This is a genomic window from Kribbella sancticallisti, from assembly GCF_039530625.1.
GTDB classification, from domain to species: Bacteria; Actinomycetota; Actinomycetes; order Propionibacteriales; family Kribbellaceae; genus Kribbella; species Kribbella sancticallisti.
The window spans coordinates 484,183-527,935 of the sequence record NZ_BAAAOS010000017.1 but is presented as its reverse complement, the minus strand read 5'-3'; the positions used below and the strand labels follow the sequence as shown (position 1 = coordinate 527,935).

Below are 43,753 nucleotides of genomic sequence, written 5' to 3'. Positions count from 1 at the left end.
GCCGCCTCGTCGAGCTCGCGCGGGATGCCGCGGATGAACTGCACCATCAAGAAGATGCCGAACACGTTCACCAGGGCCGGCAGCCAGATCGCCACCGCCGTGTCGACCAGGTGCAACCACCGCATCAGAATGAACACCGGTACCACGGTCAGCTGGACCGGCACGACCAGAGCCGCCAGCAGCACCACGAAGATCTTGTCCCGGCCGGGGAAGCGCAGCCGGGAGAACGCGTAGGCGGCGAGCGCGCTCGTCAGCAGCGACCCGGCCGTGGTGATCACCGCGATCTGCAAGCTGTTCCAGGCCATCCGGGCGAACGGGATCAGGTCCGGCACCTGCCGGAAGTTCTCCAGCGTCGGCGGACGCGGGATCCACCGGGGCGGCAACTGGAACGCGTCGATCGGCTCGGACAGCGCGGTGACGACCAGCCAGACCAACGGCGCGATCATCAGCAGCCCGCCGAGCACCAGGACGAGGTCGAGCAGCCGGCCCTTCACTGCTGCACCCACCGTCGGCTGAGCCGGAACTGCAGTCCGGTGGCGGTCATGATGACCGCGAAGAGCACCAGCGACAGCGCCGCGGCGTACCCGACCTCGAAGGCCTGGAAGCCCTTCTCGTAGGTGTACATCACGATGCTCTGGGTGGCGCCGTCCGGACCGCCGTTCGTCATGATCAGCATCGGGTCGAAGATCTGGAAGGCGCCGATGAAGGTGATCACGGTGGCGAAGAAGATCGTCGGCGACATCACCGGCAGCGTCACGCTCCAGAACCGCCACCAGGCGTTCGCGCCGTCCACCCGGGCGGCCTCGTGCAACTGGGCCGGGACGGTCTGCAAGCCGGCCAGCAGGATGATGAAGGTGTAGCCGATGGTGTGCCACCAGTCGACCACGATCAACGTCGGCAGCGCCCAGGTCGGCGAGGCCAGCCAGTTCGTCACCGGCAGCCCGATCTCCTGCAGGTAGTGCGTGGCCAGCCCGAAGGACGGGTCGAGCACGTACTTCCAGACCAGCGCCACCGCCGCCCAGGAGACCAGGAACGGAAAGAAGTACGCGGTACGGACGAAGTACTTGGTGCCTCGGGTCATCGTCCGGTGCACGCCGAGCGCGAGCAACATGCCGGCCCCGATGTGGGTCACCACCGAGGCGGCGGCGAAGACGAAGGTGTTGACCACGGCCCGGATGGTGGCCTCGTCGGTGACGAGTTGGCGGAAGTTGTCCAGGCCGGCGAACTCCGGCGTACTGAGCAGGTCCCAGTGGAACAGGCTCAACCCGAAGGCCGCCACCAGTGGAGCGGCGACGAAGACCAGGAAGAGCAGCACGGCAGGACTGATGAACAGGTACCCCGGGAGCCAGTCCCGCCGCTGAGCCTGGGTTGCAGCAGATGCCACGGATCAGACCAGACCCTCGAGCGCCTTCTGGGCCTTGCCGAGCGCGTCGGCCGGTGCGGCGTTGCCGGTCAGCACCTGCTTCCAGCCGTCCTCGATCGCCTTCTGGACCGCGGCGCCCTTGTCCGGCGACGGGATCGGGGTCGCGTAGCTGAGCGCCTGGTAGAGCGACTCGGTGCCCTTCGGCGCATCCGCGAGGAACGATTCGCTGTTCGCGATCGACTTGCGGGCCGGCACGATCGTCCCGCCCAGTTGGGCGAAGAACGACGAGCCCTCCTTGGAGATCAGGAACTTGATGAAGGTCCAGGCGTCGTCCTTCTTCTTCGACGCCTTCATGATCGGATAGCCGTTCCAGCCGACCGGAGAGCCCTGCTCGACCTTGACCGGCCAGGGCACGATCCCCATCTTCGACTGGAACTTCAGGTTGCGGATGCTGATGATCGGCCAGCGTCCACCGCCGAACATCGCCAGCTTGCCCTGCGCGGCCGCCGTGAACGCGTCGAAGGTCCCGCCCGGCGGTGGTGACAACTTGTCGGCCACCAGCGCCCGGTTGAAGGTGGCCGCCTCGATCACGGCCTGCTCGGCGAAGGTCGGCTTGGCCCAGTCGTCGCTGAAGCTGCTGGTGCCGTTGGTGAGCAGCCACGGCATGATCGCGGCGAAGTACGCGGAGTCGGCGGCGTAGCCGAAGGCGCCGGTCTTGGCCTTGATCTGTTCGCAGGCGGCGCGGAAGTCGTCCCAGGTCCACTTGGCCGTCGGCTCGGGCACGCCGGCCTTGGCGAACAGGTCCTTGGAGTACCACATGCACATCGTGTTGAACTCGCCCGGCAGGTAGTAGGTCTTGCCGTCGGTCGAGCTGTACTTCTTGTTCCACTCGATCAGGTTCGGGTCCATGTCGGCGTAGTACTCGTCGATTGTTGCCTTGTCCTTGGCGATGTAGTCGTCGAGCGGCGCGAGCAGGCCTTTCGACGCGAACAGCCGCTGGCCCTCGGTCGCCACCTGGATCACGTCGGGCACCTGGCCGCCGGCCAGCCGGGTGGACAGCTTGTTGAAGAAGTCGCCCCAGTTCGACAGCGGGATGCCCTCGGCCTTGAGCTTGATCTCGGGGTGCTGCTCGCTGAACTTGGCGAACAGTTTGTTCCAGGTCGCCTGCTGCTCGGCCGTGCCCATGTAGACGAAGGACAGTTCCTTCGTGGAGGCGCCGCCGCCGCTGTCGTCGTCACCGCCGCAAGCGGTGAGCGCACCGCCCGCGGCCGCGGCGAGCGCGGTACCGCCGGTTGCTCGCAGGAATCCTCGCCGGCTGAGCACAGACTGGTCCATGGCGGCTCTCCTCGTGGGAAATCGATTTCTCGCCAGAATAGGCCCCACCGCCGAAACCCTGTCAAGGGCGTTCGGCCGAACCGGTGGACTACTGCACGACGCCGAGGGTCAGCAGGATGTTCGCGTAGAGGCGCTGCTCGCCGGTCGCGACAGCGACGGCCAACTCAGGCCCACGAGCCGTCGAGTAGAAGTCATTGCGGGCCAGCGGCCGCAACTCGACCGACGGCAGCAGTTCGCGGAATCGCCCGTAGATGTCCGGTTCCTCGCCGGTGTCCGTCGCCATCACCCGGGCCGCCTCGACCGGTACTACGCCCAGCAGCGTCTCGAGTACGTCGTCCACCGGGATCTGTCCCGGCCGCAGGTTGAGCCAGACCGTCTCGGCCGTCGGGGACACCGCGGTCGAGTAGGGATAGTTGCCATCGGCCAGCAGTACGACCGAGCCGTGGCCGGCTCGCGCCAGCGCCCCGAGCAACGGCGGGTGAATCAACGGGTAGCGCAGCACGTGGGCCTCCTCGACGGGCAGAGCGCCACGGTATCGCCTCGGGTCTCGCGTCAGGTCCCGTCTCAGGTCTCGCAGATCGGCAGACCGGCTTCGGCCAACCGGGAGACCAGCGCGTTCAACTGCTTCTGCTCGGTGGCGGACAACGGCGCCAGGAAGGCGACCTCCGCCTTCCGCATCAGCACCGCGGCCTCCTTCAGCGCCGCGAGTCCCTCGTCCGTCGGAGTCACCACGTGCTTGCGCCGATCGGTCGGGCTCGCCTCGCGGCGCGCGTAACCCAGCCGCTCCAGGTCGTCGAGGACCGCGACCATCGTGGTGCGGTCCATCCCGGTCAGCCGGCACAGGTCCTGCTGCGACAGCGAGTCCGACCGGATCCGGTCGAGCACCCGGACATGCCGGGGACGCAACCCCAGCGACTCCGTCGAGCGGTCGAAGTAGCCACCCGCGGCCCCGCCGAGCTTCACCAGCAGATAGCCGGTCGAGGTCTCCATCCGCTCATCCACACCCCGACCTTAGGCCCTTCCGGTGATCCACTCCATCAGCTACGCTGATCATCAGTGCTACTGACGGTTTGGAGAAGTCCATGACCCTGCTCACGGCCGCCCGGATCATCGCCGCCGGACTCAGCCTCACCACGTTCGTCTTCCTGTTCCTGCACGACTCGTTCCGCTCCGGCAACCTGTTCCTGGTGCCCGATCTCGTGCTCTGTGCGGCGCTGCTGATCGCGGCGGCGTTGCCCCGGCAGTTCGCAGTACCGGCTTTGATCGGTGCGTTCGGGATGGCTGCCGGGGTGTTCGCGACCTCGGTCTCGTCCTATGCCGTCGACGGCGAGTTCGGGCTGCCGAGCACCCTCGGCGTGGCCACGAGCGCGGCGATGGCAGCGCTGCTCGGCCGCACCCTGAGTACGGCCGGAAAGCTCAGTCAGGGTTGAGTTCGGGGTAGGTCCACCACCACCTCGATGCGGGGGCTGACGCTCCTGTGAGCCGGGCCTGAACTGCCGACGATCGACGCATGACCACGACGACGGCGATTCAGCCGGCCACCCCGAATCGGCTCGGCTGGTGGATGGGCACGGTGGTCGCCGTCGGAGTCCACCGGCCGGGAGGACTTCTTCGGCTCGCACTCGGTCGGCGTTGAGGACGGTGGCCCGGGCCTGCCGATCACCGGCTGGAGCATCGAGGGCGGCGACCTGCGGATCGGCCACTTCCTCGGCGTCCACGCGTTGCAGTTGATCCCGTTGCTTGCCCTCGGCCTCATTCTGCTCGCCCGGCGCCACCCGGCCTCCGGCCGGAAGGCCCACGCACCGCTCTGGTCTTCGTCGGTGCGGCGGCTTACGCGGGGCTGATCTGGCTCGTCACCTGGCAGGCCGGCCGCGGCGAGTCCCTGATCTACACGGGCCGCTCGACACTCCTCGCGGCCGGGTCGTTGCTCAGCGCGACGATAATCCTGTCGCTCGCAGTATTGGTCCGTGCACGAAGGACAACCCTCGCTTCCGCCGCTTTCCGCAGATAACCCTTCCCCGCGCTCCCCGCCAGCCTTAGGGTCAGCCCGGACGGGTCGTGGAGGGCGACCCGCGCATCGAACTTCATGGAGCGCTGCTGTGAAAGTTTCAGGCAAGGGACGGGGGCTCCTGGCAGTTTCTGCCGTGTCGGCCACCACTCTCCTAGCTGTGACAGCCGGAGGTGGCGCCACCGCGGCCACCACGGCCACCCCGGACACCAAGGCCCCGGCCGAGGCGACCAAGTCGATCGGCGACAAGGAGCGCAAGGGCAACTACGACGCCCGCACCCCGAACGCCCGGGCCACCTACGCCCGCGCCGCCAAGGTGGTCGGCAAGGAGACCGCCGCCTCGGAGAAGTTCCGCAACTCCCTCGGCAGCCAGGGGGTCGTGTCCCTCGACGCGAACACCGGCACGCCCGAGCAGGTCACCAAGCTGGACGGCTTCCTGACCGGCAAGAGCGCCAAGAAGGCGACCGACATCGCGCTGGCCTACGTCAAGGCGCACCCGGAGGTCTTCAAGCTGTCGACGTCCGACCTCGGCACCCTCAAGCTGCGCAAGGACTACGTCGACGACCTGGGCACCCACCACATCTCCTGGGTCCAGGAGGTCGACGGCATCGAGGTCTTCAGCAACGGCCTGAAGGCCAACGTCACCAAGACCGGCCAGCTGATCTCGCTGCAGGGCGCCCCGATCTCCGGTCTCGTCCCACAGGCCGAGGCCCGCTCCGCCGCCCCGGCCGTCAGCGCCGACGGTGCCCGCACCGCCGCGATCGAGGACATCGGCGGCAAGGCCGCCGCCGGCAAGGCGAGCAAGTCCGGTGTGACCACCAAGTGGAGCAACGGCGACCTGGCCAAGCAGGTCTACTTCCACACCGCGAGCGGCCTGCGCAAGGGCTGGATGACCTACGTCAACGCGGGTGGCTCCAAGATCTACACCCACGTCATCGACGCCCAGACCGGCGGGCTGCTGTACCGCCGCGACCTGGTCAGCGAGGGCAACGGCGACGCGCTCGTGGTGGACAACTACCCGGGTGCGGCCAAGGGTGGCACGCAGCGCACCGAGAACCTGATCTACAACAAGTGGCTGCCGAAGAACGCGAAGACGCTGCTCGAGGGCACCTCGGTGGTCGCGTTCGCGGACGTCAACGACGACAACCAGCCGAACGCCGGTGAGACTGTCAAGGTGCCGGGCACCCGGACCACCTCGGAGTACAAGCTGGTTCCGTTCCAGTCGAACGCGCTCTGCTCGACGTCGTTCGTCTGCAGCTGGGACCCGGTCAAGCCGGACTCCTGGAAGACGAACATGAACCAGGACGTCACCAACGGCTTCTACCTGGCCAGCAACTTCCACGACTGGCTGGCCAAGCCGCCGATCAGCTTCACTCCGGCAGCCGGCAGCTTCGACGCCGCGGGCGGCGACCCGGTGCTGCTGAACGCGCTGGACGGCGCGGCGACCGGCGCCGACGGCGGCCCGGACGCCAACCACGTGAACAACGCGAACATGTCCACCCCGCCGGACGGCATCCCGCCGACCATGCAGATGTACCTGTTCGGCACGGCCGGCGACGACACCACCGTCGCCACCAGCTCCTCCAACGCGGCCGACATCCTGTACCACGAGTACGGCCACGGCCTGTCCAACCGTCTGGTGGTCGACGCGACCGGCAACTCGACGCTGAACAGCATCCAGGCGGGCGCGATGGGTGAGGCCTGGAGCGACTTCTACGCTCTGGACTACCTCGTCTCGCACGGCCTGGAGAAGGACACCACGGCACCCGGCGAGATCCTGGAAGGCAAGTACGTCACCGGCGGCGGGACGATCCGCACCCAGGCGATCGACTGCCGGGTCCGGGCCAAGGCGCAGAACTGCGTCGGCATCGACGGCTCGCAGGGCGGCTACACCTACGGCGACTTCCCGACCATCGGCGGTGCGCCCGCGGTGCACGCGTCCGGTGAAGTCTGGGCCCAGACGCTGTGGGACCTGCGGGAGCGCTTCGGCCGGACGTACGCGGTCAGCCTGATCACCCGGGCGATGGAGCTGTCCACCGCCGACCCGACGATGCTCGACATGCGCAACGCGATCGTCCAGGCCGACCTGGTCGCCAGCGGCGGCAAGAACGCGGGCATCATCTGGCAGGTCTTCGCCAACCGCGGCATGGGCTGGTTCGCCGGTGTCATCGACGGCGGCGACGCCGCTCCGGTGGAGGACTTCCACATCCCGCCGAAGGGTGCCACCACCAGCATCACCGGCATCGTGACAGACAACCCGACCGGTGCTCCGGTGGCCGGCGCGCTGGTCTTCATCGGCGGTCACGCCTCCGGCTACGCGGGCGACTACTCCGCCGTGACCGGGCCCGACGGCAAGTACACGATCAACGGCGTGTTCCCGGGCAAGTACGGCAAGTTCGTCGTCTCCGGCGCCGGCTACGAGGTGCTCAGCGCCCCGCTGACGGTCAAGCCCACCGGCACCACGGCGAACTTCTCGCCGCGGCGCAACTGGGCCGCGGCCTCCGGCGGCGGCGCGGTCGTCGACTTCAACGGCCCGGACTTCAGCCCGCAGTGTGGCCCGGACTACGCGATCGACGGCACCCTGGGCACCGGCTGGGGCAGCACCACCGGCGACGACGCGGGCACCCCGAGCGGTGTGATGATCCCCAAGCACATCGACATCGCGTTGCCGGCGACCGTGAACATCAGCAAGTTCTCGATCGACCCGTCCAACACCTGTGGCGACCCGGGCAGCTCCTCGACCGGTAAGTACCGGGTCGAGACGTCCGTCGACGGCACCACCTGGGCCACCGCCCTGGAGGGTGAGTTCACCGCCGAGAACCGGGGCAAGTACAACGAGGTCACGCCGACCGGCAACACCGCGGGCGTGAAGTTCGTCCGGTTCGTGATGCTGAGCCCGCAGGTCCCGGACTTCGCCACGAACTGCCCGGACGGCGCCTTCGGCGGCTGCCGCTTCACCGACATGACCGAGATCCAGGTCTACGGCACCAAGTAACACCCCGCAGCACCCGCGAGGGCCGGCCGAGCATCCGCTCGGCCGGCCCTCCGGCCTTTCCGCCGCAGGTCAGGGGCCCCGAACGGTCCGGCCAGGCGAAGTGAGACGCAACACGCGGGCGTGATGCGTCCTACACCGACATGACTCACCGGTAACCAACCAATAACATCGCTGGTATGCAGATCCTCGCCATCGTCGTCTCGCTCGCGGTCGCCGCCGTCGGCATCGCGTTGTTCGGCAAGACGATCGGGCACATGGTGTCCGTCATCAAGCTCGGCCAGCCGGCCGGCCGTACCGACAACCCGGGGCAGCGCACCGCGACGCTGGCCAGGGAGTCGCTGCTGCACACCCGGATGCTGCAGTGGAGCCACATCGGCGTACTGCACTGGTTCGTCGCCTTCGGTTTCATCGGGCTGTTCCTCAGCCTGGTGACGGCGTTCGGGCAGTTGTTCGACGCGCACTTCGCGCTGCCGATCATCGGGCACTGGTTCGTCTTCGAGTGGGTCAGCGAGTTCCTCACCTGGACCGGGCTGATCGCGATCGCCGGCTTGATCGTGATCCGGCTGCGCAACCTGCCCAAGGGCGAGAAGGGCCGGTACAGCCGGTTCTTCGGCTCCCGCGGCTGGCAGGCGTACTACGTCGAGTACACGATCCTCGGCGTGCTGGTCTGCATCCTGCTGCTGCGCGGACTGGAGTACCAGCTGGGCGCCGGCTCGAAGTTCCACTTCCCGGCCACGTTCTTCGTCGGCACCGGCCTGTTCGGCGGGCTGAGCGAGCACGCCCTGGAGAACGCGGTCTACCTGGTCGCGATGGTCAAGATCCTGATCTCGTTCGCCTGGATGATCACCATCTCGCTGAACGCCACGATGGGCGTCGCCTGGCACCGCTTCACCGCCTGGCCGAACATCTGGTTCAAGCGCGAGGCCGACGGCGGTACGGCGCTGGGCGCGCTGCAGCCGATCATGGTCAAGGGCGATCCGATCGACTTCGAGAACATCGAGGAACTCGACGAGGACGCCGCCCTGGGCGTCGGCAAGGTCGAGGACTTCACCTGGAAGGGCCTGCTCGACTTCACCACCTGCACCGAGTGCGGGCGATGCCAGTCGCAGTGCCCGGCCTGGAACACCGAGAAGCCGCTGTCGCCGAAGCTCGTGGTGATGAACCTGCGCGAGCACGCGTTCGCCAAGGCGCCGTACCTGCTCGCCTCCTCCGACGACGACCGCAAGTCGCTGCCGGAACTGGTGCTGGCCGAGCAGGAGAGGCCGCTGGTCGGCTCTCCCGACGTCGCGGTGATCGACGAGGACGCACTCTGGGCCTGTACTTCGTGCGGCGCGTGCGTGCAGCAGTGCCCGGTCGACATCGAGCACGTGGACGCGATCATGGACATGCGCCGCTACCAGGTGCTGATCGAGTCGTCGTTCCCCTCGGAGCTCAACGGTCTGTTCAAGGGCCTGGAGAACAAGGGCAATCCGTGGAACATGAACCCGTCCGGCCGGATGGACTGGGCCAAGGATCTGCCGTTCGAGGTCAAGCAAATCGGCGGCACCGACCCTGATGATCCAGAGACGCTGGCCGAGGTCGAGTACCTGTTCTGGGTCGGCTGTGCGGGTGCCTTCGAGGATCGCGCCAAGAAGACCACCCAGGCGGTGGCGGAGTTGCTGAACATGGCGGGCGTCTCGTTCGCAGTACTGGGTGATGGCGAGACCTGTACGGGCGACCCCGCGCGGCGGGCGGGCAACGAGTTCGTCTTCCAGCAACTGGCGATGCAGAACGCCGAGGTGTTCAAGGAGACCGGCGCGAAGAAGGTCGTCTCCACCTGCGCGCACTGCTTCAACACGCTGAAGAACGAGTACTCCCAGCTCGGCGTCGAACTCGACGTCATCCACCACACGCAACTGCTGAACCGGCTCGTCCGCGAGGGCAAGCTGACCCCGGTCGCGCCGGCCGACAGCTCGCTGAACGGCCAGAAGATCACCTACCACGACCCGTGCTACCTGGGCCGCCACAACCAGGTGTACGACGCCCCGCGCGAGCTGCTCGAGATCATCCCGGGCGCGGAGTTCGCCGAGATGCCGCGGAACCAGACGAAGTCGTTCTGCTGCGGCGCGGGCGGCGCGCGGATGTGGATGGAGGAGAAGATCGGCACCCGGATCAACGTGAACCGGACCACCGAGGCGGTCGAGACCGGCGCGGACAAGATCGCCACCGGCTGCCCGTTCTGCCGGGTGATGCTGTCCGACGGCCTGACCGCCAAGCAGGCGGACGGCTCGGCCCGCGAAGAGGTCGAGGTCGCCGACGTCGCTCAACTCCTGCTCGCCTCGGTCAAGCGCGGCTGACCCCCGACGCCTGCGGCAAGCTGCAAAATCCCTTCCCGGATGAACCTTTGACCTCATATGATCCGGCGTCTTGATCTACTGGGGAGGGAAACACACAGTGAGGCTTCGTACCCGGGTGGTGGCCACGGCCGCCACTCTCCCGCTGATCTTGGGCGCCGCAGCGTGCGGTGCCGAGAAGAAGGCGGACACCACGGCCACCGGCGGTACGGGCAGCACGCCCACGTCCACGCCGGTCAGCACGCCGACGGCACCGCCGCTGAAGGTCGCGCCGGCGGTCAACCACCTGACCACGGCCAGCTTCCTGCCGGCCATGAAGAAGGCGATCGCCACCAAGACCACGCTGCGGACGACCATGCGGATGGTCGCCGGCGGCGAGGTGATGACGGTGACCGGCGTGCAGTCCACCAAGCCGGTCGCGATGCAACTCGACATGAGCGGCTCGATGGTCGGCGGCAAGGCGAAGATGATCGTCACCGGCGGCAAGCTGTACGTGTCGATGAAGGATCTGACGCCGGCCGGCAAGTTCGTCAAGGTCGACCCCAAGAACAGCTCCGACCCGCAGGCCGCCGCCTTCGGCTCGATGCTGGAGGAGATGGACCCGACCAAGACCTTCGACGCGTTCGACGGCGGCCTGCTCAGCGTCAAGTTCGTCCGCGCCGAGACGGTCGCCGGCGCCAAGCTGGACCGCTACGCGGTGACGGTGGACACGGCCAAGGCGCTGAAGGCACAGGGCCAGCCGGCGGTCGCCGGCATGCCGAAGACGCTGGTCTACGCGCTCTGGATGGACGCCGCCAACCTGATGCGCAAGGTCTCCTTCGAGATGCCCGGTGTCAGCATGACAATGACCGCCGGCGACTGGGGTAAGCCGGTCTCCATCAAGGCTCCCCCGGCCAGCGCGATCGTCAAGCGCTGACCTCAGCGCCTCATCACGTCCGAGGACCGGCCCCCGCCGGTTCCTCGGACGTTGTGATTTCAGCGCAGGTAGGAGGCGCCGTTGAAGTCCAGGACGGCGCCGCTGGACCAGCCCGCCTCCGGTGACGCGAGCCAGACGACGGCCGCCGCGACCTCTTCGGGCGTCGCCACCCGGTTGAACGGGCTCTGAGCGCGGACAGCGTCTCCGGCCGGGCCGTCGAGACTCTGCGCGGCCATGTCCGTGGCGATGAACCCAGGCGCGATTGACGTCACGGTGATGTCATGCGGCGCGAGTGACACCGCCATCGACTGCCCGAATGCGTGCAGTCCCGCCTTGCTCGCCCCGTACGCCGGTACGTCGGGCTCGCCGCGGTAGGCCCCGCGCGATCCGACATTCACGATCGCGCCTCTTCTCACGCCGTCGGCAGGCTCCACCTCGAGCATCTGCCGGGCCACGCACCAGGTCAGGTGCGCCGCACCCTCCAGGTTCACCGCGAGAGTCCGCCGCCACGCCGCCACCCAGTCGTCGTACGAGGTGTCGGCGAGCGGGTGGCCGATCCGCCGGGAGCCCGCGACGGGTTCGTCCACGAACAGCGCCGCGTTGTTCACCAGAACATCGATCCGGCCCAGCACACCAGCCGATTCCTCAACCAGGGCAGGGATTCCGGTCGGATCACCCAGATCACCGGAGAGCACCGCATGCCCCTCGCCCGGCAGCCCGGCCAGTACTTCGCGCGCCCGGTCCACCGCGCCCCGGCAGTGCAGCACGACCCGATCCCCGGCCGCCGCGAAGGCCTTCGCCACCTCGGCCCCGACTCCTCGCGACGCACCCGTGACGAGCACTCCTCTGGACACCTGGTTTCCCCTCTCCTCGACTGGCCCTCATTCTGCCCTGACGCCACCGTGGCGGCCCGATGACATCAGAAGGTGTTGACAGTGACGTCACTATGACGTCATGCTTGCGTCATGGAACTTGACCACTACCTCGAGTCGGTCCGCCGTAGCGTGGAGAACGCCACCGCGCTGGCCGACGACCAAACTCGCTCCGTGGCCCAGCGCCTCGGAGCAACGCTGGATGACGCCGGCCGACTGGCGCTCATCTCAGCCCTGTCCGACGCCGCCGGGGAGATCAGCCGCGAACTGTCGCCCGGTTCGGTCGAACTGCGGATGGCCGGTGGCCGCCCCGAGTTCGTCGTCACGCCGGCCCCGAGCCAGTTGACCGGCGCCGATGACGACGACCTGGACGACGACACCGACGAGACCGAGCCGGTCCTGGCCGACCTCGCCCCGGACGCCGACGAGCCGACCGCGCGGATCACCCTGCGGCTGCCGATGTCGGTGAAGAACAAGGTGGACGAGGCCGCCGCCGCCGAGGGCATCTCGTCGAACGCGTGGCTGATGCGCACCGTGATGACCGCCCTGACCGGCGGCCGCGGCGTACCCCGGCCGCCCCGCCCACCGCGCGCTCCGCGCGGCGGCATCTTCGGGCCGGACGGACCGCTCGGTCCCGACGGACCGCTGGGTCCCGACGGTGTCTTCGGACCGGACGGGGTGTTCGGACCCGAGGGCCCCTTCGGGCCGGACGGAGTGTTCGGTGACCGCCGCGGCGATCGCCGGGACCGGGGTCGCGACCGCGACCGCGGACAGCGCAGGGGCGGACGCGGTCCGGGCCAGCGGATGACGGGATGGGCACAGTGAGCGGCTTCAGCAGTCAGTTGACCGGCGAGCCCGGCGAGATCGACCGGGTCCGGATCGAGATCGGCTCCGGCCTGGTGGAGATCCGGCCCGGCGACGGCGACCAGACCCAGGTGAGCCTGGACGTCGGCAGCGGCGACGAGGACGACGTGGTGTTCGAGGTGGTCAACGGCGAACTGATCGTCGAGGGCCCCAAGAACGTGCGCCGCGGACCGGAGATCCGGGTCCGGATCCAGACCCCGGACGCGCTGGCCGCCCGGATCAAGACCGGCTCGGGCCAGATCAGTTCCACCGCGCCGCTGGCCGAGTCCCGGCTGTCGTCCGGGTCGGGCGACATCCGGGCCGACCGGATCGAGGGCAGCCTGGCCGCCAGCACCGGCAGCGGCGACATCCGGGTCGGGTACGCCGCCGGCACGGTCCGGGCGAGCACCGGCTCCGGCTCGATCGACATCGCGGAGTCTGCCGTCTCGGTCGCGCTGACCACCGGGTCCGGTGATGTCCGGGTCGGCGACGCGGGCGGCCCCGCCACCGTCAAGGTCGGCTCGGGCGACATCACCATCGAGCGGATCCGGGACCACTCGGTCGCCACCTCCGGCTCGGGTGACGTCCGGGTCGAACTGGCCGACGGGCCGAGCGTCCGGGCCGAGACCGCCCGCGGCGACGTGCAGATCGGCGTACCGGACGGAGTGCCTACCTATCTGGACCTGAAGACGGTCACCGGCCAGATCCGGTGCGACCTGGAGCCGGGCGAGAAGCCGGCCGAGGGCGAGCGCTCGCTGATGCTGCGGGCCCGCACCGTCTCCGGCGACATCACCGTCGTCCGGGTCTGACCGAACCATTCGACAACGGGGACCGATGAGGGGAGACAGCAATGATCAGCGAACAGCAAGAGGTAGCCCGCTACCGGGTGGCCGAACAGATCCGGGCCGCCGAGGTATGGGCCCAGCGCAAGGAACAGCGCGACGAGCAGCGCGCCAACCGGGCTTCGCGGCGTCACGGCGTCGTCCGGCACGGGCTCGCCGGAGTACTCCGGCGGCTCGCGGACCGGCTCGAGCCGCAGCCCCGGCACCGGCGTACCGGCCTCTCAGTGGTGCGGTGAGATCGATGACATCACAAGCCCTTTGCAGCTTGTTGCAACGCCTGGGTCTGCTGACCGGCACGAACCGCTGACGCTGCTAGCGTTCGGGCCGTCACTCTTGGTCGAGACTTGGGAGAGAGAAACGATGTTGCGTCCGTTGATCACCGCAGCCGCAGCGGTCGCGTTGCTGGCCGGCTGCAGCGGCGGTGAGGACCAGGCCTCGGACTCCGGCACCGGCGACGACCAGCAGACGCCGTCCTCGAGCCCGACCCCGACCACTCCCGAGTTGCCCAGCTTCGATCCGCCCAAGGCGTTCAGCGCCGTCGCCGGGGTGGCCGAGCCGCGCTCGTCCGACAAGATCGCCTTCAAGCCCGGCAAGGCCGGCATCGTCGGCAAGACCTCGCTGTACGCGAACCGCACCGCCATCACCGGCGTCGTGATCGACGGCAGCCAGAGCTGGCAGACGCTCGCCAAGGAGGTCGAGACCACCGAGACCACCGACTTCACCGCACCGATGGCCGTCCAGCTGGACGGCAAGGAGGTGATCGCGACGGCCTACGTCCAAAGGGTCGAGGCCGGCGGCACCCAGAAGGCCCACGGGCAGGTGAACTTCCAGTGGATCGATCCGGCCGACGGCAAGATCCTCAGCACCGTCGCCGTCGACATCACCCCGGCGGTCGGTGCCGGCAACGGCGCCGGCCGGCTGCTCAGCCAGGCGTACGACGCCGCGACCGGCCAGGTGGCGATCGGCCTCGGGGTCTCCTCGCCGGACGCCACCTCGAAGATCAGCAGCATCACCGCCTACGCGGACCCGACGACCAAGAAGGCCACGCTGATCCCGGACGTCCGGGCCGCGGGGGTGCTGAACGGCACCGTCGTCGGCGCCAAGGGCGTGGACGGTGAAGGCAGCAAGACGCTCTCGATCGCCGTGGCCGACGGAGCCACCGGCACGATCAAGAAGAACACCCCGACGCCGGCGATGAACTACCTGATGCCGCTGGGCACCGGAGGTCCGCGCGCCTTCCTGTCCGGCAGCGGCTACGTCCAGTCCGGGGAGTACAACGGCCACTACACCACGTCCGTCTACGCCGTCGACATCGCCACCGGCGCACTGGTCGAGACCAAGCTGCCGAACACCGAGCGGCGCAACGACGGCTACACCTGCTTCTCCGACCACGTCACCGCCCTGGTCTGCAACGTCACCGAAGGCGGCGGCCAGGTCGACGAGATCGTGGCCTTCGACGCCACCACCGGCAAGAAGACCTGGGGCTACACGTCCAAGTCGGCCAACCGCGTGGTCCCGAAGATCACCACGGTCTACAACGGTGCGGTGTACGGCCAGGCACAGACGCTGCCGGCCGTTCTCGACGCGAAGACCGGGCAGGACCTTCCGGTCCCCAGCCCCACCCGTGGCGACAGTGGCACACCGAGCACCGGGAGCACCCCCTCTGAGGGTGGCCCGACCGACAGCAACTCGCCGACGAGCAGCAACTCCGTCGGCAGCGGATCGGGCACCGGTGGCTGGGGTGACACCTCGCTGATCTACGGCGACCCGCAGTCGCCCGAGATGGTCTCGAAGTACGGCAGCGTGTACCTGCTCTCCCCGGGCGGCAAGGCCCCGACCGGCACCGAGAACATCCTGGTGGTGCAGAAGGCGATCGGCTGAGCAGCCGGCGACAACGAGCCCCCGGCGGATTCCGCCGGGGGCTCGCTCGTGCTCGGGTTCAGATGTCGCTGCGGTGGAAGTTCAGGAACGAGCGGGACGGCGTCGGACCGCGCTGCCCCTGGTAGCGCGAGCCGTACTTCGTGCTGCCGTACGGATGCTCGGCGGGAGACGACAGCCGGAAGAAGCACAGCTGCCCGATCTTCATCCCCGGCCAGAGCTTGATCGGCAGCGTCGCCACGTTCGACAGCTCGAGCGTCACGTGGCCGGAAAAGCCGGGGTCGATGAACCCGGCGGTGGAGTGGGTGAGCAGGCCAAGCCGGCCCAGCGAGGACTTGCCCTCCAGCCGCGCCGCCACGTCGTCGGGCAACGTCACCAATTCGTAGGTGGAACCGAGCACGAACTCACCGGGATGAAGGATGAAGGGCTCCTCGCCCTCCGGTTCCACCATCCGGGTCAGGTCGGGCTGTTCCTCGGCCGGATCGATGTGCGGGTACCGGTGGTTCTCGAACACCCGGAAGAAGCGATCCAGCCGTACGTCGACGCTCGACGGCTGCACCATCGCAGCATCGAACGGATCCAGCTGGACGCGTTTCGCGTCGAGCTCGGCCAAGATGTCACGGTCGGAGAGCAGCACGAACGCAACTTACCGCAGCGTGCTGCAACTCCGCCCATCCTCGGCGCGGGCACCCTGGATCGACACCATCCCCCGCGGTGTCCTCCACCGGCACCGACGCCCGGCGTCGGCGTTCCGTCGTCCGCCGGCCCGGCGACCTGTTCCGGAGCCCTCAGCTCTCCGGAGCGCTGCCGCTACGGGCCTTCGGCAACGGCTAACCGGCCACCTTGTTGAACTTCGAGACCTGGCCGGCGAACGTCTTCACCTGGGCCGGCGACCAGTCCCTGAGCAGGTCCTCGATCACCTTGTGCCGCTTCTTCCGGGCCGCGGCGAGCTTGCGCTTGCCGGTCGCCGTCAGAGTCAGCAGGGTGGCCCGGGCGTCGGACTTGTCCGCGGCCCGCTTCAGCAGTCCCTCTTCTTCCAGTCGCGCGCAAGCCCGGCTGACCGGACCCTTGTCCACCTCGAGTGCCGCGACCAGGTCGGCCATCCGCACCGGTGCGAGCTCCTCGACATGATTCAGCAACGCGTACTGCGCCGGCTCCAGATCCGGATGTGCCTCGTCGGACAGCGTCCGCTGCAGACCACGCAGCCGGCGCGCCAGTGTGACGAGCTCCTTCTCCAGGTTCTCCAGCGCGTCGTTAGTGTCAGTTGCCACCGTTCACCCCTTCTTTTCAGTTGCCCCGCAACCATCTTGTCCGGTCCCAGCCGGGACCGCATCCTCACGTTGCGTCCAAATGTTGCCCCCGGCAACGCGTTCTAATCTGCCAGAAGATGACGGACCTGCCCAGTCCTGGGCGTGCCCTTTGTGGAAAACTGGCCGATAACCCCCCGTGCAAACCGCCCCGGGGACCAGGTATGATCCCTGGGTCTGCTGCTCCAGGGCAGCGCGCGGGTGTAGTTCAATGGCAGAACATCAGCTTCCCAAGCTGACAGTGCGAGTTCGATTCTCGTCACCCGCTCCAGGGCAAAACCCCAGGTCAGAGGCAGGTTTCTGACCTGGGGTTTCGTCGTTTCAGGGCTCGGGTAGAGCCTCCGTGCCCGCTACGTGCCCGATGCCTCCGGGAGGTCGTCCGTATCCGACTCGACCGGAATCTCCTTCAGGCGCTTCTCGACAAGTTCTGACATGCCCCGGGCCACCGTCCGATGCCGGTCGTCGTTGGTGTGCAGATAGATCAGTGCAGCCCGACTGCTCGCGTGACCCATGCGCTCCATCAATTCTCGGAGCGTCGCTCCGCTCTCTGCCGCCCACGTATTGCCGGTGTGGCGGAGGTCGTGGAAGTGGACCCGGCCGTCAAGGCCAGCGGCCTTCAGCCCGCGCCGCCAGTGGCGCTGGAAGGTTGATCGCCGCAACTGTGCGCCCTTGGCACCCGTGAAGACGAATGCGTCTGATTTCGATTCCACATAGATCTCGAAGTGCGTCCGGATATCGTCCATGACGAACTCGTCTAGGTAGATCGTGCGTCGTCCGGCTGCCGACTTCGGAGAACTGGTCCGAAGCTCGCCGGTCGGCAACTCCACAACAGCCTGCCGGATTCGCACCACACCATTCACCAGGTCAACATGACGCCTCTGCAGACCCGCCAGTTCGCCCCACCGCAGGCTGCCGAAGGTTGCTAGCAGCACGAGGACGCGAAACCTCGGGTGCACTCCGTTGGCCACCTGATAGACCTCCGGCACACTGAGCACCGGCCGTTCAGGGCTGCGCTCAGTTGCAGCGCCTTTGATGTAGCAAGGGTTGGTATCGATGATTCTGTCCTCCACAGCAGTTGCCAGGATCGAGCGCAGCAGTCGGTAAGCCTTGGCGGTAGTGACCGGTCCTAGGCCGCCGTCCAGGAGGTTCTGCCGCCAGTTGCGCAGCTTCGGCGGCGTCAGTGCCCGGACCGGCTCAGTGCCGAGCGTCGGCGCAATGTGGTTCCGAAGAATGCCGCTGTAGAGCACCAGCGTTTTCGGCCGGAGTCCGGGCCGCTCCCGAATCCAGTTGTGCGCGTAGTCACCCAGCGGGATCTCCCCCAGGGCCGGATCGATCCATTGATTGCGCGAGAGATCGGCCTCTTTCAGAGTCAGCCAACGCGCGGCCTCGCTCTTCGATGAGAACGTATCTGGGGCGGGCCGGTCGATGCCGTCCGGCCCCGGATAGCGGGCCTGAAATCGGCCGGACGGAAGCTTACGAATTCTGCCGAATCGTCGTTTGGTCATCAGGCAGCCCTCCCGCTGCAATCGAGGTCGACGGGGAACACGGTGTTTCGTTTGATGTGCTCCTGGATCGCTGACTTGGGTATCCGGACCTTGCTGCCGTACTTCACGTACCTGATTCGCTTCTCTGCGATGAGGCGGCGCGGGTACCGGACGCCGCTCTCCTTGAAGGTGCCCAACATGATCGCGGCCTCGGTCACGTCCAGCATCTCTTCTTCATCAGTCGTTGCCGTAGACAACTGGGTTCTCCCTTGCGTCGTGATCCGATCGGGTCCGGGTGCTCGGGTAGCCATGCGGTTTGTCGATCTCCCTCGTGAGGATGGAATCTGGGAGGCGCTGACAAAAATGACAGAATTGACAGAAGTCGGGTTTGGTCATTTTTGTCATTTTTGTCAGGGGTTTTGGAGGGTGGCGGGATGGACGTCGTAGGCGATGGAGGGACGGCCGCGTCCGGGCTTGTTATCGCGGAGCCGTATGTAGCCGTGGTCGGTGAGCAGGCGCAGCGGGGCTTCGAGGTCGGCGGCGGTGTTAAGTCCGCGTCGGCCGTTCTTGGCGCGGAGCAGGTCGCGTTGGGTGAAGGTGTCGCGGCCGGTCTTGTCGCAGTGTTTGGTGATCCAGTCAAGGACTTCGCGGGCGTCGTCTAGGTCGGGGTTGGACTGGCCCATCAGGTCGTAGACGGCTAGGGCGTGGTCGAGGTAGTAGCGCCCGATGCGTTCGGCCGCCTGCAGGGTGTCGGCGGTGATGGGGGTCGCGTAGCCGGTGGTGAAGGTGTGGGCCAGGTGGAGCAGGGCGGCGAGCCGGACGACGGCTCCGGCGAGCTTGGAGGCCCAGTCGGTGATGGGTGCGAGCTGTCCGGTCTGTGGGTGGAGTCGGGGTTCGATCCAGTTCTGAAAGTCGAGCAGGACCTGGCGGGCATCGGGGGTGAGGTCGAGGTGGTGCGGGGTGTCGTGGTCGGCCAGGAGCAGGACGAGGGTTCGCAGCGCGTCGCAGTAGGTGGTCTCGGTGGGTTCGGGGACGGGGATCGGTTCGTTGTTGCGGCTGCCGACGGTGTTGACGGGCAGGCTGTAGAGGATCCGTGCGAGGACTCCTCGGTCACGGAAGCCGGGCTGGGCTGCCAGACCTTGCAGGGTGCCGGGCTGGGTGGTGACTCCGAGCGTCAGGGCCGGGCGGTCGATGGACTCGGACTCGCGGCCCTTGCGATCGACTTGGAGCTTGTCGCCGGCGTGGCCTTTGAGGAACACACCGAGATTGGGCGCGGCTGAGTAGCGGGTGCCGGTGAGGGTGGCGAACACGTCACCTTCGGCCGACAGCACAGCGATCCTGCCACCGTGGGCAGCCATAAGAGACACGCACGACTCCGGCGTCACGTCGTCGGTCATCAGCCGGGGCAGCTCAGGCACGACGATCCCGGCAGCCTCCTTCGCTGCCGCTGTCGCGTCGGCCAGTGCTTCTTGAGGGTTCGCGGTGGCGCGTTCGGCCTTCTTGGCGAGGTCTTCGGCGCGGGCGTGGGCGATCCGCGCGGCCAGCTCGGCTTCGACGCGCTGTTCTGCGGTGGTCTCCCGCAGTGCCTCTTCGGCGTCGGTCAGCGGTCCGGTCATGGCCCGGAACACCGGCGACTTGCGCGACCCCGGCGGCAGGGCGGTGACGGTGTAGAGGTTGACCGATTCGGTCCAGGACCGATCGACCTGCACGAGCACCTTGCCACCGGCTGCCGTGGACAGGCAGGCCAGCGCCACCGACCCGGCCAGATCGGCCGGGGTCTGGGTCGCTTCCGCGACGGCTTCGACCTGGTCCGCGAGCCAGCCGGGGAACACCTCGACCGGGAACGGTCGCAGCAACCGGTCGGTCTTCAGCGGCACCGGAACGCCGTCCCACACCGGCCCGGCATCGGCGACCGCGGGCGTGCCCATCTGGTCGTGATGCCTTGGTGTGTGCTGAAGATTTTGGGTTGTTCTGATCGGTGTGGGTGGCGTGAGTGGTGTGGGGTCCCATGGGTCTTCTGGCGGCTCTTCGAGGGGCGGTAGCCAGTCGGGGATGTGTTCGGCGCTCATGCTGCGGCGATCCCTTCGTCACGGAAGCCTCCGTTGATGGCGGCTCGTATCTCTCGGTCGCTTTGCTCGGCTTGGTGGCCTGCGTCGGTCAGGACGTTGACGGCGTCGGCGTGGTCGATCGCGCCTGCCGCGACGAGCCGTGCGACGCCTCTGGCGGCTCCGTAGAGGGTGTTGCGGCGCTTACCCTCTGGGGCGTTGCGTACGGCGTTCAGGTGGGCGGCCAGCAGCTTGGAGGGGTGGGAGATGCCCCCGCCTTGCCGGGTGGGCGGCAGGCCGGCGCGCGGGCTCTGGACGGGCGGCGGGTCGAAAGCGGCCAGCAGTCCGGGCGGGGGCATCTCGACGTCGGTGGCGGTCTGGCCCCACTGGTAGGGGCGGTGGGTGCGGTGGTGGATCGAGGGCGGCAGCACGACGTAGCCGCCGTCTGCCTTGATGTCGATGCCAGGTCGTCCGGGCATGGGGCGGGAGGCGATGTGGTGGCCGGGGTGGCGGTAGTACAGGTGCAGGCCACCGGATCCGGTGTGGACGTGGAGGGTGCGCGGGACGAGCCGTTCGGCCATGAGGTCGGACAGGCTGTGGTCGCCGCCGTGCGCGGGGTCCACGTCGACCACGAGCAGGCCGGACGCGGCGCCGGTGCGGACGGCGAGCTGTCCGCGCGGGACGGCGGCGACGATGCGGGTGATGCGGGCGGGGTTGGTGGTGGCGGCGTAGAACCCGTGGCAGGTCAGGTGTCCGCAGGTTGCCGGGTCGTGCGCGTCGGGCGGGCAGGCGTCGCAGTTGGCTACGGGTCGCTTGGATCGTCCGAGCATGAACACCGGCCAGCCACGTTGGGCGGCTTCCAGGGCGGCGGTCAGCAGGTCTGTCACGGGAAGGTCCTCCTCGAGTAGCAGGGTTCAGGCGGCGTGGGGATATGTCGTGGCGTAGCGGTCCGCGCCACTGGTCATGCACAGGTCGCACCGACCGTCCGAGGTCGGGATGCAGTAGTCGGTGACTCGGCGGCAGAGTTTGCAGCGGCGGCGCGCTTCCATCGCCTTGTCGAGTGCGTTGAGCTGTGCCGGTGACGGGACGCGCGACGGCTTGGCGAGGTCGAGGCGGTACAGCCAGGCCCAGCGCTGCCCGTTGCGCCACACCAGCAGCGCGTAGGGTTCCTGCCCGCCGGGGCACATCCGCATCGCGCGGAGCTGGCGGCGGGTGGCCAGGCCGGCGGGCGCCCAACGGAACTTGAACACCGGCGTACCGGCGTGGTCCCAGCCGAGTGCCTGCCTGCCGTTCCACAGGGTGATCCAGCGCGACGCGGCAGGGTGCAGACTCGCGCGGTCCATCAGTGGCCCGGTCATCAGAAGTGCCACCACCGGCGGCGGCGATCGGCGGTGTCGAACCGGTCGCGGGCGGCCAGCGCTTCGGCGGTCTCGTTGTCGGCCGAGTAGCTGGTGAAGTCCGCGAGTGCTGCCCGGTACTCCTCAGCCGGGCTCAGCTCCTCGTCGGCGGTGGTGTCGGGCTTGCGGGTCTTGCGGGGTTTGCGGGCCATGGTGGTTCGGGTCTCCCTGGGGTGGTCAGCGGGTGCGGCGGTTGCGGTTGTGGTCGATGAGGCGGCGGCCGATGCGAGTGCGGCGGCCGGTGCCTTGGCAGCGGCGGCAGTTGCGGAACGCCTTGCCGCGCGGGGCGCGGGACTTGCCCGAGCCTGAGCACTTGGTGCAGTTGGCGTACGGGAAGATCAGGCAGCCGAGCAGGTAGAGCGCGACGGCGGCGATCCCGGTCCCTGCCCAGACCGCGACGCGCTCTGCGGAGGTCAGCGGCTGGGTCTCGGTGACGACGGAGGCGGGCAGGAAGGTCGAGGCGTAGAGCCAGAGCAGATGATGCGCGGGAACCACAGTCAGTCACCTTCTGTAGTCGAGTTTGGACGTGACGGGTGGAGGCGAGGACTGCCGATAGGTGTCGTCGCCGGAGATTCGGGAGTGAGTTAGCTGGCGGGAATCGGGTTAGGTTCCTCACTCGGCGAGTGAGATCGGGTCAATGTGTCTCTGACCTGCGGTTAGTTACCGAGTTAGCCGAGTTAACCGGCGCCGGGAACAGGCCCTCAGGGGGCCGTGTGAGCCTGTTCCCGGCACCGTGGCTCGCGGCTAACTGGCCCGGTCGGTCACCGTGTCGGCGTCGTCGTCGGCCGCGCCGGCGTCGCGCTGCCGGAGCACGATCGCGTCACGGACGGTAGCGGGGTTGAGGGGGAACTTGTTGCCGGTGGAAGGGACCTTGATGCCGTGGTCGGCGGCCAGGATCTTGACCAGGGCCTTGCCGGACAGGGTCTGGTACGGCGTCCAGGTCGGGGCCAGGTCGCGCAGCAGGGCGGGAACGTCGGCGATCGGCACTAGTTCGGTGTTGAGGACTTCGTCCAGGTCGGCGAGGAGATCGCGCGTCTCGATCTCCGGTCGGCGCGCGTCGCCGGGCGCGGGCAGCTCACGCTTGGCGATCGCGGCAAGAGCACGGTCGATGATGGGCGTGATCTGATCGTTGCCCTCGGCACCGTCCAGGAAGTACCACTGCAACGTCTCGAACTTGGCGGCAGTGAAGCCCTTCACGATCGAGGTCCCACGGTTCTCCCCGGGGATCAGGTCGGTTGCCCGCACACCCTGCTTGAAGGCGCCTTGGCCCAGCAGGCCGTCGTTCGCGACGTAGTCCTGCACGTAGAACGCGACGTTGTTGGAGCAGTTGCGGGTGACGTCCTTGGGCAGCGACGTGGCGGTCGGCGCCTGAGTCGAGACCCGGAAATGCATGCCACGCTTGCGGCCCAGCTTGACCAGGGCGATGGCGTACTTGGCGATCTCTGCGCCGTACTCCTCGTGTTGGAAGGCCACGTGCGCCTCTTCCAGCAGACCGACCAGCGGGTGCAGGCCGACGTTCTTGTCCGCGAGCTCGCGGGTGACCTGCTCGATTTCGTAGACCTTCAGCAGGTCGCCGCGACGGCCCATCTCCTCGAACATTTCCTTGAGGTCGTCGCGGATCTGACGAATCGACTCGTCGTCGGCACCCATGACGTAGCGCGAGCAGCGGCGCTTGAACCGCTCGAAGTCGAAGTTCTGGTCCGGCACCCAGATCCGCATCTCCACGGTCGGGTCCAGCGCGCATCCGGCCATGAACGTCTTCGACGCCGACGACTTGCCCTGACCCGGCGCGCCACCCACGATCGAGTTGCGGCCCATCACCGGTTCACGCAGCTCGTCACCGCGTAGCGACTTGCCAGCCGGGACACCCTTGAACACGTCCACCAGGCCGTCGTCCAACAGCGGGTACGCGCCAGGACCACCCGCGAGCGCGCCCTTGTCGGCGATCCACAGGTCCAAGATCCCGGCCTCGTCGCCGGTGTTCGGCCAGACCTCCGAGCCGGCGCGGTGCAGGCTGGTCGCCAGAGCGACGCGGCGCTTGGAGATCTCCGCTGCGGGCACACCGCCAGGCAGCCGGATCAGCGCGTGCGTGCCCCGCCCCTGCTGCCGCGCGGGGGTGATGAACTGGAGCTTGTAGCCCTGCTTCAGGTAGCGGGTGATGTTCGGGATGCGCAGCGAGTCCAGCGCGCGGGCGATCGTCGTTTCATCGATGTCGAGATCCCATTCGGTCTCGCCGGTCGTGACGAGCCAGCTCGGCGGTTCCGCGCGGCGCTTGCCCTCGCGGTACATGGCCAGCACGAATAGGAACGGCGCGGCGATCAGGAACAGGCCCCACACGAACGACACCGCAGCGATCACGAAACCGATCACGGCGAAGAAGCCCAGCCACACGCCGGTGAACGATCCGTTGCCGGTGAGCTTGGTCAGTACGGCGATCACGAACACCGCCAGCGGGATACCCAGCAGTGTCGCGGCGAGCACCTTGACCAGGCCGATGAACAGCCGGGGCAGGTCCATCAGCCGCTTGTGGCGGCGCTCGGTGGCCATCTCCTTGCGGTCGGCCCACTCCTTCAGCGCCTCGCGGTCACCGGCCGCCTCGGCGGCCTTCATCTGGCGCCGGTACATGCCGAACGTGGAGGCGTCGTAGGCGCGCTTGGCGAACGACTCCGCGCCCTGGACCACCGTCCAGGTGTGGCGCAGCGTCGCCTTGCCGACCTTCATCGTCGGCTCGTGGCCCTTGACCGCGACCGCTGCCGACTTCACCACCCGCACCGGTGCCGTCGCACGGCGCACGACCAGCGCACCGCGCGATTCCAACCGGCGGTCCAGCTCGGCCGATTCCTCGTCGGTCAGTACCTCGCCTTCGATTACGTCGGCGTCGTGAACGTCGTCACCGTCCACCCGCTCGGCGGACTCGTGAACGATCGGCTGTGCCTCGTCCTGAAAGCTGTCGTGAGCGTCGTCGTGAACGCGGTCGTGAACGGTCTCGTGATCGATGCCGTGAAGCCGGTGCACGTTGTCGTGCTCGTGCTCGTGGTGGGTGGTCATGCGTCCCTCCGGGCTGTGGCGGGGGTGGTGGGCTGGTCGGGGGTGCGGGCCGTCAGGTAGACCCGGACGCCGGGGGTGTGCCGGTTGGCGTAGGGGCGCGACGGGATGGTGACGATCTCGACTCCGGCGGCCGTCAGCGCGGCGACCAGGGCGGCCACGTCGCGGGCACGTCCGGCCAGCCGGACCGCGACCAGACCCGGTGCCGGGGCGTGGTTGTCGTGGTGGTTCATGCGGCCCTCGTCTCGCTAGTGGCCCGACCAGTGGTGAGGTCGCCCACGTCGTGGCCGAGTGCTTCGGCGACGGCGGCGACCAGGTCGCGGGCGGCGGGCGGGGTGACGGCGTTGCCGAGCTGGCGGACCTTCTCGCGCTTGTTGCCCAACACGATGTAGCCGGGGGTGAACGCCATTCCGGCGGCGATCTCGTGCGGCTCCAACATCCGGAACAGGCAGTCATCCACCGCCGGAGTCGAGTACTCCAGTAGCGACTGGTGCCCCGCGGTCGTCAGGGTCCGCAGCGATTCACCGACCGGCGTGGACATCTCGGCGCCGTCACCGGTGCTGGTGTTGTTGCGCATCACCAGGGCGTAGCGGTCGTGGGCGGTGAATGTGCCGTGCGGGTCGTCGGTGGTGCGGGCGGTGGCGTTGCCGTAGTAGGGCATCAGCAGGCCGTGGTGGTTGCCTGCGGCGGCGAACGTGTCGAAGACCTGCCCGACACCCTTGGCGGTGTTGTTGGCCCGCAGCGGCACCACCAGCGCTTCGGACTCGTTGGCCGTGCGGGTCCGCATCACGTCCAGGACTCCGGTCGCGGCGTCGTTCCAGGTCCCGCCCGCAGGGACCAGGAGCGCGGACTCGTTGCGGGTCGTCTGGGTCCGCAGTACCGCCGTCACCGGGGCGGCCTGCTTGCCGTCGCGGCCTTCCATCGGCACCACCAGCGGCGCCGTCGTACGGGCCTGGCGGTCGAGGGCGGCACCGATGCGCTGCATGGTCTTGGCGGCCAGCGGACGGGCCTTGTCCCCGATCCGCTGACCGGGGATGGTCCAGTCGATCGCGGACGCGGCAGGCAGCCACCCCGGCTCCACTACCTGGTTGCGGCAGGCGACGCGGGGACAGCGCCACACGTACTGCGCCCGGTAGCGGCCCCACACCTTGTCGGGCTTCTTCCACGCCTGCATCGCGGGCACCAGCTCGTCACAGCCACCGCAGTACGCGAGCGGTCGGGTCCACCGGTCCAGGTCCGGGCAGCGGGTCTTGGTCAGGTGCGCCACCACGTACATCCGGTCCCTGGACTGCGGCGCGGGACGCCCGCCGGCCTGGGCGTGCATCGAGTTCAGGTAGACCACGTGCAGGCAGTAGCCCAGCGACTCCAGCGACGCCCGCCAGGCGGGCCAAAGCACCCACTTGGCCGCGTCCACGACGTTCTCCACGATCAGCGCGGCGTAGCGGTGATGCTCGGCGAACCGCACCACGTCCCACATCGTCGCCCGCGACCGCTCGGCGGCCTCGTCCGGCAGCGTCTGGCCGAACAGGTCCGGCGTCCGGTCGCGGTTGCGCTTGACGCCCTTGGCCTGGGAGTGGTTCGTGCACTCCGGTGAGAACCAGCCCACATCGGTGCGCGGGTAGCGGCGCGGCTCGACCTGAGACAGGTCGGCGCAGTCATGGTCGGTGGTCGGGTGATTGGTGTTGTGCGTGTCCACCGCCAGCGGCCAATGGTTGGCAGCCAGCCGAACCACCAGGCCCGGCACCAGCAGCGCACCGGCCGTCGTGCCACCAGCGCCACAGAAGAAGTCCGTCAGACTCAGCATCAGGCAGCCGTCCTCTCAGTCAGCACCACAGCCGGACCGGCCGCAGCGGCGTCAGCGGCGCTGTCAGGGCTGTTGTCAGGGGTGGTGTCAGGGGTGAGCTGGTCGCGGACACCGGCGGCGACCTTGGCCGACAGGCCCGCAGAACAACCAGTCGTCTTGCGCGCCCACGCCGGAGTGATCTGGTCGGCGGGCGTTCCGGGCTCGACAGCGGCCAGGCCGGCGGCGACGTAATCGGCCAGCAGCATCCGGCCCGCCTTGCCCTTCTTGCGCGGCTGGGACGGCTTGCGCGGTGAGCGCGTGGCCGTGGTCTTCGGCGTGGTCTGGGGAGATGCCCCGCCCGCTGCCGTAGCAGCCGATTCCAGGACCGGGGAGCGGGGGGGCATCTCCTGCGTCACCACCGGCACCGGCACCGCGTCTGCCAGCGGCTCAGCGGCCTTCTGCGGGTCGGCCAACGCGGCGGCCTGCTCGGCCCGCAGTACCGCTTCAGTCAACCGGTCCCGCAGCACCGGCGCGGTCTCAGCAGCGCAGAACACCAGCAGCGGCGGCACCGAGTGCAACACGATCCCGGCCACGTCGCCCTTGCCGAACGACGCCCACGTGTTCATCACATAGGTCGCCGCGAACGCGAACCGCTTCGTGCGACCGATCCACCTGGTGTGGTCACTGACCTGGTACCGGGCGGTGATCTGCTCGGCGCGCAGTACCGCGATCAGCACCAGCGAAACCATCGGGTCCAGCAGCCACGCGGCCACCCACGGCAGCGAACCCACCGGGGCACCGTCAGCGGCGAACGCCTGAACGTTGACCATCGTGAACGCCAAGCCCAATACGATGCCCAGCCACATACACCGGTCCACCTGCGTACGGATCGACTCCACCCGCAGCGCAACCACATCAGGGTGCGTGGACAACGCCCGCACCTGCGACGCCTCAGCGGCCTGCGTCCGCAGCTTGTCCACACCGGACGACTTAGCGCCCTGGGCAACCACTTCCGTGGTAATCATCGCGTGCCCTCCGATCCGGTCAGGGCGGTCCGGGCGTCGGCCAGGAATCCGGTCAAGACCCACAGATCCCCGTAGGCGGTGGCGGCTTCGGCCGACACCGCCCCGGCCTTGCCCTGCCGGGACATCCCGCCAGTCAGCAGGAACCGGGACAGGTGCTCGAAACGGGCCTGCAACTCGTCCCGCACGCCCTCGCCGGGCTCCACACCGAGCCGCTCGGCATACACGTCGGCCAGATCCAGCGGGGCGCTGCTGCGGCGCGTCACGCTGCACCGTCCGCGATGATCTCGTCGGCCAGCTCGCGGCTGACGGCCAGGACGCGGCGCTGAGCGCGGCGGATCCGGCGGCGGTCCAGCGGGGACGCGGCGGGACCGGCGGTGATGCGGGAAATCTCGGCGTCGAGCAGGTCCAGTTCAGCCGCGATCAGCGGCCACTCCAGCTCGATCGCAGCCAGCTCAGCAGCCGTCGGCTCTTCGCCGCCAGCGGCCTGAAGGTGGATGATGTTCACGGGTTGTGCTCCTCTACGAATGGACTAGTGCGACCCAGACGCCTCGGCGGTTGCGCCCGCCGGGGCGTCGCTCTGCCGTGCTGACGGAGTCAAAGCGGTGACTCAACCCGGTCATCGCTTCACCCTCCGTATCGCTTGGACATGTCCAACATGTTCAGCAGTTCATATCGAACATGTCAAGAGTTGGCGTTGTCAAGCCCTGTCGATATGTTGGACATGTCCAACCTGCAGAGAGGGCTTGCTGTGCCTGCATACGTAGAGATCGCTGAGACCCTGGCGGACGAGATCGCCGCTGGGACCTGGCCTCCGGGCACGCTGTTGCCCACGCACAAGGAGCTTCAGAGTCGCTTCGACGTCAGCCGGATCACCATTACGTCCGCGATAGATGAGCTCGGTAAACAAGGGATGGTCTATTCCGGGTACGTCGGCGGCCGAAGGGGAATCATCGTTCGCCCTATTGGACGAACAGACCATTTTGCGACGGAAGCATTACGCTCAGATCGAATCCAAACTAGCTACGACGCCTTCTCGGAGAACGCGCGAAAGGTCGGGCGTAAGCCCTCCAAGAAATTCGATATGCGCATGGCAAGGCCACCGGCTTGGATTGCAGACCGCGTCGGGGCCTCACATGACGAAGTTGTCGTCATTCGCATCACCCATCAATATCTTGACGGCGAACCGTGGGCGCGGGAAACAAGCTACTACGCTCTCGACCTGGCCCAGAAAGTTGGACTAGACACAACCGAAGACTTATCACAGGGAACCATCCGCGCGCTAAAAGACGCCGGATTCGAGGAAATTGCTTGGATCGATGAACTTACAGACGAGTCGGCCAATCCGACAGACGCAGCAGATCTTGCCGTACCAGTGGGCGCACCATTGTTGGTACAGACTCGCACCGCGGCTTGCAGTACCAGAATTACCCGAGTGAGCCAATTCCATCGACTCGGACGCAGGAACCGTCTCATTTGGGAGCTTGGCAAATCGGCAGGTCTGGAAATCATTCGCAATGCGCGGCAAGGAGATTCGGAATGAAGATGGTTGCATTGTCCGCTCCGGAGCGGTACGCCGATCAAGAAAAGCGTTGGTTTCCTCCGCTTACGTTCCTCGAAACCGAGCAGCAGCGACGGTTGGTCCACCAGTTGCGAGACCAGGCCGAACAGTGGGTGGCCAGCAAAGGGCTCGATCAGTACGAGCACGGACCGCACTCTAAATCCGAGTATGCGCACGCCGATATCGACCGACTCTTTGACGCCGGTCAATTCGTCGGCCGATGCGTTGACAATAGGATTGTTGCTGTCGTCGCCATCACGGAGCCTGACCCGGACTTTTGGACGCCCGCCGAAATGGCCGAGCCGCAGGGTTATTTGACTCGCTTTCTGGTCGCCGAACACGGCAAGTTTCACGGTCAGGCGCTTCTTTCAGCGGTCGAAACTGCGGAAATACGACGCGGTTCGAAGTGGCTCCGTCTGGACGTCTGGCGGACGAACACGAAGCTTCACGACTACTATCTGCGCCAAGGATTCGAGCGCGTGCGCACGGCGGTAGTGCCTGGGCGAATGAGCGGCGAACTTTTCCAGATGGATCTCCACCGGCCGGGCAGGGTCGAGGTCTATCCGGACTCACCACGCGTCTGAGCACACAGCAGAGGCACTCCCGCGCGGGAGCCCCGAGCGACCCGCTCGGAGCTCCCGCCTAGGTGACCGGTTTGCCTGCAAATGTGCCGGGCGCTTTCGGTAGGCGAGATCAACAACAGGAGCGCGAGCAGTGGTAAATGCAAACAGCATTCGCAGCCGGGCAGCCCATCGGCAGCGGCTGCGAGACCTGGTGGCCCAACTGCACCAGGAGCGTGAACTCAGAGCCAGGTCGGCGGAGGACCGGTACGCATGGGTCAAGCCAGCGATTCTTTCGAGTGCAATCACACTCGTGGTGGCCGCGATTGCTGCGTGGGGGACTTGGTCCGCGACCCATTTCGGAGCTGATGAGGAACGGGAAAGAGAGAGTCGCGAGAAGCGCTCGCAGATCTATGCGGACTATCTAACGGCAGCCCGCTCGCACGCGGATCAGAAGACCTCGGCTACCTACGCCCAGATGAACTTTCACCATGAGCAGAAGCAGGTTCCAGCCAGGGTGTCGGCCAACGTCAGCGCCGCAAGAATGACGTACCTCCAGGCGAAGGCTGATGCCGCCCGGAAGGTCCACCAACTGGAGTGGCGCGAATATTTGACGACCTTTACGGCCTACCGGAAACAAGTCGACCTGGTCTACGTGTACGGAAGCGATGCCGCATGGCAGGCTCATCTGACGGTAGACAGGGCGATCGGAGACGATCCAGACGAACCTCTGAGCGACGCGGCCGACGACTTGCTAAGCGCTGGGCTGGGTCAACTCCAGGTGGTGTTCTGCCAGGAAGCATCAGCCACACCGCGAAGGGGATGCAGCGGGTGACCATGCCGTGACATAGGTCAGCCCCGGCGCAACTCTGCTGGACGCCGGGGCCTAGGCTTGACTCCATCTCGGCCGAGATCTGTTGGGCATGCCCTAGCAGGCAGGATACCCCCGTTGAGGTCGTGCCCGCACCGTGCCCGACTGGATGGGCAGCGGCACCCATCAGCGGTCAACAGCGGTCAATGCAGCCCGTACTGAGCGGGCCGTGTGTCACGCCTGGAGCGACGGCGGTTGACAAGTCTGTTCCCAAGCTGACAGTGCGAGTTCGATTCTCGTCACCCGCTCCAGGTGAAACCCCAGGTCAGAGCGACCTGGGGTTTCGTTTTGTCCGGGGTGTCCGGTGGGTTTGGGGCGCTTGACCGGGCCGGGGCGGGGTAGCTCGCGTCGGGTGGGTCATGCTCAATTCGAATGGTCGACCTTGTCCTTGCAAACCAAGGCCTGACAACCATTCCACATGGGGGCCGGGATGGGGTGGCCGAAGGCAACTAGCGGGGCCGGGCGAGAGGGTCCTGCCGCACCCAGCTCCGGTGGTCATCGCGGGAAAAGTCGGGTAAGCGGTTGCCGTAACATAGTTCCGGCTGCTTGACTCCGGGCGTGAGGTTTTTTCCCCTTCGCCCGGGAGTACCAGTGGACATCACCCGTCGCCGCCTGCTGTCTTTCGTTCCCGCCGCCGCTCTGCTGACCGCGGTGAATCCCGCACCCGCGAGCGCCCGCGGCATGCCTGCCGGAGTACGCGGTACGGGCGTGCGCGGTGCTGGGGCCGCCGCGTTGCTGGCCAATCTGGTCGGCGTCTTCGCCGGCACCGCCGAGTCCAACGCGAGGCCGGAGGTACAGGCCAAGCTCGCGGCGATCGACCGGACCGCGCAGACCTGGCTCGCCGCGATGGACCGTGCGCAGGCCGGTGAACTCTTCGCCGGACTCCCGTTGGGCACCAGCGACCCGAACCTCAACGCGTCATATCTGCACCTCTACGAGATCGCCCTCGCCACCAAGCGCCCGGGCCCGGCCTCCGACCTGCAGGGCAACACCGCGGTACGGGATCGGGTGCTCGACAAGCTCGCCTGGCTGCACGCGAACTACTACGGCGACCAGTCGAAGGGGTACTACGGCAACTGGTTCACCTGGGAGATCGGCATCTCCACCCACGTCGGCAAGACCCTCGCGTTGCTCGACGCACCCGCCGAACTGATCAGCACGTACGTCGCCTCGATGGACGCGTACCTCCGCAACGGCAAGGACGGCGACGTCGACCTCGACTCCCGCTTCCACACCGGCGCGAACCTGTCCGATATCACCGCCAACCGGATCATCCAGGGCGCTCTGCTCGACGACGACGCGCGGATCCGCAAGGCGCTGCAGGACCAGTTCACCGTGTTCGCCACAATCGATCCGTACAACCTGCAGCACGGTGTCACCGACGGGTACTACGCAGACGGCTCGTTCATCCAGCACGACTCGGTCGCGTACACCGGCTCGTACGGCAAGGGTCTGCTCACCCGGGTCGTGCAGACGGTGAAGACGCTCGACGGCACCGACTACGCGCAGTCCGGCGACCTGGTGAAGGTGGTGCAGGGCTGGATCGAGGACGGGTTCGCGCCGCTGATCTTCGAGGGCTGGATGATGGAGATCGTCAAGGGCCGCGCGATCTCGCGGACCGCCACCGGGTACGACGACGTGGCGATCGTGGTCGAGGCGATCGTCGACCTGTCGGACTACGCGGCGGCCGAGGATGCGGCGAGGCTGCGGAGCTACGTGAAGTTCACCGCCCGGCCGACGTTGAACCCGAACAGTTTCGTGTCGCCCGTCAGCGTGGCGCGGTTCGCCGACATCCTCGCGGACGGTTCGGTGGCACCGGCCGATCTGAACCCCGCGAGCAGCAGCGTCGCGTTCAACTCGATGGACCGGACCGTGCACCGGCGGCCGGGGTACGCGTTCGCGCTGGCGCGGAGTTCGGAGCGGATCAGCAAGTACGAGTACATGAGCGGCGAGAACCTGATGCCGTGGTTCCAGGGCGACGGCGCGTACTACCTGTACCTGAGTGGGCAGGACCAGACCAAGGCGTTCGGGGTCGACTACCTCACCACCGTGTCGCCGTACGGGTTGGCTGGTGTCACCGCGCCGGTGGAGCAGCGCAGTACGGTGCCGGAGTCGTATGGGAAGGCGTTCTACGACCACCCGCCGGAGTTCACTGCGTCGTCGGAGTTGCAGAACAAGTACGTGTACTTCCCGGTCGGCACCAACCAGTACTCCGGTGGCGCGACGCTGGGCGCGTACGGCGCGGCCGGGTGGGTCCAGTCGAGTGACATCGCCTATGCGGACCGGGAGTCGCTGCCGTCGGACTTCGTGGTCTACCGCAACGCCGAGTCGACCAAGTCGTGGTTCCTGCTCGACGACGAGGTCGTAGTACTGGCTGCTGGTGTCGGGGACAAGGAGGATCGCGCGGTGACCACGTCGCTCGACGCCCGCCTCGCGGCTCCTGGTGATGCGGTGTCACTGTCCGGCGTACTACGGAACGGCCGCGCGTGGTCCGGCACCGGCGACGCCGACCTCAGGTGGCTCCGCTACGCCAACACGACTACCGGCTCTTCCCTCGGCTACTACTTCCTGCAGCCGAGCCCTGTCTCCGTCGGCCTGGAGCAGGTCACCAGAAGCCGCCGAGTGATCCGCACGTCGAACCCCGACACGGCAGTCACCAAGAACGTCTTCACCCTCACCCACCAGACCACTGGTCGTGCAGCACTCGCCTACGCCCTGGTCCCCCACGCCACCGAGGCCGCACTCGACTCCTACCGCTACGGCCGGCTGCTGACCCTCTCGAACACCCCACGCCTCCAGGCGATCCACCACCACGGTCTGAACCTGACCGCCGCCAACTCGTTCACTCCGGGGCATCACCAGGTCCTAGGCCTGACCATCAACGGCCCAGCCTCAGTCCTCACCCAACGCCACCCCGACCACACCACCACGATCGCCGTCTCCGACCCCACCACCACCCGCGCGACGATCACCCTCAACGTCCTGGCCCGCCGCCTGACCAAGCTCTCCGGTGACCCGACCATCCGAGTCACCCACACCGCCACCGGCACCCGCCTCGACTACCCCACCCACCAGACCCACGGCCGAACCCTGACCGCCCAGTTCCGCGGCTAGTCCTCGCAGCCCTCGCCGTCCTTGTCGGCGTCGAGGCGGTAGATGTCGGTACCAACAAGATCTGGGTGACCGGCTGCTTCACGACCACCTGGCGCACCAGCCTCTTGCCGGTCTGCACCCCGTCGGTCAACGTCAGTTCATAGGTCAACCGCCGCGTCCCAGCCACTCCGCGGGTGGTGACCACCTTGTCCCCTTTGTCCATCTCGGGGTCCTGCGCGGTGACCTTCCGAAACGCGATCCTCCGCGTCTCCACCACGACACCCCGTCAACACCAAACCGATCAGAACCCCGACCACACCCCACCCATCCCCGCAATCTGTTCTTCGAGCGTCCACCGCGCCAGGGCCGAAGGTCCTCAGGTCAACTGCCGCCGGCGCTGACCAGTTGGCCGTCGAGGGAGAGGATGCGGGGTTTGCCGGTGGGGGGAATGACCAGGGCTGCCTGGTAGAGGTAGTTCTGGTGGAGGGTTTGGGTGTACTTGACCATGCTGCTGAAGGCGGTTTCGGGGCCGCTGGTGAAGTAGGCGTTGTGGCCTGGCTCGATGGTCTGCAGGTACTGCTCGGTGAGGGACAGGAAGACCAGGGCCTCGCCGGTGGAGGTGATGAAGGTGACCGGGTCGCCGGACAGGCGGAAGGTGTCGGTGACGGTGGAGATGTAGTCCGCCTTGACGGCGTCGACCTTGCTCTTGGCGCGCTGGCTCAGCAACATCACGGTGCGCGGCGACGGGACGAACAGCGCCGCCTTCGAGGACTTCGCGCCGCCAGTCAGGTACGCCGCCAGGTCGTTGCCCGCCGTCTGCGGCAGGATCGGCAGCTTCGCCATGTCCGCCTTGGTCGGGACCCGGAGGTCGTCCACCGGCGGGACCTTCGTCGTCGCCAGCGGGTAGACGGAGTTCGTCAGCACCCACGGCGTGCCGGCGCTCTGGCGTTGCCAGACACCGAGTTGGCGGCTCTCAGGATCGTCCGAGACGCCGGAGAAGGCGACGAACCGCATCGGGTACGCGGCGAACTCCGGCGCACCGATCTGCGGATCGGTGTAGGTGAACGGCTTGGTCTTGTTCTTGCCGGCCGCGTCGAGCTTGCTGTTGATCCGGTACCCGGCCCGGGTCTGCGCCAGCGTCGTACCGCCCTCGATCGTCTCGGACAGCTTGGCGTTCCTGGCCTGGTTCGCCTGGTTGTTGACCTCGTTGTACCGCTTCACCACGGCCTGCCCGTCCGCCAGTGCGACGGCGGGCCGGGTCATCGCCTGGCTCCCGGCGTTCTTCTCCGGAACCGCGACACAACCAGTTGCTACCAGCAACAGTGACGTGACCGCCGTACCCGCGGTGGCGACACGGCGTACCCGGCCCGAACCTTGGAGCGCCGGCGGCGTGTACGGCATGGGCGACGGAATCACCGGCGCCGGCGGTGCGGGGGTCTTCCGCTTGCGCAGGAACATCAGCAGCAGGCCCCCGACCAGCAGCACCATCCCGATCCCGAGCACCAGCAGGCAGGTCGCGAAGGCGCCCTCGAGTTCCACCCCGAGAACCACCCGGGCATCCACGCCGGGCGACCCGTCCGCGTTCATCACCACCACGTCGTACCGGCCGTCCGCGATCGGCCAGGCGACCGACTGCTCGCCGCTGCCGCCGGCCTTCACGATCCACCAGTCGAGCCCGCCCGGCGGAGTCAGGGCGGCGACGTCACCCTTCATCTCCTGGGTGTCGAGGTCGGAGGGCGGGTTCAGCCGGACCACTCGGGTGTACTCCGAGGTGCCGAGGTAGCTCGCCACGTCGATGTCCTGGCCGACGCCGACGAAGACCGGTTTGGCCGCGGCGGCGGTGACATGCAGGGTCGGGCCGTGCCGATCGAGCAGGTCCGGTGCGGTCATCACCGCGAGCCCTCTACTGGCGAGCGGCTTCGAGCCGGTCGCGAGCGTGTTGTCGGGACCGACCAGCCAGAACGCGGCAACTGCTCCCGCCAGAGTGACCAGCAATCCCACCAGAGCCAGCAGCAAGCCGAAGGCGATGCGGGCGAAGCGCATGACAAAACTCCCCGTTGGTACGACGAAGCCGGCCCAGGGCGTTGGGCCGACCGGCGCAGGCCTTGGGCGAGGCCTGCAGGGAGCCTCACCGTCCACCCGTCGTACTCGAATAACTGAATGGACAACGATCCGTTACTGCCTGGGCGCCAACCAGTGACCGTTCACAAACGCACGAGCGAATCGGGAGCGGCTGCTCGCGCCGCGGCTAGCGGCGGGTGGTGTACAGGCTGCGGCGGAGGCGGAGTTCGTCCCGGATGCTCGGCGGGATCGGGAGGTTGCGCTCGGTCAGGGCCGCCACGCACGCTTCCAGACTGATCAGCAGTCGGTCGGCACGGGGGCCGCCCGCGGTGCCCAGGCGCGGCGTACCGCGCTCTTGCTGGTTCGCGGACCTGGCCGCGCTCAGCTCAGCGAAGATGACGCCGAGCGTGATGTCCGACGGCCTCATTCGCACCGGCTCGGCCTTCACCGGGGCTGACGGCAGGAACAGCGGGAACGACATCGACATCGCCTCGTTACACCGGAGACTCCAAGGTGCTCGACAGTGAGACACCACCGACTCCGATCCCCTCAAGGTACTCCTACCACTGCCTTTCGGACGCCACGGCTGCTGAATAGGCAGGCCGCGGCGAGCGCAGTACCCGCAGCACACGCCAGTACTGCGTACTGCGGGCTGGAGGCGGCTATGCCGCCGAGGAGGTTGTTGGAGGCGATCAGCGGGAGCGTTTGCGCGAGGGCGAGGAGGGATTGCAGGCGGGTGAGGTGGGAGCGCGGGGTGCTGGCGATGAACAGCGGGGCGAGGTGTGAGGTGAAGATGCCGACGCCGATGCCTTGGACGAAGGCGGCGATCGCCGCTGGGTGAGCGGACGGCGACAGCGCGAGACCGGCGATGCCTGCGGCGGCGAGGAGGCAGCCGAGTGCTGCTGTGGCGCCTGGGTGCTTCTGGGTGCCTAGGCGAGCGACGAGCACCGTCACCAGCAACCCACCCGCCACCGTCGTCCCCACAACCAGCCCAGCCTGCGAGGCCGACCAACCGCTGGATCTGGCGAGCAGAGGCACGCAGAGGGAGGTGACCGGCAGTACGAAGGCTGCTACGAGTGCGACGGTCAGCAGGAGGGCTCGTAGGACCGGATCCGACCAGGCGAGCCGAAGGCCGTCGAGAGCCTCCGCTGCCACGCGCGGCCTCGGCTGGGGTGAGGTTGAGCGCTTCGCGCTCGCGTGTTGTGAGGGAGCTGAAGGGAGGTCTGGAAGCTTGATGCGGAGGAGTACGGCGTAGGCGATGGCGAAGGTCAGGGCATCGATGGTCAGGGCGCCTGGTAGGCCTACGGCGGCTACGAGGAGTCCGCCGATGGGGCCGGCGGCCAGGGTGACCAGTTGTTGGGTGGAGGTGCGGAGGGCCATGGCCTTGGGGAGGGTGGTGTCGTCGGCGAAGAGGCGAGGGAAGGCGCCTGCGGCGGGGAGGGCGAAGGCGTCGACTGTGCCGATGGTGGCGGCTGTCAGGAGGAGCAGGGCGACCGTAGTACCGGCTAGCTGGAAGGCGGCGGCGAGTGCGGCTGTGAGAGTGGCTAGTAGGAAGTAGCAGGCGAGCAGGAGGCGGCGCGGGCCCCAGCGGTCGCCTAGTACGCCGCCTATTAGGAGGAGTACGGCTCGGGGCAGGGTGTAGGCGGTCAGCACCAGGCCGGCGACGTTCGGGCCGAAGCCTGCCGCGGCCCAGCCGAGGGCGAAGAACAGTGCGGTGTCGCCGAACGCCGAGAGTGTCGCGCCTGCCAGCCAGCCGTAGAACGCGCGGTTCACCCGTTGAGGCGGGTCGGCATCACCAGCGTGGTGAAGGTCCCCTGATCAGCCGAGCGAACCACCACCGGCCGATCCTCCGCGCGGATCTCCAGCAGCACGTCCGGCCCCACGCTCACCTCCAACGCCGCCGCCAGCAAGGAAGCAGCAAACCCGATCCGCACAGCGCCCGACCCGATCACGTCCACCTGCCTACCACTCGACCCAGCATTCGAGGCGGGGATTGGGGTGAGGGTGAGCGTGTTCGAGTTGATGTCGAGGGCAACGGTTGAGCTGGCGTGCGGGGCGAGCAGGGCGAGTAGTTGGAGCCGGTCGGCGACTACCCGGCAGCTGGACGGTGCCAAACCTCCGAGGATCGACTGGTACGCCGGGAACTCCTCGGCCACGACCGGGACTTCACGGGACTCGCCGTCCACGATCATCGCAGTACCGGCCGGGCCGGTCTCCAGGCGGAGCTCCACCGCGGCGGCGGCCCACCGAGCCAGCGCCGTCAACTCCGAGGCGTGAACCAGCAACTGCCGCGGATACCCCGCGAACGCGAGCGGCTGGAGCTTGCGCACCGACAGCCGGTAGCGGTCGGTCGCCACGAGCGTCACCTCGTCCTCGCCGAGCTCCAGCAGAACGCAGGCGAGCGCGGGGATCTCGTCGGTCGGAGCCGCCGCGGCCGCGACCTGCCGGATCGCGCTGGCCAGTTCCGCACCGCCCAGCGTGACCGCGCATTCGTACGGCACCGCCGACAGCGAGGCCAGGATCCGCGCCGCAGCGCGCCGAGCCGCGTCCGCCCTCCCCTCGACCGTCCGCAGATGCGCCTGCACCACCGCCGCACCCGCGGCCGGTCCTTCATCGAGCACGACCCGTACTTCGGCCAGCGGCAGGTCGATCTCCCGCAGGTCCCGGAGCAGCGCGGCCCGGGCCTCCTGCTCCGGCGAGTAGTACCGGTAGCCGTTCTGCTCGTCCACCTCGGCCGGGCGGAGCAACCCGCAGTCGTCGTAGAACCGCAGGGCGCTCGGAGTCAGCCCGACCCGCCGGGCAAAGGCGCTGATCGCCAGCAACTTCTCTGTCATGGCGCCGATCCTGGGTCTTCGAGCAACTCGAAGGTCAACCCGGCGACGTGACTCCGAGCGGCGCGTGTCGAGGAGGTCGGTGAAAATGGTCCCGTGACGAGGTTGTACGTGGTGACGGGTGCGCCGGGAGCGGGCAAGTCGACGGTGATCCCGGAGCTGTTGCGGCTGCGGTCGGGGCAGTTGGTGGTGATGGACATGGACGAGTTGCTCGACTCCGACGGTCGCGTGCTCGGCCTCGACATCGCCGACTCCGGCGCCGCCGCGAACTGGCCCGCGTACAACGCGTTATGGCGGCGGATCACCGAACTCGTACGCCGCTCCGGCACCCCGATGCTGCTCTTGTCGCCGCTGATCCCACAGGAGCTACCGGAGGGTCGCTGGCTGCATCTGGATTGCCCGGACCCGGTACGGCGCAAGCGGCTCGCCGAGCGCGGCTGGTCCGACGAGCAGATCGCCAAGGCCATCGCCGACGCCGCCGAGATCCGCATACTCGTCCCCCGCTCCGTCCCCGGCGACGGCACCCCCGAGGAGTCCGCCCGCCGAATTCTTGCCTGGGTCAACGAGTAGCTCCGGCCCGCTCGGTCAACCGGCTCCGCGCCCGCTCGAAAGCCAGTACTGCGTCGCCCAGCGGTGCCAGCGTCGCGGCCAAGTGCTCGAAGATCACCTGCCGGTACGACGAGTTGCTGGACCCGTGCAGGGCCACCACCCCAACCCGCACCGGCGCATCGACCGGCACTGTGAGCAGCGCCGGCCGCCCGTCGACCTGGATCTCCGCGGACTTGATCACCGCTGGATCGTCACACGCGGCCCAGGTCAGATCAATCGATGGTCAGCGAGACCGGCACCTGCTCAGGCGGCGGCGACACCGGCAACCGCCCGGCACCCGGCGTGATCGACCCGAGCACACTCGCGTGCCGCGCCCCGGTGCAACTCGGCACCGTCCCACCCAACCCGTTCACCGTCAGAAACCCCAGTACTGCGAACGCGTACGCCTCCTTCGCCGCCGAAGGCAACCCGAGTTCGTCCGTGCTGAACAGCGGAACACCCCGCAGTTCCTGCTCCAGCAGATCCATGAGTACCGCGTTCCGGATCCCTCCGCCGGCGGCGATCACCTCGGTCCCGCCGTACGCGTGCACCGCGTCCGCCACTGTCCGCGCGGTCAACGCCGTCACCGTGGCGACCAGGTCGTCCGGCGCGATCTGCGGCAACCCGCTCATCGCCTCGGCGAGATACCCGAGATGGAACAACTCCTTGCCGGTGCTCTTGGGCGCGGGCCTGGCGTAGTACGGCTCGGCAAGGAGCCGGGCGAACAGCTCCGGGTGGACCCGCCCGCGAGCCGCCATCACCCCGTCGGCGTCGAACGTGGACTGCCCGCCGGTGAGATCACGCACCACCGCATCCATCAGAGCATTCGCCGGCCCGGTATCAAACGCGATCGGCTCGGCCCCCGCACCACCCGGCCGTGCCGCACTTCCTGAGGCCCCCGGGAGCGCGAGCGTCCCCCTCCCGGGTGCCTCGACCCCCGCCCCCGGAACCACCGTGATGTTGGCGATCCCCCCGAGGTTGAGCGCGACCGGCGTACCGGACCGACCGCGCAGCCAGAGCACGTCCACGATGCTGACCAGCGGAGCGCCTTGCCCGCCCGCCGCGACATCACGCGACCGCAGATCCGAGACCACCGTCGTCCCGGTCGCCTCAGCGATCCACGCCGGCTGACCGAGCTGCAGCGTGCCGCGAACCTGCCCCTCATCGACCCAATGGAAAACCGTCTGCCCATGCGAGACGATCAGCTCCGCCCGCCCACCACACAACTGCTCGACCGCCTGCTCGGCGACCGCGGCGAAGGCCTGACCAATACCCGTATCCAGCCGGCACACCTGCTCGAGCGACGTAGTTGCTGGCGGCAAAGAACTCGCCAGGGCCGCCTGCAACGGCTCAGGATAGGAACGGCTGAGCATCCCCAGCGGGGTGAGGACGATCCGGTCGCCCTCGATCCTCAGGTCCGCCGCCGCGGCGTCGATCGCGTCGTAGGAGGTGCCCGACATCAGGCCGATGACTCGCATGTCAGTCCCGCAACTCCCGCTTGTGGTCGTCGCCTCGCAAGGTGAGCAGCGCGATCACGCTGACCGCGCACGTCACCACCACGTAGTACGCCGGGATGTCGATGTTCTTCGTGCGCTTGATCAGTTCGGTGATGATCAGTCCGGCCGAGCCGGAGAACACCGCGTTCGACAGCGAATACGCCAGCCCGAGCCCGGTGTAGCGCGCTCTGGTCGGGAACATCTCCGCCAGCATCGCGGGCCCCGGCCCGGCCATCAACCCGACCACCAACCCCGCCGCGAAGATCGCGATCCCCTTGGCCGCGTTCGAACTCTCCTTGTCCTGCAGCAGATTCATCAACGGGAACGCCAGTACGACGACCAGCGCCGCGCCGGCCACCATCACCGGGCGGCGGCCGATCCGGTCGCTCAGCCAGCCGGCCGGCAGGATCGACACGGCGAAGCCGAAGTTCGCCAGTACCGTCGCCACCAGCGCCTGCTGGAAGGTCGCGTTCAGCGTGGCCTGCAGGTACGACGGCATCACCACCAGGAAGGTGTAGCCGGCCGCCGACCAGCCCATCAGCCGCCCGATGCCGACCGCGATCGCCTTCGCCACCTCAGCCTTGTCCGCCGGCGGCGCCTGCGTTTCCTGGACCTTCGAGAAGCTCGGCGTCTCGTCCAGCCTCAGCCGCAACCACAACGCGACCAGGCCGAGTGGGAGAGCCAGCAGGAACGGAATCCGCCAGCCCCAGTCGGTGAGTGCCTCCTTGCTCAGGACCGTCGCGAGAATCGCCGCGAGACCGGCTCCGGTGAGCAACCCGAGCGCCACCGTGAAGGACTGCCAGGCGCCGTACAGGCCGCGCTTCGTCTTGGGCGCGAACTCGGTCATGATCGACACCGCGCCGCCGAACTCGCCGCCGGCCGACAACCCCTGCAGCGCCCGGACCAGGGTCAGCAGCCAGGGCGCGGCCGCTCCGACGGCCGCGTAGGTCGGCAGTACGCCGATCAGCGTGGTCGAGCCGGTCATCAGCAGCAGGACCAGGATCAGCGTCGGGCGCCGGCCGATCCGGTCCCCCAGCCGGCCGAACAGGGCCGCGCCGATCGGCCGGAAGAAGAACGCCAGCGCGAACGAGGCGTAGGTCTTGATCAGGCTCTCGGCATCGCTGGTCGAGGTGCTGCTGAAGAAGTTCGCCGCGATCACGGTGGCGAAGAAGCCGTAGGCGCCGAACTCGTACCACTCGACGAAGTTGCCGACCGTGCCGGCCACCAGGGACCTGCGGGTCCGCCGGACGTCGACCGCCGTACCGGGTGCTGTGCTCATCCGTCCTCTTCCGGTCAGCCCCCGTAACTTTCTTCCCCCTGCCGGGACCATCTTGGTCTATCACTACCCAAATCGCGAGCCCCGCCGTTCCCGAGCGAGCCACGCTATACCGGTTTATCTTGGTAGCTCCTGTCCCGCCCCAGGCAAGGAGCCGACCAGCATGAGTCCACAGCACCTGCGCAGAAGAACCCTGTTGTCCGCTTTCGCCGCGACCACGGCGGCGGCCACCGCCGGCGTCACGCTGCCCGCCCAGGCCGGCCGACGGCCTCCCGCCGCCAAGTCCGGCCCGATCTCGGTCGTCTACGTCGAGGTCAACAACGAGTCGATGCTGAACGCCGGCAGGTACCGGCTGGCCCAAGGCGGCGCGCAGGTGTTCGACATCGCCGTCATCTTCGCGGCGAACATCAACTACGACGGCTCGAAGGCCTATCTGCACTTCAACGAGAACGTCCAGAACGTGCTCGACAACGTGGCGACCCAGGTCCGGCCGCTGCAGCAGAAGGGCATCAAGGTGCTGCTGTCGATCCTCGGCAACCACCAGGGCGCCGGCTTCGCGAACTTCCCGTCCCAGCAGGCCGCCGACGCGTTCGCGCAGGAGCTCGCCGACGCCGTCACGCGGTACGGACTGGACGGCATCGACTTCGACGACGAGTACGCGGAGTACGGCGTCAACGGCACCGGTCAGCCGAACGCGAGTTCCTTCTTCTACCTGGTCTCCGCGCTGCGGCAGAAACTGCCGAACAAGCTGATCACCCTCTACGACATCGGCCCGTCGGCCGCCCGGCTGAGCTACAACGGCCAGAGCATCGCCAACACCTTCGACTACGCCTGGAACCCGTACTACGGAACGTGGTCCGTCCCGCGCGGCCCGAGCGACAAGGCGCGACTCTCCCCGGCCGCCGTGCACATCAACAACTCGTCCAACGCGGCCGCCCTGGCGGCACGAACCGTCAACGAGGGCTACGGCGTCTTCCTGACCTACGACCTGCGGGCCGGGAACTCCAGCAGCTACATCTCCGGCTTCACCAACCAGCTCTACGGCAGCGCCGCCGTCTACAACCCCTAGTGTCCCGTAAGCGAGATAGCTTGAACGATGGAGGTGTCCAGGTGCGTGCATCGCAAGGCGGAGAAGCGTCCTCGATGCTCTGGCATCGTGGACGTTTCTCCAACGCCGCGAGGTGCGTGCCTGGGCGCCTCCAGCGTCAAGCTATCTCGCTTACGGGACACTAGATCTCGTACACCCAGCCCGGCCGCCAGTCGAAGGGCGCGTCCACCAGTTCCTCCAACGGAACATCGGTCAACAGGTGCTGCAGTGCCCATCTGTTGGCCGAGTGCGCGACCACCAGCAACCGGCGCTCGCCGTACCAGCGCTTGACGTCGTCGAGCCAGGAGCGGGTCAGCTCCAGCACCTCCCGGTAGCTCTGCCCACCTGGGTACGGCTGATCGATCCACCGGTCCCGCGGGGCCAGCCCGGCGGCCGGGGTCCCGTTCAGCTCGCCATAGTTGCACTCCCGCAACCGCCAGTCGACCAGGTGCGGCACGCCGAGTGCGGCGAGTTCGACCGTCTTCATCGCACGGTGCAGGTCGGAGCTGAACACGATGTCGACCGCCCCCCGGCGCCGGTCGCCAAGGTCCACCGCGTGCCGGCGCCCCTCCTCCGACAGCTCGCCCGGAAGCCAGCCGGTGGCGATGCCGTTCTCGTTGTCCAGCGTGGTCGAGTGCGTCTCGTAGATCAGTGTCGTGGGCACGCCCACATCCAATCCTCTTTGCGCAGATTACTGGCGGGTATATACTCAAGTTACTCGTGAGTACAGCGAAGCGAAGAGGTAGGGGAGCCCGTGAGAGAGCGCAGCGAGCGAACAAACAGGCACAGCAGCCTCTGGCTCGCGCCGGAACCGAGCGGAGCGAGGTGACGGCGTGAGCCACTACAAGTCGAATCTGCGGG

Annotated in this window: 47 protein-coding genes and 1 tRNA gene (1 of these 48 cut by a window edge); 17 read left to right on the top strand and 31 right to left on the bottom strand. The window is 67.8% G+C overall.

From position 1 onward, the window contains the following. From ABD255_RS10255 to ABD255_RS10235, 5 genes are all read right to left on the bottom strand, one after another. Positions 1-506 (bottom strand): carbohydrate ABC transporter permease (locus ABD255_RS10255; protein ID WP_344212271.1); only part of this gene is annotated, 506 nt, incomplete at its 3' end. After that, on the bottom strand, positions 491-1,384 hold the full coding sequence (locus ABD255_RS10250; protein WP_344212270.1) for a carbohydrate ABC transporter permease: 894 nt from the start codon (positions 1,382-1,384) through the stop codon (positions 491-493). The genes ABD255_RS10255 and ABD255_RS10250, both read right to left, overlap by 16 nt. Positions 1,385-1,387: 3 nt before the next feature. Beyond that, entirely contained in the window at positions 1,388-2,698 is a 1,311-nt protein-coding gene (locus ABD255_RS10245) for an ABC transporter substrate-binding protein (protein WP_344212268.1), read from the bottom strand. Between the two features lie 88 nt (positions 2,699-2,786). Then, entirely contained in the window at positions 2,787-3,200 is a 414-nt protein-coding gene (locus ABD255_RS10240; RefSeq protein ID WP_344212266.1) for an RbsD/FucU family protein, read from the bottom strand. A 62-nt stretch (positions 3,201-3,262) separates the two neighbouring features. Next, positions 3,263-3,700, bottom strand: a complete 438-nt coding sequence (locus ABD255_RS10235; RefSeq protein WP_344212264.1) for a MarR family winged helix-turn-helix transcriptional regulator — start codon at positions 3,698-3,700, stop codon at positions 3,263-3,265. Between the two features lie 80 nt (positions 3,701-3,780). On the opposite strand from ABD255_RS10235, the gene ABD255_RS10230 reads away from it, so the two are divergent. Further along, on the top strand, positions 3,781-4,128 hold the full coding sequence (locus ABD255_RS10230) for a hypothetical protein (protein ID WP_344212262.1): 348 nt from the start codon (positions 3,781-3,783) through the stop codon (positions 4,126-4,128). An 80-nt stretch (positions 4,129-4,208) separates the two neighbouring features. Continuing rightward, positions 4,209-4,334: a hypothetical protein gene (locus ABD255_RS10225; RefSeq protein ID WP_344212260.1), complete on the top strand. Its 126-nt coding sequence runs from the start codon at positions 4,209-4,211 to the stop codon at positions 4,332-4,334. Positions 4,335-4,585: 251 nt separating this feature from the next. On the opposite strand, the gene ABD255_RS10220 is transcribed toward ABD255_RS10225, so the two are convergent. Further along, positions 4,586-4,786, bottom strand: coding sequence for a hypothetical protein (locus ABD255_RS10220; RefSeq protein WP_344212258.1), 201 nt, complete (start codon positions 4,784-4,786; stop codon positions 4,586-4,588). Positions 4,787-4,866: 80 nt separating this feature from the next. Between ABD255_RS10220 and ABD255_RS10215 the strand changes: the two genes are divergently transcribed. From ABD255_RS10215 to ABD255_RS10205, 3 genes are all read left to right on the top strand, one after another. After that, positions 4,867-7,701, top strand: a complete 2,835-nt coding sequence (locus tag ABD255_RS10215) for a M36 family metallopeptidase (RefSeq protein ID WP_344212256.1) — start codon at positions 4,867-4,869, stop codon at positions 7,699-7,701. A 176-nt stretch (positions 7,702-7,877) separates the two neighbouring features. Next, positions 7,878-10,037, top strand: a complete 2,160-nt coding sequence (locus ABD255_RS10210) for a (Fe-S)-binding protein (protein ID WP_344212254.1) — start codon at positions 7,878-7,880, stop codon at positions 10,035-10,037. A gap of 97 nt (positions 10,038-10,134) precedes the next feature. Beyond that, positions 10,135-10,950, top strand: coding sequence for a LolA-like protein (locus tag ABD255_RS10205; protein ID WP_344212252.1), 816 nt, complete (start codon positions 10,135-10,137; stop codon positions 10,948-10,950). A 59-nt stretch (positions 10,951-11,009) separates the two neighbouring features. Here the strand turns inward: ABD255_RS10205 and ABD255_RS10200 are convergent, their stop codons facing one another. After that, positions 11,010-11,804: an SDR family NAD(P)-dependent oxidoreductase gene (locus ABD255_RS10200; protein ID WP_344212250.1), complete on the bottom strand. Its 795-nt coding sequence runs from the start codon at positions 11,802-11,804 to the stop codon at positions 11,010-11,012. Between the two features lie 111 nt (positions 11,805-11,915). Here ABD255_RS10200 and ABD255_RS10195 point away from each other — a divergent pair, with 111 nt between their 5' ends. The 4 genes from ABD255_RS10195 (at position 11,916) to ABD255_RS10180 (ending at position 15,388) form a co-directional block, all read left to right on the top strand. Then, complete coding sequence (locus tag ABD255_RS10195) at positions 11,916-12,647, top strand: hypothetical protein (protein ID WP_344212248.1); 732 nt, start codon at positions 11,916-11,918, stop codon at positions 12,645-12,647. Then, on the top strand, positions 12,635-13,474 hold the full coding sequence (locus ABD255_RS10190) for a DUF4097 family beta strand repeat-containing protein (RefSeq protein ID WP_344212246.1): 840 nt from the start codon (positions 12,635-12,637) through the stop codon (positions 13,472-13,474). The genes ABD255_RS10195 and ABD255_RS10190 overlap by 13 nt, the downstream gene beginning before the upstream one ends. 41 nt (positions 13,475-13,515) lie before the next feature. Further along, a complete protein-coding gene (locus ABD255_RS10185; RefSeq protein WP_344212244.1) occupies positions 13,516-13,743 on the top strand; it encodes a hypothetical protein in 228 nt (75 codons plus the stop codon). A 124-nt stretch (positions 13,744-13,867) separates the two neighbouring features. After that, entirely contained in the window at positions 13,868-15,388 is a 1,521-nt protein-coding gene (locus tag ABD255_RS10180; RefSeq protein ID WP_344212242.1) for a hypothetical protein, read from the top strand. Positions 15,389-15,446: 58 nt separating this feature from the next. On the opposite strand, the gene dcd is transcribed toward ABD255_RS10180, so the two are convergent. Beyond that, positions 15,447-16,022, bottom strand: coding sequence for a dCTP deaminase (dcd, locus tag ABD255_RS10175; protein WP_344212240.1), 576 nt, complete (start codon positions 16,020-16,022; stop codon positions 15,447-15,449). Between the two features lie 193 nt (positions 16,023-16,215). Continuing rightward, entirely contained in the window at positions 16,216-16,656 is a 441-nt protein-coding gene (locus tag ABD255_RS10170; RefSeq protein ID WP_344212238.1) for a MarR family winged helix-turn-helix transcriptional regulator, read from the bottom strand. A 233-nt stretch (positions 16,657-16,889) separates the two neighbouring features. Here ABD255_RS10170 and ABD255_RS10165 point away from each other — a divergent pair. Beyond that, positions 16,890-16,963: transfer RNA gene (locus ABD255_RS10165), tRNA-Gly, on the top strand. Positions 16,964-17,042: 79 nt separating this feature from the next. Here ABD255_RS10165 and ABD255_RS10160 read toward each other — a convergent pair. The 13 genes from ABD255_RS10160 to ABD255_RS10100 all read right to left on the bottom strand — a co-directional run bounded on the left by ABD255_RS10160 (position 17,043) and on the right by ABD255_RS10100 (position 27,976). Next, positions 17,043-18,197, bottom strand: coding sequence for a tyrosine-type recombinase/integrase (locus ABD255_RS10160; protein ID WP_344212236.1), 1,155 nt, complete (start codon positions 18,195-18,197; stop codon positions 17,043-17,045). Further along, positions 18,197-18,403 carry an excisionase family DNA-binding protein gene (locus tag ABD255_RS10155; protein ID WP_344212234.1) on the bottom strand — a complete coding sequence of 69 codons (207 nt, stop codon included), beginning with the start codon at positions 18,401-18,403 and terminating at the stop codon, positions 18,197-18,199. The genes ABD255_RS10160 and ABD255_RS10155 overlap by 1 nt, the downstream gene beginning before the upstream one ends. A gap of 183 nt (positions 18,404-18,586) precedes the next feature. Beyond that, positions 18,587-20,104, bottom strand: a complete 1,518-nt coding sequence (locus tag ABD255_RS10150; protein WP_344212232.1) for a YfjI family protein — start codon at positions 20,102-20,104, stop codon at positions 18,587-18,589. 137 nt (positions 20,105-20,241) lie between these two features. Continuing rightward, a complete protein-coding gene (locus tag ABD255_RS10145) occupies positions 20,242-21,108 on the bottom strand; it encodes a bifunctional DNA primase/polymerase (RefSeq protein WP_344212230.1) in 867 nt (288 codons plus the stop codon). 27 nt (positions 21,109-21,135) lie between these two features. After that, complete coding sequence (locus ABD255_RS10140) at positions 21,136-21,579, bottom strand: RRQRL motif-containing zinc-binding protein (RefSeq protein WP_344212228.1); 444 nt, start codon at positions 21,577-21,579, stop codon at positions 21,136-21,138. After that, entirely contained in the window at positions 21,579-21,770 is a 192-nt protein-coding gene (locus ABD255_RS10135; RefSeq protein ID WP_344212226.1) for a hypothetical protein, read from the bottom strand. The genes ABD255_RS10140 and ABD255_RS10135 overlap by 1 nt, the downstream gene beginning before the upstream one ends. Before the next feature lie 25 nt (positions 21,771-21,795). Further along, entirely contained in the window at positions 21,796-22,113 is a 318-nt protein-coding gene (locus ABD255_RS10130) for a hypothetical protein (protein ID WP_344212224.1), read from the bottom strand. A gap of 249 nt (positions 22,114-22,362) precedes the next feature. Then, positions 22,363-24,666: a cell division protein FtsK gene (locus ABD255_RS10125; protein ID WP_344212222.1), complete on the bottom strand. Its 2,304-nt coding sequence runs from the start codon at positions 24,664-24,666 to the stop codon at positions 22,363-22,365. Continuing rightward, positions 24,663-24,896 carry a hypothetical protein gene (locus ABD255_RS10120; RefSeq protein ID WP_344212220.1) on the bottom strand — a complete coding sequence of 78 codons (234 nt, stop codon included), beginning with the start codon at positions 24,894-24,896 and terminating at the stop codon, positions 24,663-24,665. The genes ABD255_RS10125 and ABD255_RS10120 overlap by 4 nt, the downstream gene beginning before the upstream one ends. Continuing rightward, positions 24,893-26,467: a DNA cytosine methyltransferase gene (locus tag ABD255_RS10115; RefSeq protein WP_344212218.1), complete on the bottom strand. Its 1,575-nt coding sequence runs from the start codon at positions 26,465-26,467 to the stop codon at positions 24,893-24,895. The genes ABD255_RS10120 and ABD255_RS10115 overlap by 4 nt, the downstream gene beginning before the upstream one ends. Beyond that, positions 26,467-27,471 (bottom strand): hypothetical protein, encoded by a 1,005-nt coding sequence (locus ABD255_RS10110; RefSeq protein ID WP_344212216.1) that lies wholly within the window; start codon positions 27,469-27,471, stop codon positions 26,467-26,469. The genes ABD255_RS10115 and ABD255_RS10110 overlap by 1 nt, the downstream gene beginning before the upstream one ends. Beyond that, positions 27,468-27,734: a hypothetical protein gene (locus ABD255_RS10105; RefSeq protein ID WP_344212214.1), complete on the bottom strand. Its 267-nt coding sequence runs from the start codon at positions 27,732-27,734 to the stop codon at positions 27,468-27,470. Before ABD255_RS10105 ends, ABD255_RS10110 begins: the two co-directional genes overlap by 4 nt. Beyond that, positions 27,731-27,976 (bottom strand): DUF6284 family protein, encoded by a 246-nt coding sequence (locus ABD255_RS10100; RefSeq protein WP_344212212.1) that lies wholly within the window; start codon positions 27,974-27,976, stop codon positions 27,731-27,733. Before ABD255_RS10100 ends, ABD255_RS10105 begins: the two co-directional genes overlap by 4 nt. A gap of 141 nt (positions 27,977-28,117) precedes the next feature. Between ABD255_RS10100 and ABD255_RS10095 the strand changes: the two genes are divergently transcribed. The 4 genes from ABD255_RS10095 to ABD255_RS10080 all read left to right on the top strand — a co-directional run bounded on the left by ABD255_RS10095 (position 28,118) and on the right by ABD255_RS10080 (position 33,574). Next, positions 28,118-29,011 carry a GntR family transcriptional regulator gene (locus ABD255_RS10095; protein WP_344212211.1) on the top strand — a complete coding sequence of 298 codons (894 nt, stop codon included), beginning with the start codon at positions 28,118-28,120 and terminating at the stop codon, positions 29,009-29,011. Then, positions 29,008-29,613 carry a GNAT family N-acetyltransferase gene (locus tag ABD255_RS10090; protein WP_344212209.1) on the top strand — a complete coding sequence of 202 codons (606 nt, stop codon included), beginning with the start codon at positions 29,008-29,010 and terminating at the stop codon, positions 29,611-29,613. Before ABD255_RS10095 ends, ABD255_RS10090 begins: the two co-directional genes overlap by 4 nt. Before the next feature lie 289 nt (positions 29,614-29,902). Beyond that, entirely contained in the window at positions 29,903-30,424 is a 522-nt protein-coding gene (locus ABD255_RS10085) for a hypothetical protein (RefSeq protein WP_344212207.1), read from the top strand. A 627-nt stretch (positions 30,425-31,051) separates the two neighbouring features. Continuing rightward, on the top strand, positions 31,052-33,574 hold the full coding sequence (locus ABD255_RS10080) for a polysaccharide lyase family 8 super-sandwich domain-containing protein (protein WP_344212205.1): 2,523 nt from the start codon (positions 31,052-31,054) through the stop codon (positions 33,572-33,574). Here ABD255_RS10080 and ABD255_RS43655 read toward each other — a convergent pair. From ABD255_RS43655 to ABD255_RS10060, 5 genes are all read right to left on the bottom strand, one after another. Further along, complete coding sequence (locus tag ABD255_RS43655; RefSeq protein ID WP_425554396.1) at positions 33,489-33,827, bottom strand: G5 domain-containing protein; 339 nt, start codon at positions 33,825-33,827, stop codon at positions 33,489-33,491. The genes ABD255_RS10080 and ABD255_RS43655 overlap by 86 nt on opposite strands. Positions 33,828-33,934: 107 nt before the next feature. Further along, a complete protein-coding gene (locus ABD255_RS10075; RefSeq protein WP_344212203.1) occupies positions 33,935-35,596 on the bottom strand; it encodes a DUF8094 domain-containing protein in 1,662 nt (553 codons plus the stop codon). A 205-nt stretch (positions 35,597-35,801) separates the two neighbouring features. After that, complete coding sequence (locus ABD255_RS10070; protein ID WP_344212201.1) at positions 35,802-36,095, bottom strand: hypothetical protein; 294 nt, start codon at positions 36,093-36,095, stop codon at positions 35,802-35,804. 68 nt (positions 36,096-36,163) lie between these two features. Beyond that, on the bottom strand, positions 36,164-37,387 hold the full coding sequence (locus ABD255_RS10065; protein WP_344212199.1) for an MFS transporter: 1,224 nt from the start codon (positions 37,385-37,387) through the stop codon (positions 36,164-36,166). Further along, a complete protein-coding gene (locus tag ABD255_RS10060) occupies positions 37,384-38,448 on the bottom strand; it encodes a DNA polymerase III subunit beta family protein (RefSeq protein WP_344212197.1) in 1,065 nt (354 codons plus the stop codon). Before ABD255_RS10060 ends, ABD255_RS10065 begins: the two co-directional genes overlap by 4 nt. A gap of 93 nt (positions 38,449-38,541) precedes the next feature. Here ABD255_RS10060 and ABD255_RS10055 point away from each other — a divergent pair, with 93 nt between their 5' ends. After that, positions 38,542-39,015 (top strand): AAA family ATPase, encoded by a 474-nt coding sequence (locus tag ABD255_RS10055; RefSeq protein WP_344212195.1) that lies wholly within the window; start codon positions 38,542-38,544, stop codon positions 39,013-39,015. Here ABD255_RS10055 and ABD255_RS10050 read toward each other — a convergent pair. Genes ABD255_RS10050 through ABD255_RS10040 form a run of 3 tightly spaced genes read right to left on the bottom strand, consistent with a single transcriptional unit; the run spans position 39,005 to position 41,808 of the window. Further along, positions 39,005-39,235, bottom strand: a complete 231-nt coding sequence (locus tag ABD255_RS10050) for a hypothetical protein (RefSeq protein ID WP_344212193.1) — start codon at positions 39,233-39,235, stop codon at positions 39,005-39,007. The two genes, ABD255_RS10055 and ABD255_RS10050, sit on opposite strands and share 11 nt — an antisense overlap. Before the next feature lie 31 nt (positions 39,236-39,266). After that, positions 39,267-40,511: an anhydro-N-acetylmuramic acid kinase gene (locus ABD255_RS10045; RefSeq protein WP_344212191.1), complete on the bottom strand. Its 1,245-nt coding sequence runs from the start codon at positions 40,509-40,511 to the stop codon at positions 39,267-39,269. Between the two features lies 1 nt (position 40,512). Next, positions 40,513-41,808, bottom strand: a complete 1,296-nt coding sequence (locus tag ABD255_RS10040; RefSeq protein WP_344212189.1) for an MFS transporter — start codon at positions 41,806-41,808, stop codon at positions 40,513-40,515. Between the two features lie 325 nt (positions 41,809-42,133). Here ABD255_RS10040 and ABD255_RS10035 point away from each other — a divergent pair, with 325 nt between their 5' ends. Beyond that, a complete protein-coding gene (locus tag ABD255_RS10035) occupies positions 42,134-42,874 on the top strand; it encodes an endo-beta-N-acetylglucosaminidase H (RefSeq protein WP_425554401.1) in 741 nt (246 codons plus the stop codon). A 160-nt stretch (positions 42,875-43,034) separates the two neighbouring features. Here ABD255_RS10035 and ABD255_RS10030 read toward each other — a convergent pair whose 3' ends face one another. After that, complete coding sequence (locus ABD255_RS10030) at positions 43,035-43,556, bottom strand: histidine phosphatase family protein (protein ID WP_344212185.1); 522 nt, start codon at positions 43,554-43,556, stop codon at positions 43,035-43,037. 169 nt (positions 43,557-43,725) lie between these two features. Here ABD255_RS10030 and ABD255_RS10025 point away from each other — a divergent pair, with 169 nt between their 5' ends. Then, positions 43,726-43,753, top strand: the 5' end (the start) of a protein-coding gene (locus ABD255_RS10025) for an acyl-CoA dehydrogenase (protein WP_344212184.1). It continues 1,832 nt past the right edge of the window; only the first 28 of its 1,860 coding nucleotides appear in the window; the start codon lies at positions 43,726-43,728; its stop codon lies off the right edge, out of view.

Bases quoted from the DNA above. Each gene is read 5' to 3' on its own strand.
- ABD255_RS10245 (WP_344212268.1), bottom strand. From the start codon at position 2,698: ATGGACCAGTCTGTGCTCAGCCGGCGAGGATTCCTGCGAGCAACCGGC.
- ABD255_RS10230 (WP_344212262.1), top strand. From the start codon at position 3,781: ATGACCCTGCTCACGGCCGCCCGGATCATCGCCGCCGGACTCAGCCTC.
- ABD255_RS10225 (WP_344212260.1), top strand. From the start codon at position 4,209: ATGACCACGACGACGGCGATTCAGCCGGCCACCCCGAATCGGCTCGGC.
- ABD255_RS10220 (WP_344212258.1), bottom strand. From the start codon at position 4,786: ATGAAGTTCGATGCGCGGGTCGCCCTCCACGACCCGTCCGGGCTGACC.
- ABD255_RS10210 (WP_344212254.1), top strand. From the start codon at position 7,878: ATGCAGATCCTCGCCATCGTCGTCTCGCTCGCGGTCGCCGCCGTCGGC.
- ABD255_RS10195 (WP_344212248.1), top strand. From the start codon at position 11,916: ATGGAACTTGACCACTACCTCGAGTCGGTCCGCCGTAGCGTGGAGAAC.
- ABD255_RS10190 (WP_344212246.1), top strand. From the start codon at position 12,635: ATGGGCACAGTGAGCGGCTTCAGCAGTCAGTTGACCGGCGAGCCCGGC.
- ABD255_RS10185 (WP_344212244.1), top strand. From the start codon at position 13,516: ATGATCAGCGAACAGCAAGAGGTAGCCCGCTACCGGGTGGCCGAACAG.
- ABD255_RS10180 (WP_344212242.1), top strand. From the start codon at position 13,868: ATGTTGCGTCCGTTGATCACCGCAGCCGCAGCGGTCGCGTTGCTGGCC.
- ABD255_RS10160 (WP_344212236.1), bottom strand. From the start codon at position 18,197: ATGACCAAACGACGATTCGGCAGAATTCGTAAGCTTCCGTCCGGCCGA.
- ABD255_RS10155 (WP_344212234.1), bottom strand. From the start codon at position 18,403: ATGCTGGACGTGACCGAGGCCGCGATCATGTTGGGCACCTTCAAGGAG.
- ABD255_RS10150 (WP_344212232.1), bottom strand. From the start codon at position 20,104: ATGGGCACGCCCGCGGTCGCCGATGCCGGGCCGGTGTGGGACGGCGTT.
- ABD255_RS10140 (WP_344212228.1), bottom strand. From the start codon at position 21,579: ATGACCGGGCCACTGATGGACCGCGCGAGTCTGCACCCTGCCGCGTCG.
- ABD255_RS10135 (WP_344212226.1), bottom strand. From the start codon at position 21,770: ATGGCCCGCAAACCCCGCAAGACCCGCAAGCCCGACACCACCGCCGAC.
- ABD255_RS10125 (WP_344212222.1), bottom strand. From the start codon at position 24,666: ATGACCACCCACCACGAGCACGAGCACGACAACGTGCACCGGCTTCAC.
- ABD255_RS10120 (WP_344212220.1), bottom strand. From the start codon at position 24,896: ATGAACCACCACGACAACCACGCCCCGGCACCGGGTCTGGTCGCGGTC.
- ABD255_RS10115 (WP_344212218.1), bottom strand. From the start codon at position 26,467: ATGCTGAGTCTGACGGACTTCTTCTGTGGCGCTGGTGGCACGACGGCC.
- ABD255_RS10110 (WP_344212216.1), bottom strand. From the start codon at position 27,471: ATGATTACCACGGAAGTGGTTGCCCAGGGCGCTAAGTCGTCCGGTGTG.
- ABD255_RS10095 (WP_344212211.1), top strand. From the start codon at position 28,118: ATGTCCAACATGTTCAGCAGTTCATATCGAACATGTCAAGAGTTGGCG.
- ABD255_RS10090 (WP_344212209.1), top strand. From the start codon at position 29,008: ATGAAGATGGTTGCATTGTCCGCTCCGGAGCGGTACGCCGATCAAGAA.
- ABD255_RS10075 (WP_344212203.1), bottom strand. From the start codon at position 35,596: ATGCGCTTCGCCCGCATCGCCTTCGGCTTGCTGCTGGCTCTGGTGGGA.
- ABD255_RS10070 (WP_344212201.1), bottom strand. From the start codon at position 36,095: ATGTCGTTCCCGCTGTTCCTGCCGTCAGCCCCGGTGAAGGCCGAGCCG.
- ABD255_RS10060 (WP_344212197.1), bottom strand. From the start codon at position 38,448: ATGACAGAGAAGTTGCTGGCGATCAGCGCCTTTGCCCGGCGGGTCGGG.
- ABD255_RS10045 (WP_344212191.1), bottom strand. From the start codon at position 40,511: ATGCGAGTCATCGGCCTGATGTCGGGCACCTCCTACGACGCGATCGAC.
- ABD255_RS10040 (WP_344212189.1), bottom strand. From the start codon at position 41,808: ATGAGCACAGCACCCGGTACGGCGGTCGACGTCCGGCGGACCCGCAGG.
- ABD255_RS10035 (WP_425554401.1), top strand. From the start codon at position 42,134: ATGCTGAACGCCGGCAGGTACCGGCTGGCCCAAGGCGGCGCGCAGGTG.